The following is a 56108-nucleotide window of genomic DNA, read 5'->3' on the forward strand; positions in this document are numbered from 1 at the left end:
AGCCGCGCCGATGATAGTGTGGCAGCTGCCATGTGAAAGTAGGTCACTGCCAGGCACCCAATTAAAAAGCCCGATACGAAAGTGTCGGGCTTTTTGCTTTTTTCTTTTTACATTGGTGAAAAATGCGAGGCATCAGGCTTCATTCCCATCAATAGAATAGGCGGTGGGTTTTTGATGATGCACGGCGTAAACTGAGCATTATTTTCTGAACTGGTTTGCACATGAAAACGCTGCTGTTTGTTGCCGCCGGCGGTGCCACGGGAGCGGTATTGCGCTTTGTCATCACCGACCTGATGGGCCGCTTGCTGGGCCGCTCCTTTCCTTATGGTGTTCTCACCGTCAATCTGCTTGGCTCCATGCTGATGGGCCTCATCTTCATGCTGGTGCAGCAACAGGTGCTCAGTGCCCACTCCTGGCGTCCTTTCGTGATGGTCGGCCTGCTGGGCGCCTTGACCACCTTTTCCTCTTTTTCTCTCGATACGGTGTTATTACTTGAGCACGGTCAATGGTTTAAAGCCGTGTTGAATGTGTGCCTCAATGTGGTTTGCTGTATCATGTTCACCTATTTTGGCATGCAGATAACCGGCAGCCTGGTGGCTTCCCGTTAGTCCGGGCCACGTATTTGCAGTACACTAACCCACTTTGATTTTATAGGTGCCTTCAGCATGTCAGAACAGCACAAGTCGACGACCCACTTCGGTTACAAGACGGTAGATGCCACGGAAAAAGAACAGATGGTCGCCGGTGTATTTCACTCGGTAGCAGCGAAATATGATGTGATGAACGATTTGATGTCCTTTGGTATTCATCGGCTGTGGAAACGTTTCACAATCGATTGCTCCGGGATCCGCAAGGGGCAGAAAGTGTTGGATCTGGCCGGTGGCACCGGTGATTTGACCGCAAAGTTTTCCCGCATCGTCGGCGAAACCGGGCAGGTGGTGCTGGCTGACATCAACGACTCCATGCTCAAGGTGGGCCGGGACAAACTGAGAAACAAGGGATTGGGTAGCAACATCGCCTATGTGCAGGCCAATGCCGAGGCGCTGCCGTTCCCGGACAATCACTTTGATCTGATTACCATCGCCTTCGGTTTGCGTAACGTGACCGACAAGGACAAGGCGCTGGCGTCCATGCAACGGGTGCTAAAGCCCGGCGGCCGCTTGCTGGTGCTGGAATTCTCCAGGCCTCAGCACGAGATCATGAGCAAACTTTACGATTTCTACTCCTTCAACATACTGCCGAAAATGGGTGCTATGGTGGCTCAGGACAGCGAAAGCTACCGCTATCTGGCAGAGTCCATCCGCATGCACCCCGATCAGGAAACCCTGAAGTCGATGATGGAGCAGGCGGGTCTGGAGCAGGTGGAATACTTCAACCTGACCGACGGTGTAGTGGCGTTGCACCGCGGGTTCAAATTCTGATGAAATCCTTGCTGTTTCCCTTGCTCAATGGTTCGCTCGAGGCGGTATTTAATCGCTTTATGCTGCAGGATAGCGAACGATTGAAGAAGATGGCGCCATTACGAGGGAAGGTATTACAGCTGACAGTGACCGATGTCGCCGGTCTGTACTTGCTGTTTTCCGCCGAACGGCTGGAAATACTGCGGCATTATGAAGGCGCAGTGGACAGCCATCTGAGTTTGTCGCTCAATGCCCTGGGCCTGCTGAAAGACAAAGGCCTGCTGATGCAGTATATCCGTTATGGACGTATCGATTTGCAGGGTGACCCTCAGCCCTGGCAGGACTTTTCCGCCCTGGTCAAAGATCCCGGTATCGACCTTGAAGCCTTGCTCGCCCCCTATACCGGCGACATCATGGCGCACCTCTTGTGCCGTCATGGCCGAGAGCTAAGGGCGGCCGTAGAGCGCCGGGCCCAGGAGGTACGGGGTCAGCTGGGAGATTATGTGCGGGAAGAAGCCCGCCTGGCGGTGGGCCCGCTGGAGCTGGCCGACTTTAATGATGAAGTGGCCGAGCTGAACAAGCGCTTGTTGCAGTTGCAGGGACGACTGGCGACGCTGACGGATAAGGTTGTGCATTCATGAAAAAACTGCGGGAGCTACTCCGGCTCTATCAGATTGGAAAAACCCTGTTCGAGTATGGTCTGGATGAACTGATACCGGCGCGGCTACAGGTATTGCCGGCACGCTTGGCAAGAAAAAGCCTGTTCTGGCTGAGAAATCGTCATCCGGATTTGTCCCGTGGCAAGCGCATTCGCCTGGCAATGGAACACCTGGGGCCTGTCTTTATCAAGTTTGGCCAGATGTTGTCGACCCGGCGCGATCTGCTGCCGCCGGATATCGCCGAGGAGCTGGCTCTGCTGCAGGACCGGGTGCCCCCTTTCGATGGCATCCTGGCCCGTAAACAGATTGAAGCCAGTCTGCGCCAACCCATCGAGGTATTGTTCGATGACTTCGATGAAAAGCCGCTGGCCTCCGCCTCCATTGCCCAGGTGCATACGGCCAGGCTGAAAACCGGTCAGGAGATAGTAATCAAGGTGATCCGGCCCGATATCGAGAAGGTTATCGAGGCCGATGTCAGCCTGATGCACTCCATGGCCACTCTGGTTGCCCGTCTGGTGCCCGAGCGCAGCAGCCGGTTGCGACCGGTCGAGGTGGTGGAAGAATATCGCAAAACCCTGTTTGACGAGTTGAACCTGCTGCGCGAAGCGGCTAATGCCATTCAGCTGCGGCGTAATTTCGAAGGGTCCCGCACCTTGTACGTGCCGGAAATCCACTCCAGCTATTGCCATGAAAATGTGCTGGTGATGGAGCGTATCTACGGTATTTCTGTCTCCGATGTCGAGGCGCTGGAAGCAAATGGCACCGACATGAAGCTGTTGGCGGAACGGGGTGTGGAGGTCTTCTTTACTCAGGTGTTCCGCGACAGCTTTTTTCATGCGGACATGCATCCGGGTAACATCTTCGTCTCTTACGAACACCCGGAAGATCCCCAGTGGATCGGCATCGACTGCGGCATAGTGGGCACCCTTAACCGGGACGACAAGCGTTATCTGGCGGAGAACTTCCTGGCGTTCTTCAACCGGGACTACCGCAAGGTAGCCGAGCTTCATGTGGAGTCGGGCTGGGTACCGGCAGATACCAAGGTGGAAGAGTTCGAATCGGCCATCCGTACCGTACTGGAGCCCATCTTCGAAAAACCCCTGTCGGAAATATCCTTCGGCCATGTGCTGCTGAACCTCTTCAACACTGCCCGCCGCTTCAATATGGCGGTGCAGCCGCAGCTGGTGTTGCTGCAGAAAACCCTGCTCTATGTGGAAGGGGTCGGTCGCCAGCTGTATCCGCAGCTGGATTTATGGAAGACGGCCAAGCCCTACCTGGAAGAGTGGATGCAGCAACAGGTCGGTTACAAGGCGGTGATCAATGCGGTGAAGGAAAAGGCGCCGTTCTGGGCCGAGAAGCTGCCCGATTTGCCGGAACTGGTCTACGATGCCCTGCGCCAGGCAAAGCTGCAGCAGCGCCAGGTACAAGGTCTGTATAATCAGTTTGCCCGGCAGAATAAAGGCCAGGGCCAGGGGCGGTTTCTACTGGCCATGGGCGCCACCATTTTGCTGGCCAGTACCCTGCTGCTGGGGATGGATAAAAGCGAATGGGCCATGTCTGGTCTGGTACTGACGTTGGTTTTATGGCTGCTGGGCTGGCGGAAAATAGCACGCTAATGTGATCCTGTATCAAGGTATTGTCATCTGGTTCGGGTATCATGGCGTTTGATTGTTTACTCTTTTTACTTACTTTTACTTACTTTTACTTACTTTTACTTAGGAAAGGTGTTTTATGGGTGGAATTAGTGTTTGGCAACTGCTTATCGTGGTCTTGATCGTGGTGCTGTTGTTCGGTACCAAGAAGTTGCGAGGTATGGGCTCGGATCTGGGCTCGGCGGTGAAGGGCTTTAAGAAGGCGATGACCGACGAGGAAAAGGACAAGAAGGATGCCGACTTCGAACAGCAGACGCTGGCTGACAAAAAAGAACAGACTGATACTCTGAACCAGAAAGATCAGGAAAAAACCAAAGATAAAGATCAGGTATAACCATGTTCGATATCGGTTTCTGGGAGCTGGTAGTGATAGGGGTAGTCGGGCTGCTGGTACTGGGGCCGGAGCGGCTTCCCGTGGCCATTAGAACAGTATCCCGGTGGTTTAAAACGGTACGAGACACCGCCACTGCGGTGAAAACCGAGCTGGCTCAGGAATTGAGAATGGAAGAGCTGCATCGGGATCTGAAGAAGGCCGAACAGCTCGAGATGAAAAACCTGAGTCCGGAGCTGCAGGAGTCCATCGATCAGCTGAAGGATGCTGCCGCCTCCGTGACTCGGCCCTATGAAAAAACAGGGGCCGGTAACGCCGATGTCCATGGTGCCGACACCGATACCCCGCCATCGAATAAGCCTCAGGATAAATCTTAAATGAGTCAAACACAGCAGCCGCTGATCAGCCACCTGGTTGAGCTGAGGAGCCGCCTACTCCGGGCCTTTGCCGCTATTGTGCTGGTCTTTCTGGCCCTGGTGTATTTTGCCAACGACATCTACAGCATTCTGGCCGAGCCGCTGCTGCGGCAGTTGCCGGAAGGTACCAGCATGATTGCCACCGGGGTCGCGACGCCGTTTCTGACCCCGATGAAACTCACCTTGATAGTGTCGTTTTTTGCCGCCATTCCCTATGTGCTCTATCAGGTCTGGGCCTTTATTGCCCCCGGTCTGTACAAGCACGAGAAGCGGCTTATCGCACCGCTGGTGTTTTCCAGCGCCCTGCTGTTTTATGCGGGCGCGGCTTTTGCCTATTTCGTGGTGTTTCCGCTGGCCTTCGGCTTCTTCACCAAGATGGCGCCGGAAGGGGTGACCATTGCCACCGACATCGCCAGCTATCTCGACTTCGTACTGGGTCTCTTCGTGGCCTTCGGCATTGCCTTCGAGATCCCCATCGCCACCATACTGTTGTGCTGGACCGGGGTGACGACACCGAAAGAGCTGTCCGGCAAGCGGCCTTATGTGATTGTGGTGGTGTTTATTGTCGGCATGCTGCTGACACCGCCCGACATTATTTCTCAAACTCTGCTGGCCATTCCCATGTGGCTGCTGTTTGAAGTCGGGGTCTTCTTCTCTCGTTTCTACGTGCGTGACAAAGGTGAAGAGGAAGAGCAGGACGGCGCCTCATGATCGACATCGGGGTGAACCTGACCAACCGCCAGTTCGACAAGGACAGGGACCAGGTCATTATCAGGGCCAAAGCCGCCGGTATCTCGGCGCTGGTGCTGACCGGTACCAGCCTGAAAGAAAGTCGGGCGGTGGCCGATTATGCCGCCACCGAGCCCGGATTCTGTTATGCCACCGCCGGCATTCACCCCCACGATGCCAGGACCTTCGATGGCCAGAGCCCGAGTGTGCTGCGTGCACTGGCGGCGCGCCCCGAAGTGGTGGCCATCGGCGAGTGTGGTCTCGATTATAACCGGGACTTTTCACCGCGGCCGCAGCAGGATGCAGTGTTTGAAGCCCAGCTGGAGCTGGCGGCCGAGTTGCAGCTGCCGGTATTCATGCACTGCCGGGACGCCCACGAACGCTTTCTCGATATCCTCAGGCCCTGGCGCAGCCGGCTGCCGGCGGCGGTGTTGCATTGCTTTACCGGCAGCGAAGCCGAGTTGAGGGACTGTCTGGCGCTGGATCTGCATATCGGCATCACCGGCTGGATTTGCGACGAACGCCGAGGCCAGGAGCTGCAGCGACTGGTGTCGATGATCCCGAGCAACAGGCTGATGCTCGAAACCGACAGTCCTTATCTGTTGCCGCGAGACTTGTCACCCAAGCCGGCCAGCCGCCGTAACGAACCGGCGTATCTCCCTCATATTGCCGGGCGTATTGCCGCCTGTCGGGGCGAGGATCCCGATGCCCTGGCCGTTGCCGCTACGGCGACCAGCCGCGCCTTTTTCCGCATTTAGGAACGATTCAGGACTCACTTTGGAGTAGCTATGACTCAACAAATATTTGGTGGTTTTCCTTCTCGTCGCCTGCGTCGCTTGCGCAAGCATGATTTCAGCCGTCGACTGGTACGCGAAAATACCCTGACGGTGGATGATCTCATTTATCCGGTGTTTGTCTTGCCCGGTTTTCAGCGTCGGGAAGCGGTGGCGTCCATGCCCGGCATCGAGCGGCTGTCCATCGATCTGCTACTGAAGGAAGCGGCCGAGCTGGTGCAATTGGGTGTCCCCCTGATTGCCCTGTTCCCGGTCGTCAATGCCGGCCAGAAGAGCCTGTTGGCCGAAGAAGCCTACAACCCGGAAGGCCTGGCGCAGGAAGCGGTACGAGAGCTCAAGAAAGCCTTTCCCGAACTGGGTGTGATGACAGACGTGGCACTGGATCCATTCACGGTGCATGGCCAGGACGGTATTCTCGACGACGAGGGTTATGTGCTCAACGACGTGACCACAGAGGTGCTGGTAAAGCAGGCCCTGAGTCATGCCGAAGCCGGCGCCGACATAGTGGCGCCTTCCGACATGATGGATGGCCGCATCGGCGCCATTCGTCAGGCGCTGGAAGCAGCTGGCTTCATCAACACCCAGATCATGGCCTATTCCGCCAAGTACGCCTCCAACTATTATGGTCCCTTCCGCGATGCGGTCGGCTCTGCGGGTAACCTCAAGGGGGGTAACAAGTCCACTTATCAGATGGATCCGGCCAACAGCGACGAGGCCCTGCAGGAAGTGGCTTTTGATCTCGAGGAAGGCGCCGACAGTGTCATGGTCAAGCCGGGCATGCCCTATCTGGACGTGGTACGCCGGGTAAAAGATCAGTTCGGGGTGCCGACCTTCGCCTATCAGGTCAGCGGTGAATACGCCATGCACATGGCCGCCATTCAGAACGGCTGGCTGAAAGAGCGGGAAACCGTGCTGGAGTCGCTGATGTGTTTCAAGCGCGCCGGGGCCGACGGCATCCTGACCTACTTCGCCAAGCGGGTTGCAACCTGGCTGAAAGAAGACGCGACAGAAAAAAGATAAGCAGAAACAAGAGAAGTAGAAAAAAGGCGCCGAAAGGCGCCTTTTTATTGCTCCTGAATCACCAGCGGCCAGCCCTGTTCGGTCTGGCGCACCGCTTCCTGCTGCAGCTCGCTGGCGCGCAGGTGGTGACTACCACTCCAGTCGGTGGGCAGGATAAGCGTCAACTGTCGATCCCGGGATTCCAGTCTGAACTCCGGCACAGTGCCGCGGGTGCGGCGCAGACAGAGGATGATGGCCAGACGCAGCAGCCGGGCCAGCAGAATGGCCTGCTCTGCCTCGATGGCGCCTTGCTGCTCCAGCGACTCCTGCCGGAACTCGTCCCGCTGGTTCAGCAACAGGGCGGCCAGCAGTTGTTTCTGGGCCGGGGTGAAGCCGGGTAAATCCACATGGCGGATAATATAGGCGGCATGCTCGGGAGCGCGTTTGTACTCTATGCACAGGCCCAGTTCGTAGAGCAGGGCGGCCCAGCCCAGCATGGCGGTGGCCGGGGAGTCGATATTCCGGCTGCTGGCCAGTTGCTGCAGGGCCTTGAGGGCGGTGTTGCGCACCCGTTCGGCCTGCTCCCGATCCAGCTGATAGCGGCAGATCAGGCTGTCGGCAGTGCGTTCCCGGGCATCGCACTCCCGACGGCGACCCAGCATGCCATAGATCAGGCCTTCGCGCAGGGCGCCGCCCGCCAGTGTCATGCTGTCTATCGCCAGCATCTCGAACAGGGCAATCAGAATCGCCAGGCCGGACGGAAACACGGTGACGCGATCCGCCTGCAAGCCGGACAGCCCGAGCCGATCGAGATGGCCACAGGCGATGGCCTGCTGTTTCAGTTGCCGCAGCTTGGCCAGGGTGATCTGTTCATCCTCCCCCTGACTCAGCATGATTTCCTGAATGGCCTGCACGGTACCGGAAGCCCCGATACAGCTTTGCCAGCCGAGTTTGAGGTAGTCCCCGGCGATCGGCATCAGGGTCTGACGGGCGGCGGCAATGGCGTGGTCAAAGTTGGCGGCAGAAAGTTGTCCGTCGGGGAAGTAGCGACTCAGCCAGGTGACGCAGCCCATGTGCAGGCTGTTAAGCAGCTGCGGCGCCGTGCCTTCACCGACGATCAGCTCGGTACTGGCACCGCCGATGTCGATCACCAGTCGACGGCCGACGCCGGATGAGGTCCAGGCCACGCCTTCATAGATGGTAGCGGCCTCTTCTTCACCGGAAATAATCCGGATGGGATGTCCCAGAATGGCCTGAGCCCGCTCGAGAAAGACAGCTATATTGGTGGCCAGGCGCAGGGTAGCGGTGCCGACGATACGAATATGGTCGGCGGGAATGTCCTGCAACTGTTCGGCGAACAGCTGCAGGCAGTCCCAGCCCCGTTCCATCGACGCCGCATCCAGGCTGCCGTCGGTCTGCAGACCGGCGGCCAGGCGTACCTTGCGCTTGACCTTGGCCAGGGTTCGACAGGCGCCGGCCACTTCATGTACCACCAGCATATGAAAGCTGTTGGAACCGAGATCAACGGCGGCATAAAGGGCGGCGTTTGTCACCTGACTTAGCTCCGGGTACCCTGCGGGCGGCGACGGTGGTTGCCGCCGGGACGACGCTGACCGCCGCCCTGACGCGGGCCGCGATTGGCGTGGGCTCTGTGATGATGGATATGCGTCGGGGGCGTCAGATCATCGAGCAGGGCGTCCTTGTCGTATTTGCTGACCGGAATTTCATGCTCGATATAGGCTTCCACTGCCGGCAGATTGAACACGTATTCTTCGCAGGCAAAGCTGATGGAACAGCCGCTGGCGCCGGCCCGACCGGTACGGCCGATACGATGCACATAGTCTTCTGCATCGTCGGGCAAGTCGTAGTTGAATACGTGCGTCACATCGGGGATATGCAGGCCGCGGGCCGCCACATCGGTGGCCACCAGAATATCCAGCACGCCGCCGGTGAAATCCTCGAGGATCTTCATCCGTTTCTTCTGGGGAACATCACCGGTCAGCAGACCGACGCGGTGGCCATCGGCCTGCAGCCAGGCGTGAACCTTTTCGCAGCTGTGTTTGGTGTTGGCGAACACGATGGCCTTGTCGGGCCATTCTTCTTCCATCAAGGTCAGCAACAGCGGCAGCTTGTCTTCCTGGGCCGGATAGAACAGCTCTTCCTTGATGCGGATACCGGTTTTGCGCTCCGGCTCTATCTGCACGTGTTCGGGGCTGTTCATGTGTTCGTAGGCCAGCTCCTGAACTCGCAGCGACAGGGTGGCGGAAAACAGCATGTTCTGGCGCAGGGTGGCTGCCGGCATGCGGCGAAACAGGAAGCGGATGTCCTTGATGAAGCCCAGATCGAACATGCGATCCGCTTCATCCAGTACCACCACCTGAATGGCGCCCACATCGATGACCTGTTTCTTGAGGAAATCGATGATGCGGCCCGTGGTGCCGACCAGAATATCGACGCCGGCTTCCAGCACCTCTATCTGTTTTTCGTAGCCGTCGCCGCCGTAGGCCAGGCCCAGCTTGAGGCCGGTACTGGCGCTGAGGGTATCGGCATCGTTGAAGATCTGTATGGCCAGCTCGCGGGTCGGCGCCATTATGATGGCCCTGGGCTGATTCAGCTGGCGGTTTTCGGGTGCCGGCGTGGTCAGCAGATGGTCAAAGGTGGCGGCAAGGAAGGCGATGGTTTTACCTGTGCCGGTCTGGGCTTGTCCGGCGATATCCTTGCCCGAAGTCAAATGGGGTAACGACAACGCCTGAATGGGCGTGCAGTTGTGAAATCCTTTTGCTTCCAGTCCGGCCAGAACCTGCGGCTGCAGACCCAACTGGGCAAACTTTACGTCTGTTAAGTGTGTTTTGCTCATAGTGTTCAGAATATCAGGTTAGGCTTGCAATAATAAACAGGATCATTTGAAATAGGCCAACTAAATTGCCCTCGGCGTTGTGTGTCGCGGGATAAAGACTGATTGGAGTTGGAGATGAGTGACAAAATTGTTCAGCTGACCGATGCCAGCTTCGAAGCTGACGTGATCAAGGCCAATGGCCCGGTTCTGGTCGACTTCTGGGCTGAATGGTGTGGTCCCTGCAAGATGATCGCCCCCATACTGGCCGAAGTGGCCGGGGAATATGAAGGCAAGGTGACCGTGGCCAAGCTGAATATCGATCAGAACGCAGATACTCCGCCCAAGTTCGGTATTCGTGGTATTCCCACCCTGCTGCTGTTCAAGAACGGCGAAGTAGCGGCTACCAAGGTAGGTGCGCTGTCCAAGACTCAACTGAAAGAGTTCCTGGACGCCAACCTGTAATGGTGAGGTAAGGGGTGCGCAAGGCACCTCTTATCGTTTTTGCTAGACGGCCCTTCTTTTTGGTGCTAGTTTATTGTTCGTTTGCTAGCCTATTTTGTGCCCCAGAGGCCCTCCGATTTCAAGTCTCAATCCGGCAGACTTTCCTGATTATTTAACACATCCTGGTTGACAGAAACCCACCACTATGAACCTTACCGAACTCAAGAATACCCCCGTATCTGAGCTGATAAAGCTTGGGGAAACCATGGGCCTGGAAAACCTCGCCCGTTTGCGCAAGCAAGACATCATCTTTGCTATCCTCAAAGCTCATGCGAAAGGTGGTGAAGATATTTTCGGCGATGGCGTGCTGGAAATACTGCAGGACGGTTTCGGCTTTTTGCGCAGTGCCGATTCTTCCTACCTGGCCGGACCCGACGACATCTATGTTTCGCCCAGCCAGATCCGTCGCTTCAACCTGCGCACCGGTGACACCATCGCCGGAAAAATCCGCCCGCCGAAAGAAGGCGAGCGTTACTTCGCGCTGTTGAAGATCAACGAAGTCAACTACGACAGACCCGAAAACGCCCGTAACAAGATACTGTTTGAAAACCTGACCCCGCTGCACGCCAACGAGCGGATGAAGATGGAGCGGGGCAACGGTTCTACCGAAGACATTACCGCCCGGGTGCTGGATCTGGCCTCGCCTATCGGCAAGGGCCAGCGTGGCCTGATAGTGGCGCCGCCCAAGGCCGGTAAAACCATGCTGCTGCAGAACATCGCCCAGAGCATCGCCTACAATCATCCGGAGTGTGTGCTGATCGTGTTGTTGATCGACGAGCGTCCGGAAGAAGTGACCGAGATGCAGCGCATGGTCAAGGGCGAAGTTATCGCCTCTACCTTCGACGAGCCTGCCGCCCGCCACGTACAGGTGGCCGACATGGTAATCGAGAAGGCCAAGCGCCTGGTCGAACACAAGAAAGACGTGGTGATCCTGCTCGACTCCATTACCCGTCTCGCCCGCGCCTACAATACCGTGGTGCCCTCATCCGGCAAGGTACTGACCGGTGGTGTGGATGCGAACGCCCTGCACAGACCCAAGCGTTTCTTCGGTGCGGCCCGTAATGTGGAAGAGGGCGGCAGCCTGACCATTATCGCCACCGCCCTGGTAGAAACCGGCTCCAAGATGGATGATGTTATCTACGAAGAGTTCAAGGGCACCGGCAACATGGAACTGCACCTGTCGCGCAAGATTGCCGAGAAGCGGGTCTATCCGGCCATCGATATTCCTCGTTCCGGCACCCGTCGTGAAGAGCTGCTGACTACCCCGGACGAGCTGCAGAAGATGTGGATACTGCGCAAAATCGTGCACCCCATGGGCGAGAGCGACGGTATCGAGTTCCTGATCGACAAGCTGGCGATGACCAAGACCAATGATGATTTCTTCGAGTCGATGAAGCGACAAACGAAGTAATTGTCCACCTGGGCTTATCAGACTTAAAAACCGCGGCTTGCTGCGGTTTTTGTTTTCAATACAAGCCTGCCTGAACCGGGTATAATTCTTACGCCACTCGATACACTCGGAATAACCCAATGAAATATAAGGACTTGCGTGATTTTATCGCGCAACTGGAAGCTCAGGGCGAACTCAAGCGTATCCAGCATGAAATCGACCCCTATCTGGAAATGACCGAGATCTGCGATCGCACGCTCAAGGCGGGCGGTCCGGCGTTGTTGTTTGAAAATCCCAGGGGCTTCGATATGCCGGTGCTGGGCAACCTGTTCGGCACCCCCAAACGGGTGGCCATGGGCATGGGCCAGCAGGATGTCGAGTCGCTGCGTGAAGTGGGGCGCTGGTTGTCTTATTTGAAAGAGCCGGAGCCGCCCCGTGGGCTGAAAGAGCTGATGGAAAAGCTGCCCATCTTCAAGCAGGTGCTCAATATGCCCACCAGGCGGCTGAAGAAGGCCCCCTGTCAGGAAGTGGTGCTGGAAGGTGACGATGTCGATCTGACCCAATTGCCGATTCAGCATTGCTGGCCCGGCGATGCGGCGCCCCTGATCACCTGGGGCCTGACCATTACTCGCGGGCCTTACAAGAAGCGCCAGAACCTGGGCATCTATCGTCAGCAGTTGCTGGGCCGGAACAAGGTCATCATGCGCTGGCTCAGCCATCGCGGCGGTGCCCTCGATTTTCGTGAATGGCAGGAAGCCAACCCCGGCCAGCCCTACCCGGTGGCGGTGGCCCTGGGCGCCGATCCGGCAACCATTCTCGGCGCCGTCACGCCGGTACCCGATACTCTGTCCGAATATGCCTTCGCCGGTCTGCTACGCGGCAGCCGCACCGAGGTGGTCAAGTGTATCGGCAGCGATCTGGACGTGCCGGCCAGTGCCGAAATCGTGCTGGAAGGCTATATCTACCCCGATGAGATAGCGCCCGAAGGCCCTTATGGCGATCACACCGGCTATTACAATGAAATTGACGAGTTCCCGGTGTTTACCGTGGAGCGTATCACCCGCCGCCATGATGCCATTTACCACTCTACCTATACCGGTCGGCCGCCCGACGAGCCGGCGATACTGGGGGTGGCGCTGAACGAGGTGTTTGTGCCCATACTGCAGAAGCAGTTTCCGGAGATAGTCGACTTCTATCTGCCACCGGAAGGCTGCTCCTATCGTATGGCGGTGGTGACCATTAAAAAGCGCTACCCGGGTCATGCCAAACGTGTCATGCTGGGCGTTTGGTCGTTTTTACGCCAATTCATGTATACCAAGTTCGTTATCGTGTGTGACGACGACATCAATGCCAGAGACTGGAATGACGTGATCTGGGCCATTACGACCCGAATGGACCCGGCGCGGGATACCACCCTGATCGAACATACCCCCATCGACTATCTGGACTTTGCCTCACCGGTATCCGGTCTGGGCTCCAAAATGGGGATGGATGCCACCAACAAGTGGCCGGGTGAAACCGACAGGGAATGGGGTCTGCCCATCGAGATGACGGACGAAGTAAAACAAAGGGTCGACAGTTTATGGGATCAACTCGGGATCCTGGATTCGAGTGCCAAACAGAGTGAACTCAAAGGATAGTCATGCAGAAAGTAACATGTAGTGTTGAAGCCCTGGAAGAAATGGCCGAAACCCTGTGGTATGTGCGATTGAAACCGGAATTGTCGGTGGATTTTCTCCCCGGCCAGTACCTGCTGGTGGTGATGGCGGACGATGACAAGCGCCCCTTCTCCATCGCCAATACCGTGAATGAAGAGGGTGTGCTGGAGCTGCACATCGGTGCCGGCCCGGATAACACCTATGCCATGCAGGTGCTCAAGCGCATGCAGGAGCAGGGACAGATTGATGTACAGCTGCCCGCGGGCAAGGCTCACCTGCGTTCGGACTCCCGCCATCCGGTGATCCTGATGGCCGGTGGTACCGGTTTTGCCTACACCCGCTCCATCCTGCAGCAGATGCTGGCGAATGGTCTGCACCGGCCGGTGTTCCTGTACTGGGGGGTGCGCTTCGAGCAACAGCTGTATGCGGATCGGGAAATGAAAGCCTGGGTTGCCGAGCACAAGGAACTGACCTATGTACCTGTGGTGCAAAACGGCGATGCGCACTGGCAGGGCCGTACCGGCCTGGTACATGAGGCTATCATGGACGATTTCCCCAGTCTGACCGGCTACGACATCTATGTGGCGGGTCGCTTCGAGATGGCTGGCGTGGCGCGGGAAGCGTTCAAGGAAAAAGGCGTAGAGGCGGATCATCTGTTCGGTGACGCCTTCGAGTTCATTTAAACTCGGCCAGGAGCGGGGGGAGCGATATTCCCTGTTCCTGAGCAATTGCCAGTTCGAAGCGGCCTTGCCGGCACAGGCCGCCTTCTTCACCGGCAGTCAGCGCCGCCTGCCGGCAGCGTTGACGGATCTGCTCGGCGAACTCAGTCTCGCTCATCCTGGCTGTCGGCCAGATGACGCTCCAGCAGCGCCAGCTTGGCTTCCATTTCGTTCAGTTTTTCCCGAGTGCGCAACAGCACCTTGGTCTGCACATCAAATTCTTCCCGCGTGACCATATCGAGTTTACCCAACTGGGACTGTAACACGGTACGAATGCGCTTTTCCGCTTCTTCGCCCATGTTCTTCAGCCCGCTGGGCAGGTTGTTCTGGATCTGTTTGGCGATCTCTTCCAGTTTCTTCGGATCTAGCATACTTGTCTCCTTGGCTATGGGGCCATTTTACCCCTAATTAACGGCGGCGGTCAGGTCGGACTTTCCATTTTGGCACGAAAGCCGTAGTTTTAGGTGACCAAGCTTCAAATGAGATAGATATGTTCCATCTGCTTGCACGTTTACTCCATCGGCTGACCCGCCGGCTCAGCTGGCACAATCTGCTGGCGCTGCTGCTGTTGCAGGCCGGCGGTAGCTGGTTGCTGCTCTTCCTGGCGGGAGAGCCGGAGCTGACGGAACCGTCGGTGTTTTTCTATTACAACGCCGTAGTGATCAGCACCGTCGGTTTCGGTGATTATTCCCCGGTGACCGAGGCGGGGCGCTGGGCGGTGGCGTTGTTTCAGATCCCCTTCGGGCTGCTGGTCTTCGGCAGTCTTATCGGTAAATTGACCCAGACCCTGGTGGCCTGGATAAGGAGAGGTATGTCAGGCAAGGCAGACTATTCACATTGTTCCGGCCATACGCTGCTGTTTGGCTGGAATGGCGCCCAGACCGAGCGCATCGTCGATCTGTTGCTGGCCGACAGTGCCACTCATACGCAGGAAATTCTGTTGTGCGTCACGCAGGAGATGGAGCATCCCTTTCCCGAAAAACCGGCGGTCAAATTCGCGCGTCTGCATTCCTTCACCCATCCCGACGAGCTGGCGCGGGTAGGGCTGGGGAACGCCAGCCGGGTGCTGGTAGACGGGGAAGACGACGACCAGACTCTGACCACCTCGCTGGCGCTGTCCGCCAAGGCGGCACCGGAGGCACATCTTTGCGCCTGGTTCACCGAAACCAGTAAGGCGGAACTGCTGCGGCTGCATTGTCCCAACGTGGAGGTGTCCAGCTCCAAGGAGGCGGAGATCCTGGTGCGCTCGCTGCAGGATCCGGGTGCCAGCCTGATCCAGGAGCAGATCTTCTCTACCCTGCTGGGACCAACCCTGTATCGCATCCAAGTACCACAGAGTGCGGGAGACCTGGCTTACAGCAGCCTGCTGAGCCGGTTCAAGGAGCGGCACAATGCCACCTTGCTGGGCATGTCCAGCCAGGCCAGCGGCCAGGATATGGAGCTGAACCCCGCCGGCGATACCCGGGTTGGCGGCGGCACTTTCCTCTACTACATCTGTCCGGAGCGACTGCAGAGTACGCAGATAAGCTGGGAGTAATATCAATCCCGTTAAGTATATGACCATAGTTACAGAGGCAACACAGCCGCCTCCCACGACACGCCACTGGGCTAGCCATCTTTGCTGGGTAATGGCTGCGAATATTCACTGGATATTCGGTCCATTACCCAACAAAGATATACGGCAGCAAGCTGCCCCATGAGGGCTCGGAAATGCTGTCTGACCGCCAGGGAGGGCGGGAATGCCGGAACGGCAGGAGCATTTTCCGGCCATGGCATTTCACGGTCGTGGGAGGTCGTCTCTGTTGCCTCCTCCTTAGCTCCGAGTTGCCCGAAGACGGCGCCAACAGATGACTCTGTAGCACCAAAGAGAACAAAGGGATCTGCTCCACCGACCATCACATGGATGGCATGTGTGAGCCTTACAGGGTATTTACGGCGAGTCGGCGGAGCTGGCCCTTTGTTCTATGCTGGCACAGAAATGAAATTGACCATTTGTTTAGTAGTGTTGCTATGACTGAACCGACAGCCACTATTAATTAATGGCACTACGAAGGTTCCAGTGCGGTCTGCTGGAAGGCGCGGATCAGCGGGTCGTCCAGCCGTTTTTTCAACAGGCAGACCCCCACCTCGATGGACTTGAGCGCCGGGCTGGGCGACAGCACCCGCACCTTGTCGCCCATGGGGCTGTGATCGATCACCACCCTGGGCACCACGCCGATGCCGAAGCCCAGCGCCACCATGCCGATAATCGCCTCGTTGCCGGCCACCTCGGCGTAGATATTGGGACTGATGCCCCTGGCCTTGAACCACTGGTTGGCCCGTTTGCGCGCCACCCCCTGCTCGGACAGGATCACCGGCAGCCGCTGCCAGTCCAGTGGCCGCTGTTCCAGCAAGTCGCTGACCGGGCCGGCCGAGGTGGGGGCGATAAACACCATGGGCACCGTCTGCAGGTTGACGAAGTGCACCTTGGCCGGCAGGGCATCGGGGCGGGCGGCGATGGCCAGATCCGACTCGTCATCCAGTATCTTGTCGATGGCCAGTGCCGGATCGCCGGTTTCCAGCCGGATTTCCAGCCGGGGATAGCGGCTGCGAAACCGCTCCAGTATGCCCGGCAGCAGAAAGTAGCTGGCGGTCACCGAGCAGAATACCCGCAATCGACCCTGCAGGCTGTCGTCGCCGTGTTTCAGCTCCTGCTTCAGGGCTTGCCAGTCCGCCAGCCAGCCCAGGGCAAACTGTTGCAGCCGGGCCCCGGCCGGGGTGAGTGCCACGCTGCGGTTGTCCCGGTGTAACAGCTCGCAGCCCACTTCCTGCTCCAGCCGCTGAATGGCCCGGCTCAGGGTGGAGGGGCTGACCGCCATGGCATCGGCGGTATGGCCGAAATGCAGGCTCTGGCTCAGATGTATAAACAGTTCTAGATGACGGAAGTCCATTGGCGTTCCACTGAGTTGTATTACATAAAGTTGTATTACATAAAGTTGCATTGTATAAAGTTGTATTTCATAAAATGAAATACTCTATTTCAAATATATCATTTCAAGCAATGAAAAGCCTGGGGTATAGTGGCTGGGTCGTCACCGCAGCGCGGTGCAAGCATTCAAATTAAACGGATTAATGGGAGCAAAAGGTCATGGCTACTAACTATTTCAACACCCTGAATCTGCGTCAGCAGCTCGAACAGCTCGGCAAGTGTCGTTTTATGCACCGCAGTGAGTTTGCCGATGGTTGCAACTACCTGAAAGGCAAGAAGGTGGTTATCGTCGGTTGTGGCGCCCAGGGTCTGAACCAGGGTCTGAACATGCGCGACTCCGGGCTGGATGTGGCCTACGCCCTGCGTGCCGAAGCCATTGCCGAAAAGCGCAAGTCCTTCCAGCAGGCCACCGAGAACGGCTTCAAGGTCGGCACCTATGAAGAGCTGATCCCCACCGCCGATCTGGTGATGAACCTGACCCCGGACAAGCAGCACACCTCCGCCGTCACCGCCGTTATGCCGCTGATGAAAGACGGTGCCGCCCTGGGTTACTCCCACGGTTTCAACATCGTTGAAGAAGGCATGCAGATCCGTAACGACATCACCGTCGTCATGGTGGCGCCCAAGTGTCCCGGTACCGAAGTACGCGAAGAATACAAGCGTGGTTTCGGCGTGCCGACCCTGATTGCCGTGCACCCCGAGAACGATCCCCAGGGTGAAGGTCTGGCCATTGCCAAGGCCTGGGCTTCCGCTACCGGCGGCGACCGTGCCGGCGTACTGGAGTCTTCTTTTGTTGCCGAAGTGAAATCCGACCTGATGGGTGAGCAGACCATACTGTGCGGCATGCTGCAGGCCGGCGCCATTGTGGCTCACGAAAAAATGATAGCCGACGGTATCGACGCCGGTTATGCAGGCAAGCTGATCCAGTTCGGCTGGGAAACCATCACCGAAGCCCTGAAGCAGGGCGGCATCACCAACATGATGGATCGCCTGTCCAACCCGGCTAAAATCAAGGCTTTCGATCTGGCCGAAGAGCTGAAAGAGCTGATGCGCCCGCTGTTCAACAAGCACATGGATGACATCATCCAGGGCAATTTCTCCGCTGGCATGATGGCCGACTGGGCCAATGACGACAAAGATCTGCTGACCTGGCGCGAAGAAACGGCCGAAACCAGCTTCGAGCAGTACCCGGCTTCCGATGAAGTGATCGACGAGCAGGAATACTTCGACAACGGCATCCTGCTGGTGGCCATGGTCAAGGCCGGTGTCGAGCTGGCGTTCGAAGCCATGACCGCTTCCGGCATCATCGACGAGTCTGCCTACTACGAGTCGCTGCACGAGCTGCCGCTGATTGCCAACACAGTGGCCCGCAAGCGTCTGTACGAAATGAACGTGGTGATTTCCGATACCGCCGAGTACGGTAACTACCTGTTCGCCCACGCCGCCGTGCCGTTGCTGCGCGAGCAGTTCATGCCGAAAGTCGGCACCGATGTGATTGGCAAGACCATCAAGGTCGAGTCCAACTCCGTTGACAACCGTCGCCTGATTGACGTGAACGAAGCCATTCGCAACCACCCGGTTGAGACCATCGGCAAGACGCTGCGTTCCTACATGACCGACATGAAAAACATCGCCGTCGGCGGTTGATAGATAAAAATAAACAGAGCTACAAAGACAGGGAGGCTTCGGCCTCCCTTTTTGATCGTGCTTTGTGTAAAGAGTGGGCCTTCGGGCAGCGCCGTAAGCATGAAGCGGTAAGCTGCCAGCTAAACAAAAAAGACCAACCGGCGGCCTTGATATTCACATATAGCACGAATGTAGTCGCGTGCTTTAGCCGCGAAATCCTGCGTAGCAGGATCTGATGCACCCGTGCATGTATCCCTAATCCCCAACCTTAACGGAGCTTGATATAATGCCCGCTCAATCAGGGGAGTAAGCAATGAGTTTTGATGAGCGTTTTGGTGGTATTGCCCGCCTGTACGGGGCGGATGCTCTGGCCCGGTTTGCGGCGGCCCATGTGTGTGTGATCGGTATCGGCGGCGTGGGCAGCTGGGCGGCGGAAGCCCTGGCCCGCTCCGGAATCGGCGCCATTACCCTGATCGACATGGACGACATCTGCATCACCAATACCAACCGCCAGATCCATGCGCTCAACAACCAGATTGGTCAGGAAAAGACCCTGGCCATGGCCGAGCGCATTGCGCTGATCAACCCGGATTGTCGGGTGACAGTGGTGGACGACTTTATCGGCCCGGACAATCAGGCCGAGCATCTGTTGAATGATTTCGACTATGTGCTGGATGCCATCGACTCGGTCAAGGCCAAGGTGGCATTGATCGCCTACTGCAAGCGTAACAAGATCCCGGTGATCACCGCCGGCGGGGCAGGCGGACAAACGGATCCGAGCCAGATCATGATCCGCGATCTCAGCAAAACGATCCAGGATCCGCTGGCAGGCAAGGTGCGGGGCGATCTTCGTCGATTCCACAACTTCAGCAAGAATCCCAAGCGCAAGTTCGGCGTGGATTGCGTCTTCTCCACCGAACAGCCCCGCTACCCGGACGGCGCCGGTGGCATCTGCAGCACCAAGAAGGAATCGGACGGCACCATGAAGATGGACTGCGCCTCCGGCTTCGGCGCCATTACCCATATCACCGCCACCTTCGGCTTCTTTATGGTCAGCCGGGTGCTGTCGAAGCTTGCCGCGAAAAACGAGGGTGAGGGGTAAATAGTGAGGGGGGAGGAGTAAAACACCTCACTCCTCACTCCTCACATTATCTTTTATGGCATCCACCACCGCCCTTAAGCCGTTGCCCCGGGACGGGCTCAGGTGCTGCAGCAGTTGCAGTTCGGCGAAGTAGGCGTCCATATCAAAGGCCTGGATCTGGGCCGAGGTCTTGTTGCTGAGCGCGGCCAGCACTACCGCCATCAGGCCCTTGACGATGCGGGCGTCCGAGTCGCAGTGAAACTGCCAGATCCCTTGTTCATCCTGCTCGCTCAGCAGCCAGGCCTGGCTTTCGCAGCCGTGGATGGCGTTGGCCTCGACTTTGTGCTCGGCCGCCAGGGGCGGCAGCTGTTTCGCCAGCTTGATCAGGGTCTTGTATCTGTCCTCCCAGCCGTGGGCCGCCTGAAACAGGGCGCGAATATCGGTGTCGGTAAGGGTGTCGCCGAACGGATGCATCAGAAAAACTCCCGGGCCTTGTGAATGCCGGCCAGCAGGGCCGCGATTTCCTCATGGGTATTATAAAAGGCGACCGAGGCACGAATGGTGCCCTGTTCCAGCCCCAGGGCCTGCATCAGCGGCATGGCGCAGTGGTGACCGGTGCGCAGGGCTATGCCCTGCATATCCAGCAGGGTGGCCAGATCCTGGGGGTGCACCTCGTCGATGGTGAACGACACGGACCCCACCTGTGGTCGGCCGATGATGTGTACGTCCGGCATGGCGTTCAGGCCGATCATCAGCTGCTGCAATAGGTTGTTTTCATGGTGGGCCAGGCCAGCCCGGTCGAGGCCGGACAGATAATCCACCGCCGCCCCCAGGGCGATGGCACCGGCAATATTGGGGGTGCCGGCCTCGAATTTGAACGGTAGATCGGCGAAGGTGGTGTGCTCGAAACTTACCTTCTTGATCATTTCGCCGCCGGTCTGCCAGGGCGGCATTTTCTCCAGCCACTCCCGTTTGCCGTAAAGCGCGCCGATGCCGGTGGGGGCGAACATCTTGTGGCCGGAGAACACATAAAAATCACAGTCCAGACTCTGCACATCCACCGGCAGATGGCCCACCGCCTGAGCGCCGTCGATCAGGGTGACCGCGCCCACGGACTTGGCCATGGCAATCAGCTCTCTGACCGGATTAATCACCCCCAGTGCATTGGACACCTGGCCCACGGCCAGCAGCCGGGTACGGGGCGATATCAGCCGGGCGGCGGCGTCCAGATCCAGCTCGGCGCCGGCGGTAAGCGGTATTACTCGAATGACTGCGCCGGTGGCCGCCGCCACCTGTTGCCAGGGCACGATATTGGCGTGATGCTCCAGGGTGGAGAGCAGGATCTCGTCACCGGCCCTGAGGTGGTGCATGCCAAAGCTGAAGGCCACTAGGTTGATGGCTTCTGTGGTGCCCCGGGTCCAGATAATCTGCTCGGGCGCCGGGGCATTGATAAAGCGGGCCACCTTGATGCGGGCCTGCTCGAAGGCGCGTGTCGCCTGGGCGCTCAGGGCATGGGAGGCCCGATGCACATTGGCATTGGTATCCCGGTAATAGTGGTTGAGGGCATCCAGCACCGGCTGCGGCTTCTGGGTGGTGGCGGCGTTGTCCAGGTACACCAACGGATGGCCGTTGACGATTTGGGCCAGGGTAGGGAAGTCGCGTCTGAGGGTGAGAATGTCCGGTGCCATGTGCCTGTCTGTTGAAGGAGCGCTGACCGGGATCATGAGCCAAAGCCGGAGCGATGACAAGATGCCTTTCGACGTTCGGCCCTTCACCCCCTGGCCTGCAGCCGGTAGAATGAGCGCCTCTGTTCAGCTGTCGGAAATGCCATGAAACTCAATCCAGCCCAAGACGATGCCGTGCGCTACATAGCCGGACCCTGCCTGGTGCTGGCCGGCGCCGGCAGCGGCAAGACCCGGGTGATCACCAATAAAATCGCCTATCTGGTGCGCCAGTGCGACTACAAGGCTCGCCACATCGCCGCCGTCACCTTTACCAACAAGGCGGCGCGGGAGATGAAGGAACGGGTGGCGCAGACCCTGGGCAAGGGCGAGGCCCGCGGCCTGATGGTGTCCACCTTTCATACCCTGGGGCTGGATATCATCCGCCGGGAGCACAAGACCCTGGGTCTGAAGGCCGGCTTTTCCCTGTTCGACGATCAGGACCAGCTGGCGCTGATCAAGGATCTGACCGAGCAGGAACTGGAGGGCGACAAGGAAAAGATCTCGCGCCTGATCAGCACCATTTCCAACTGGAAAAACGATCTGGTGCTGCCGGCGCGGGCGGCCCGGCTGGCCAGCGATCCGGAAACGGTGCTGTACGCCCAGTGCTACGAGCGCTATCAGCGGCAGATGAAGGCCTACAACGCGCTGGACTTCGACGATCTGATCCTGATGCCGACCCTGCTGCTGAAAACCAACAGCGAAGTGCGCGCCTTCTGGCAGAACAAGATCCGCTACCTGCTGGTGGACGAATACCAGGACACCAACACCAGCCAGTACGAGCTGGTCAAGCTGATCGCCGGCGAGCGGGCCCGTTTTACCGTGGTCGGCGACGACGATCAGTCCATCTATTCCTGGCGCGGCGCCCGGCCGCAGAACCTGGTGCTGCTGCAGGAAGACTACCCCGGCCTCAAGGTGATCAAGCTGGAGCAGAACTATCGCTCCCGGGGGCAGATATTGCAGTGCGCCAATATCCTGATCGCCAACAACCCTCACGTGTTCGAGAAGCAGCTGTTCTCGGAGATGGAATATGCGGCACCGGTACGGGTCTTGTTCGCCAAGAACGAAGAGCACGAGGCCGAGCGGGTGGTGGCCGAGATCATGGGCCACAAATTCATGAACGGCAGCAAATTCGGCGACTACGCCATCCTCTATCGGGGCAATCATCAGTCGCGCATGCTGGAAAAACAGCTGATGACCAACCGCATCCCCTACAAGATCAGCGGCGGCACCTCGTTTTTCTCCCGCGCCGAGATCAAGGACATCATGGCCTACCTGCGGCTGCTGGTGAATCCGGACGACGACAATGCCTTCCTGCGGGTGGTGAATACCCCACGGCGGGAAATCGGCCCCACCACGCTGGAAAAGCTGGGCACCTACGCCAACAACAGAGGCAAGAGCCTGTTTGCCGCCAGTTTCGAACTGGGGCTGGAGCAAAGCTTAAGCGGGCGCGGCCTGGTGTCGGTACGTGCTTTCGGCGACTGGCTGGTGCGCCGGGGAGACGAGGCGGCGCGCGGCAACGCTGTCGAGGCGGTGCGCGACATGATCAAGGACATCAATTACGAAGAATGGCTCTACGAGAGCTCACCCAGTCCCCGCGCCGCCGAGATGCGCATGCAGAACGTGTCCACCCTGTTCAAGTGGGTGAGTCAGATGCTGGAAGGCTCGGAGCTGGACGACGCCATGACGTTACCGCAGGTAGTGACCCGGCTGACCCTGCGCGACATGATGGAACGCGGCGAAGACGAGGACGACGGCGAGCAGGTACAGCTGATGACGCTGCATTCCTCCAAGGGACTGGAGTATCCCTATGTCTTCATGGTGGGCATGGAGGAGGGGCTCTTGCCGCACCAGAGCAGCATAGATGAAGACAACATAGAGGAAGAGCGCCGGCTGGCCTATGTGGGGATTACCCGGGCCCAGCAGGCGCTGACCTTTACCCTGTGTCGGGAGCGCCGCCAGTTTGGCGAGCAGATCCGGCCCGAGCCCAGCCGCTTCCTGCTGGAGCTGCCCCAGCAGGATCTGGACTGGGAGCACAACCGCAAGCCACCCAGCGAGGGCGAACGAATGGAAAAAGGCCAGGCCAGCATCGCCAACCTGAGGGCCATGTTCAGGAAATAACGTCAGAAGCAGGGGTTAGCTTGCTTGAGCCTTGCTGGGGCGCACCTGCAGCAGCCAGAATAGCGCTGTGCTGTGAAAGATAATGCCGTAGGCAAACAACTCCAGTCCTTCCTGCACCACACTCTTGACGAGGAAGACATCGGCGCCATCCTGCCCGTCGAGCACCGCTTCCCATATGGCGCCGGTGCCAAATACCCGGCTGAAGCACAGCAGGGTGGCGATGCCCATCAGTACATAGTTAAAAGGCACCGAGTGAATGGCGTTCGTCATGCCATGCAGCGTGCTCTGGCGATAGCGGGCGGCCAGAGCCACCGAGACCAGAAAGACGGCCAGCACACAGTATTGCCAGAGGTTGTCTTGCACATCATCCAGCAGAAAATCAAACTCCCGAATAAACATGGAGAAGAAGAAGCCGCTGATCAGGATAAGAAAACCACGCTGTTCCCTGACCCGGACCGCTCCCGCTGCACACAGCAGGGCCGACAGCAGTATGAGCAGGGCCTGCAGCAGTTCGGTGAAGCCCCACTCCGGCATCCCGTGGCGCAAGACCACAACGTCAACCGTGACGGCCAGAGGGGCAAAGAGCGTACATATAACAAGCAGCAGAAACTGCAGGGCGGCTTTGGAGATCTGGGTAATGTGTGCGGACATGGATATACAAGTTCCAGGGTAAATGGGCCGGCTATTCTCGGAGTTTTACTGCCCGTTGTCCAGAATGGGGGGACGTCGGGTGACCTTAACGCAAAAAGCCCCCGGGCGGGGGCTTTGATCAGGATTGCCGAACCGGTGCCGGCAAGGCGGGGTTATCGCTCAGATGGCGTCGATCATGTAATCAACGGCGCTGGCAATCTCTTCATCCGAGCAGTTGCCGCAGGCACCACGAGGCGGCATGGCGTTGAAGCCATTCAGCGCGTGATCCAGCAGGGTATCGCGACCCTTGGCGATACGGGCTTCCCAGGCGGCGGCATCACCCTTGATGGGCGCGCCGGCAGCGCCGGTGGTGTGGCAGGCGGCACAGGCGGCGGTGAACACCGCATCACCGCTGCGCGGTGCGGCGGGTTCGCTGCTGCTTCCGACGGTGGCGGTATCGACAATGCCTTCCAGATCGGCGGCGGTGTAGACACTGCCTACCGGCTTGGTGCGCTCGGCAACGGCTTCTGGCGACATATCATTGGCGGCGTAGGCCATACCACTCAAAGAGGCAGCGGCAACGCCGGCAAGCAACAGGTTTCTTAACAGGCTCACCTTTTTATTCTCCCAGTTGGCTTATTTATTTCCATTGAATTTCGTTAAACCCGCGGAGTATACCCCAAGTGCGGCGGTCATTAAACGGTCCGGTTAAAACCGGGGAGGCCTGAAAAAAAAACCGTATTGGCGGCGGTTCGGGAGGCATGACAGCCGCGCGGCGACGGAATTCTTTATGTTATTATCAATATCTCTTGATATGAAAATGGCTGCCAGCATAACGGAGCGCCCGATAACAATGAATGATAACCACATGCAGACTACCTCTTCTTCTTCCGGCACCGGCGATCAGGTGATGGATCAAATCGACCGCATCGTTACCCTGTGGCACCGTGCTCGGCCCGACCTGGATTTTGACAGTACCGAGGTGATCGGCCGTATCGTGCGGCTCGAATATTTCATTACCCGCCGGGTGCTGCAGGATTTGGCGCATTACGAGTTGAATGTAGGCGAATTCGATGTGCTGGCGGCATTGCGTCGGCATCCGCCTTCTTTCCAGCTGTCACCCAACCAGTTGCAGTCCATGGTGCTGATTTCTTCCGGCGCCCTGACCAATCGTATCAATCGACTGGAAAGCCGTGGCCTGGTCAGCCGGGCTCAGGCGGATCACGACCGGAGAGGCGTGATAGTGACGCTCACCGAACAGGGCTTCAGGATAGTGGAAGAGGCGGTCAGGCATCACCTTGCCGCCGAGGCCGAGCTGGCCGGCGCCCTGTCGGATGATGAGCAGCAACAGTTTGCCGTTTTGTTGAAAAAAATGCTGCTGGCGGTGGAAGACTGAGGCCTGCTTCAATTTCCTGACTATCCGAATGGCCAGGTTCGGGCGGGAAGATCGCGAATGTCCGGTTTTTTGCCGATAATTGAGCAAGGTGAAGGTCGGATGCTCGGGCCGGCGTCATATCACGAATGCAGACAGGCCGAGTGGCCACCAAGGAGGTAATGGAATGAAGTTATATTACAGGCCGGGCGCTTGCTCACTCGCTCCTCATATCGTGTTGTCCTGGTTGGACCTTCCCTATGAGCTGGAGCGAGTGGATACCCGGGATCCCGAGTTCCTCGATATCAACTATATGGCCGCGGTGCCGGTACTGTTTACCGAAGAAATGGGGAACCTGTACCAGAATAGCGCCATCTTGCGTTATTTGTCGCGGCTGCCCGAAGGCGAGCATCTGGGGCCGGGTACCGACCCTGTACTGCTATATCAGTGCGATTACTGGCTGAGCTTCTTCAATACCGACGTATTTCGGGCCCTGGCGCCACACTTTACTGCCCGGAAATACACCACGGATACCCGTGTCGCCGCGCTGGATGCCATCAAGGCGGCGGTGCCGGCCCAGGCGGCGCCCTTGTTGCAGCGGATGGACCACCATCTGTCCAGCCGCAGCTGGTATATGGATGAGCACTGCAGCATAGTTGATGCCTGCGCCTTCGTGTTTACCTTCTGGGCCTCGCGCGTGTTGCCCGACGGGCTCAGTGCCTATCCTCATGTGGCCCGCCACTTTCAGGACATGAAAGCCGATCCCGGGGTGCGTCGTGCGCTCGATGAAGAAGGGTTATCACTCTAAAGCATGACGCCCTAAAGCCTGATGTTCTAAAACATGATGTCCTAAACATGACGCCCTGAAACATGGCGGTTTCATGCTAATGACGACCCACTATCAGTAGGGCGCCAATCACGGTTGCCAGCGCCCCCAGCCAGGCCCCATTGGCCGGGCGGCGCTTCATGAACAGCCACAATAACGGCAGTACCAGCACCGGGCTCACCGAACTCAGCATGGCCACCATGCCCACCTCGCCATGGCGCAGGGCCAGCAGAATCAGCGTCATGCCGACGCCCATCGCCAGAAAGGCATTCAGCGCCACCATGGCGAAGATTGACCAGTTGATGCGGCGCAAGGGTTTGGCAACCGAAAGCCCGCACCACAGCAGCACCAGGTGGGCCAGAAAAGCGGCACTCATACGCACCGCCGAGGCCGATACCGGATCTATCGGGTCAGTGTCGCTCGTCATCACCGGTTTCACCATCAGGGTCGCCACCGACTGACACAAGGCCGACACCAGCCCCAGGGCGATACCCGGCCCGGGGCTGCCGTTATCCTGCTCCCAGGCGTGGGTTTCATTGCTGCGTTTGCCCATGAAAATGGCGGTCATCACGGCCCCTACCAGCAGGAAGCAACCGACCAGGGTCAGGCCTGCGATCACCTCACCGAACACCAGGTAGGCCAGCAGAACGGAAAACAGCGCATGGGTGGCAAACAGCACCCCGGCCCGGCGGGGACCGAGCCGGTTCATGGCGGCAAACAGCGCCGTGTCTCCGATAAAAATCCCGATAAGGCCGGATATCGCCATGATGCTCAGGCCGTGGCTGCTAAGGCTGCTCCAGCCGCCGGTCAGCAGTGCGACCGACCACAGCATCAGGCTGACACAGAACATGCGCCAGCGGGAAAAGGCGAAGGCGCCCAGGTGGCGGGCGGCGTTGGCCGACAGCAGGCTGGCCAGGGCCCAGCAGGTGGCCGCCGCCAGGGCGAGATAATCGTAGGAAAAGGACATGTATCAGTACAAATCAGCGGTAAAGGTCCAGTCTAGCAAGTCTTCCTCCGCCGCCAAGGGAGATTTGCCAGCCATCGGCTTAGCGGGTTTAATAGCGGTCACCGCCGTCAACAACAAGAGTCACCATGCGCATACTGCACACCTCCGACTGGCATCTGGGCCAGCATTTCATGGGTAAAACCCGCCACGATGAACACAAGGCCTTTCTGAGCTGGCTGGTCGAGCAGGTAAAGGAGCAGGAGGTGGCGGCGGTGCTGGTGGCGGGAGACATATTCGATACCGGGACCCCGCCCAGCTATGCCCGCGAGCTGTATAACGGCTTTATCGTCGAGCTGCAGCACACCGGCGCCCAACTGGTGGTTCTGGGCGGCAATCACGACTCGGTCGCCATGCTGAACGAGTCGCGGAGCCTGCTGGGGTACCTGAATGTACAGGTCATACCGGGCATGTTGGACGATGCCGATCATCAGGTGCTGGTGCTGCCGGACAGTGACGGTCAGCCGGGTGCGATATTGTGTGCCGTGCCCTTCATGCGGGCACGCGAGGTGATGGCCAGCGAAGCCGGGCAGAGTGCCGCCGACAAGCAGCAGGCGCTGCAACAGGCCATCGCCGATCATTACCAACAGTTGTTCGAGCGGGCCGAACAGCTGCGGGACCAGCTGGCCCCCACGGTGGGAAGGCGGTCGCTGCCCATCGTCGCCACCGGCCACCTGACCACAGTCGGGGCCAGCAGCAGCGACTCGGTGCGGGAGATCTACATCGGCACCCTGGATGCCTTTCCCGCCGGCGCCTTTCCCCCGGTCGACTACCTCGCCCTGGGGCATATTCACCGGCCGCAGAAGGTGGGTGGCCACGAGCACATTCGCTATTGCGGCTCGCCCATCGCGCTGAGCTTCGATGAAGTGGGGCAGCAGAAGGAAGTCTTGCTGGTCGAGGTGAATGGCGAGGGCCTGCAGGCGGTGACCCCGCTGCCGGTGCCGGTGTTTCAGCCTTTGGCCAGGGTCGGAGGCAATCTGGAGCAACTGGCGGAGGCGATGCAGCAGGTCGCCGTCGCCCACGAGGTACCGGTCTGGCTGGAAGTGACGGTCAGTGAAGATGATTACCTGAGTGACTTGCAACCCCGGGTGGAGCAGCTGGCCGAAGGCTTGCCGCTGGAAATATTAGTGGTGCGTCGGCAACGAACCCGGGGCGGTGACGGCCTGACCGCCGAGCAGGGCGTGACCCTGAGCGAGCTGACGCCGGTGGAGGTGTTCGAGCGCAGGCTGGAACCGGAGCCGCTGGAGGCCGAACGGCAACAGGCGCTGAGCGAGCTGTATCGCCAGCTATTGGTGCAGATGGAGGAAGAAGCATGAAGATCCTCAGCCTGCGCCTGAAAAACCTGAACTCCCTGAAAGGGGAGTGGAAAATCGACTTTACCCGGTCGCCGTTTCGGGACAGTGGCCTCTTCGCCATCACGGGCCCCACCGGCGCCGGCAAGACCACGCTGCTCGATGCCATCTGTCTGGCGCTCTATCATCAGACGCCGCGCATGAAATCGGTGTCTGCCAGCGGCAACGAGCTGATGACCCGCCATACCGCCGATTGCCTGGCGGAGGTGGAATTCGAGATCAAGGGAGCAGGCTATCGCGCCTTCTGGAGCCAGCGCCGCTCCCGGGACAGGGTTGACGGCAAGCTGCAGGCCCCCAGGGTGGAACTGGCCCGGCTCGACGGCACCATTATCACCACCAAAATCAACGACAAGCTGAATCTGACCGAGCAGCTGAGCGGCCTGGATTTTGGCCGCTTTACCAAATCCATGCTGCTGGCCCAGGGCGGCTTTGCCGCCTTTCTGCACGCAGACGCCAACGAGCGGGCCGAACTGTTGGAAGAGCTGACCGGCACCGATATCTACGCCCAGATCTCGAAGCGGGTGTTCGAACAGACCCGGGAGCAGAAAAGTGCCCTGGGGCAACTTGAGGCCAGGGCGGAAGGCATGGCGTTGCTGAGCGAAGAAGAGCGCAGCCTGATAGCAGAAGAAGCAAGCGGACTGGAGCAAGAGCTGACGGCGCGGCAGGGTGAGCTGCAGCAGTCCCGGGTGGCATTGCAGCAGCGGCAGGAATGGGATCGGTGCGAGCGGCAACTGGCCGGCGCCCGGCAGGAGCGGCAACGGGCGGGGATGGCGCTGGAGCAGGCCGCCCCCGAACAGGCCCGGTTGAACGCCGCCGGGCCGGCGGCCCGTCTGCATCCCCTCTGGCAGCACGTTCAGCAGGGGCTCAAACGGCAGCAGGGTCTGATGGGGGAGTTGAAGTCTCAACAAGCAAGGCTGACGGCGCTGGAAGATGAACGCAACGGCACCTGCTGGCAGGGGCTGGCGTTCAGCTGCCAGTACCAGGATGAACTGGCGCGCCAGCAGACAGAGCTTGAGGCCGCTCAGCAACGGCTGGAGCAGGCCATGGCCGGCAACCCGGCCGGTGCCCGGCTGGGAGAGCTGCTGGCGGGCTGGCGCGGGACCATAGGGCAACTGGCCGACACGCAGCGCCGGCTGGGGGATCTGGAGACCAAGCGGCAAGACAGCCAGCAGCAGCGGCAGCAGACCGACGCCCGGTTGCAACAGCTCGCCCGGGAGCAGAAAGCGGCCGCAGAGGCTCTGGCGCAGGCGGAGCAGGACCACCAGGCACGACAGCAGACACGATTACAACTGCTGAATGGCGAGGAGGAAACCGAGTTCAACCGCCGACTGCAGGGCCTGCATCGTCAGCAGCCGTTGTGGTCGGCCCTGCAGCAGGGGGCGGAACAGCTGCAACAACAGCAGGCAGAGCAGCAAACTCTGAGCGAACAACAGGCGGAACACACGCTGCTGTGGCAGCAGGGTGAGCTTCAGCTCAAGCAATGCCGCCAGCAATATGCGCAGCTCAAGGAGCTGATCCGCGACAAGGAAAAGCTGCTGGTGCAGGAACAACGCATTCGGGATCTTGAGCAGCACCGGGTCCGGCTGCAGCCGGGAGAAGCCTGCCCCCTGTGTGGCAGTGAGTCACATCCGGCCATCGAGGCCTATCGGGCGCTGGATGACAGTACTGCCAACGAGCTGGCAGAGAAGCGTCAACAGCTTGAGGAGCTGGAGCAAGAGGGTCAGGAACTGGGTCACCGTCAGCTGGCGCTGAAGCTGAAGCTGGATCAGGGTGAGCTGCGTCGGGGCGAGCTGAGCCGACAGCATCGGGAGTGGACGGTTCGCCAGCAGCAGCAACTGTCGGATCTGGCCATGAGCGAAGCGGACTGGCCCGAGCAATTGGCACAACGTCGGCAGCAATTACAGCAGCTAGAGCCGCTGGCGGAACAGCTTGACACCGCAAGGCTGGCGCAGTCCCGGGCCGAGCTGGACGAGCGGAATGCACGGCAGCAGGTGAACGATCTCGCACACCGGCAGCAGTTGCTGGAGCAGCAAAGCCTGAATCAGATGCAGCAGTTGCAGCAGCTTGAGGATGAGCTGCAGAACAGTCGGCAACAGAGTGCCGATATGCAACGGCGGCTTGCCACCGAGCTGGCCGAACAGGGATGGGAGGCGCCCGCCGACTGGTCCGGCTGGCTACGGCAAATCGAGCGGCAATGGCAAAGCTGGCAGCAACAGCAACAGCAATGGCAACAGCTGGCGGAACAACGGCAGCAGCGGGCGGCGGATCAGCGGCAGGCCGACATACGGGTGCAGCAGTGGCAACGGCGTTGGCAAGCCTTGGGGTTGGCGGAGCGGGAAGCTGTCACCACGGCCGAGCCGCAGGCGGCGGCAGAGCTGGCGGATGCCCGGCTGCCGACGCTGGAGGCAGGGGTTCATAAGGAGAGTTCGGCACTGGAACTGCAACAACGTCAGCTGGCGGCGCTGGAAGCCGAACTCGTCGATTGGCAGCGGCAATGGCAACAGGCACTGGCGCAAAGCGACTTTGCCGACGAAGCGGCCTTCATGGCGGCGCTGCTGAGTGATGAAGAGCGGGAGCGGCTGGAAACCCGGCTCGGGCAGTTGCAGCAAGGCGTCGAGCGCGCCAGCACCCTGCTTGAACGGGCAGAGCAGGAATGGCAGCGGTTGGGTGAGCGTCAGCCGGACGCCCTGACCGAGCTGGAATCACGGGTAACAGGGTTGCAGCAGGCGGAAAGCGTCTTGCAGCAGCGGCTGGGCGGATTCGGAGAGCGGCTGGAGCGGGACCGACAGCAAAGGGAGCGCCAGCAGGCGCTGTTTGCCGAGATAGCGGCGCAGCGACAACAGCTGCAGTTGTGGGATCAGCTGAATCACCTGATCGGTTCGGCGGACGGTGCCAAGTATCGCCGTTTCGCCCAGGGGTTGACCCTGGAACATCTGGTGCAGCTGGCCAATCAGCGCTTGGTACGGCTGCACGGCCGCTATCGGCTGGCCCGCAAGGCGGGTGGCGAGCTGGAGCTGTTGGTGATCGATACCTGGCAGGCGGACGTGGCGCGCGACACTCAGACCCTGTCCGGCGGCGAAAGCTTCCTGGTCAGTCTGGCGCTGGCATTGGCGCTGTCGGATCTGGTCAGCAGCAAGACCCGTATCGACTCGCTGTTTCTGGACGAAGGCTTCGGCACCCTGGATGCGGAAACCCTTGAGGTGGCACTGGATGCGCTGGATGCGCTCAACGCCAGCGGCAAGATGATCGGGGTGATCAGCCATATAGAGGCGCTGAAAGAGCGGGTGCCGGTGCAGATCAAGCTGAGCAAGAGCCAGGGCCTGGGCCTGAGCCGACTGGCGCCGGAGTTTGCTTTTAACAGTGAGGGGTAAAGAGTAAGGGGTGAGGAGTAAAGAGTGAGGAGTCTCCTCACGCCTTACCCTTCACCCCTCACAGAGAGTTATTCCGCAGTGATCAGCGCCGGTATGCCCGGCAGCATGCCCACGGCGGCCATGATGGCCAGCAGGATGACAAAGGTAATGCCGGGGATCACCCAGCGGTCGGTCCGGCGCAGGGTTTTGCCGCGCTCCTTGTCGCCAATCAGCCCCAGATTGTCGAGCAGCATGGTCATGGACCAGCCGAACACGGGGTTAACGAAGGCGGAGGCGAACACCACTATGCCGGCAGACTGGCTGCTGGTGGTGTTGCGGGTCATCTGCATGCCCGCTTCCAGCAGCGGCATGAATACCCCCACGATCAGGGCCACCCGCAGTACCGGCGCCCAGACGGCCAGATCCATGGGGTAACCCCAGAGCGCGGCTATGATGCAAAATACCCCGGTCAGTATGGCGCCGGCGGGAATGGGGCGCTTGGCGATGGCGGCGGGAATCATGTAGGTACCCCAGGAAGACGCCAGGTTGCCGCCGCCCAGCAGGCTGCCCACAGCCTGACGGACCGAGGCAATGCCCATGGTATCGTCCACGTTCATCAGCACCCTGGTGGCTTTTTTCGGGTAGTTCAGCTCCTGGAATACCCTGTGCCCCATGAAGTCGGGTGACCACATGGCCACCGCCAGCACGGCGAAGGGGGCCACGCTGATGAAATGGTGCAACTCGGGCCAGCCCATCTGCCAGCCGGTGTTTTCGCCCCACCAGTAGGAAGGAGAGAGGTGGGGCATGCCGGGCTCGGTAACAAACTCGAACGGCGCACCCAAGGCGATGGCGATGACGAAGGCGATGCCGGAGCCGAGCGGAATGGACAACCAGCGCATTTCCAGCCGGGCCAGCAGGGCATACATGATGATGGTGCTCAGGATCACCGCGAAGGCCACATAGCCCATGTCCAGGCCATTGGCCCAGGCGGTGAGTGCCTTGATCTGACTGAACAGGCCCACGGCGCCCAGGTAAATCAGCAGGCCGCCGCGCACCCCGTCGCTGGTCAGCGCCATCAGCTTGCTGCCGCCCTTGCTGATGCTGAGCAGCAGGCCGAACAGGCCGACCAGCAGCCCCAGCGCCAGCGGGTGGCCGCCGGAGGCGACAATCAGCGGGATCAGCGGGATCATGGGGCCATGAGTACCGGCCAGGTTGGCGGTGGGGTTGATAAGCCCCGAGAACAGGATCACGAACAAGACGGCGGCGATCAGCATTTCGAAGCGGACGTTTTCCACCACGAAGGCATCGGACAGTCCCAATGGCCCCGCGAAGGCGGCGACCACGGCGGCGACCATCACTATCTTGCCGATGGTGGCGGCGAGGGCGGGCACCAGATCTTCCAGCTCGAAGCTGTAGTCCTTGAACGGCAGGTTTATCCGCCAGCGCCTGGGCGACATGATCGACAGCTCATGCTCCAGATAGGCGGCACGGCTGTCGAAGTCGCGCCGGGGCTTGCGTTGTTCGCGATAGCTTTGATGGCTGGGTTGTGACACGGGAGTCTCCTTGATGGTATCCATCTCAATGGTGTCATAGCGGAGTCCATGGTATGGCTTGTTATCGAATTGTTATATTCGACATAAGTCTTAATTGCTCGGGACTATTATTTCGGCACTGTCTCGGGGCTGTCTCGGGACCATAGCGTCACCGGCGGGATGGCAGCGGATCTGCGGCGTACTTCTCTGTGGTGCACTTCTCAGCGATGCACTTATCTACGATGTAGATAAAGCGGATGACAGCCGCTATGTTGGTGTTTTGTTATCTCATTTTTCAGGCCCGGGAGAATGGGCATCGTCAAGGGAGACATGACGTGATAGAGCTGCATCATCTGAACAACTCCCGTTCCCAGCGCATTCTCTGGCTGCTGGAAGAGCTGGGGCTGGACTACGAGATCAGGCATTACCGGCGCGATAGCGACACCCAGCTGGCGCCCGACAGCCTGAAGCGCATACACCCGCTGGGCAAGGCGCCGGTGCTGACCGATGGTGGTATGAGCCTGGCCGAGTCCGGTGCCATCATCGACTACCTGGCGCAGACCTATGGTCGGGACACGCTGTTGCCGGCCAATAACAGCCCGGCCTGGTGGGATTATGTGTACTGGCTGCATTATGCGGAAGGATCCCTGATGCCGCCGCTGCTGATACGCCATGTGTTCGACAGGGTGCAACAGGCGCCGGTGCTGTTTTTTGTCCGGCCCATCGTCAACAGAATAGTGGCGGGGGTGGACAAGGCCTTCCTGCACAACCAGATAAGGACGCACCTGAATTTTGTGGCCGACCACCTGTCCTGCCATGACTGGTTTGCCGGTCATCGTTTCGGCGCGGCGGACATCCAGATGAGCTTTCCGCTGGAGGTCGCCATGCACAGAAGTGAGCTGGCCGACAGCTACCCCCGGCTTGGGGCCTATGTTTCCGCCCTGCAGGCCCGGCCTGCTTATCTGCGCGCCCTGAAAGCCGGAGGCCCCTATCTTTACGGGCCCACGGTCGGGGTTTGATAGTGGTGGTAATAGCCTTTAGCATGTCGGTCTGACTGTTACTGAACGGAACACCATGATGGACGAGGTAAAAGACCTGAAGGGGCTCATAATGCCCTGGTTGAATGCTTATATTCCACAATACGCGGGCCTGGCCTATACCGCCGCCGTCTTGCTGCTCATCATCATCATCTCGGCGACCATCCACTTCGTCCTGCATCGGGTGGTGATCTCGTGGGTAGGCAGTCGGGCACAAGCTAGTCGGCAGGTCTGGCGCAAGGCCTTTTTTGAACGCAAGCTGTTCAACCGGCTGGCGCAGACCCTGCAGGGCATCATCATTCATATTCAGGCCGGGCTCTGGCTCGACGGCGATGCCCTGGCGTTGCCCGTTATTCAGACGGCGGCGCACTTGTGGATCCTGCTCTATGGCCTGCTGTCGTTGTTTGCGCTGCTCGATGCCCTGCTGGACATCTTTCAGCAAAATCCCGCCATGCAGAATTTTCCCTTGAGAGGCATCTTTCAGAGCCTCAAGCTGATCGCGAGCATCTTTATCGGCCTGCTGATCATCTCTACCCTGATAGGCAAGTCGCCACTTATTCTGCTCAGCGGCCTGGGTGCCATGACCGCCGTGCTGATGCTGGTGTTCAAGGATCCCATTCTCGGGCTGGTCGCCGGTATTCAGCTGTCGGCCAATAACATGCTGACCGTGGGCGACTGGCTGGAAATGCCCCAATACGGTGCCGATGGTGCCGTGATCGACATAGGCCTGACCACGGTCAAGGTGCAAAACTGGGATAAAACCATTACCACCATTCCTACCTATGCGCTGATTTCCGATTCCTTCAAGAACTGGCGCGGCATGAGCGAGTCGGGCGGACGACGCATCAAGCGCAGCCTGATGATTGACAGCAGCAGCGTGTGCTTTCTGGATGAAGAGGATGTGGCTCGCCTGCAGCGGGCCAGGCTGCTGGCGCCGTATCTGAAGCAGAAGGTGCAGGAAGTCAATCGCTATAACAGCGAGCAGCAGCTGGACCTGTCGTCACTGGTCAACGGCCGGCGGCTGACCAATCTCGGCACCTTCCGCGCCTACCTGAACACCTTTCTGAAGAGTCATCCGCGCATCCATCAACAGATGACGCTGATGGTACGTCAGCTCGAGCCCACCCCCAATGGCATACCGATGGAAATCTATGCCTTTACCAACACCACCAGCTGGGTGGAGTATGAAGGCATTCAGGGAGATATCTTCGATCACGTATTTGCGGTACTGCAGGAATTCGGCTTGCGGGTACATCAGGTACCCTCCGGATACGACATGCGATCGCTGGGGCGCCTGTCAAGCCGTGACACAGAGCAGGAAAGCATCCGCAGAGTGGGGTGAACAAGCAATAATGCAGTGAAAAATAAATTAAAAAAGGGCCAATTGGCCCTTTTTTAATTTTTAGTTTCAGTATGGAGGCGCAGATAAAAATTTCTTTCCTTGTTCCATCTTCATCACTCTATACGGCTATTTAGGTTAACACTTGACCCGTCGTTGATAAGTGTCAATTGATTCCTTATCATGTAAAATGAGGTAACCAGCCTATAAAGGCTGTTCCTTTTCGTTATTCACATCTGCGTCATGATATTGTTTTTGTTAAGAAAGTCATGAACTCATCGAGTGCCGCTATAAATTTTATTACGCTGTGTCTTATAGATGAGACAAGTTATTACTTATGTTTGCCTTGTAAGTGAGATATATATCAAAGTGGTTGGTGAGAAGTCATATTTGATACATCTCATATTTTTGCCTCAACTAATCTTTATCTCAGGGTTAGGAAGAAAACCCTGAATTCGTCCAGGTTACATGGATGGATGAATAATTAGATGCACACATTGGTAAAAGAAGAGGGAATTTATTATGTCTATGCAAAAGAAAACACTGACAGTGCTGGTTGCATTGGCCGTAGGTGCTTCATTTGGTGCAGCAGCAGCAGGATATGAGGGTGGCTACGGCTATGGTCATGATTCTTACAAAAAAGGCGGTGATAAACACTATGACGACGGCAGCCACAATTATAATGGGTCTGGTAACCAGGCAAACGATGAGAGTGTTGTCATAGATTATGACAAGTATGTCTGGAAGTATGATTGGGACTATACAACCTTTTATAAAATCAATAAAGAGTACAAGGTAAACAATCAATACAACACAACCTATCAAATGGGTTATACCGGCGATACCAAGTCAAAATCATACGTATCTGCCTATGCCGACGCCTATAACGACAATGCGGCCTATGCCGGTCAAAAAAGTGCCAACCTTGGTGCGGGCTTGGGTCTTGGCTTGGGTGTAGGTCTGGGTGTTGGCGTCGGTGAGGGCGGTGACTCCCTGGGACTTGGCTTTGGCCTTCTGGGTCTGGGTATTAGCTTCAACGATGCCGATGGCCTGGGTATCGGTCAGGGTGCCGGTGCCGGTGCCGGTGCCGGTCTCGGCCTGGCAGGTTTGATGCCCGATCAGGATCTGGCTCAGACAGCCAGGGCTGATGCCTCTGTTAATGTCTTTTCTGTCTCTCTTATCAGATCAGGCAATAATACCGTGGGTAATACAGGTGCTACCAATGGTATCAACACTCAGCAAGCTATCTCCGGGCAAAGCGCCCTGGGACAACAAAGTGTTAACGTAAACGCCAGTCAGCAGTTTTAATCATTGATAAAATGCCGGTTCTTTTTATGGAACCGGCCACTTACTCGGAGGGGATATGAAAAGGGTGATATTGCTATCTGCTTTTTTGAGTTTTTCCGTCCTCGCTGGTCAGGAGTTGGATATGATTCCGGTTGCTGATGATGCTCTGCTTGGGAAAAGCAGGGGTATGGCTCAGCTTACTGATCAGGACAATATTACAGCGCAGGGAGGTATGGTAGCAGGAAACAACATGATTGATTCGGTTTCTATTACCGGGAACAATGCTATAGCAGCTGGTGCCTTCAGTGGTTCAAATGGTATTATCATGGTCAACCTGACTTCCGGTAATAACAATCTGACCAATATGAGCGCCTCGGTTAATTTATATTCGGCAAAATGATATGAAAAAAATATTATGGATGATGGTTTTTTTTCCAGCAGCCAGTTTTGCTTTGAACTTACCTGGCGCTGGAGGGGGGCATCTAAGAGTGCCGGTTAAAAGTTTTGATGAAATCAGGTTTGGGGAGGTAGTAAAGCAGAAGTATGATTTTAGTTGTGGTTCGGCTGCGTTGGCATCCCTGCTTACCCATCATTATGCCATGCCGATAACTGAAGCAGCAGTCTTTGAAGAAATGTTCAGATTCGGTGATAAAAATATAATAGAGAAGAAAGGTTTCTCAATGCTCGACATGAAAAATTTTTTGGCGAGAAGAGGTATTAAGTCTGATGGTTACAAGCTTGACAGGGCTAGTGTCATTGAACTGGGTATGCCGGCTATTGCCTTGGTAAACTATAACGGTTACAACCACTTTGTAGTGGTTAAAGGGCTAACTGAAGAAAAGGTACTGATAGGTGATCCTTCGTTGGGTTTGCATATTATGAGTGGTGATGATTTTGACAAAAGTAGTGATGGAATCTTTCTGTTCATAAGAGATAAAGTTGAGCTGGCCAAGGCTAGTTTCAACCAAAGAGAAGATTGGGAGCATTCTGCCGAGGATGCACCTTCAAGAATGGCGCTTATGCAGCGCTTTCCTCACCTTACAGATCTTATGTTGCCATCAGAGTATGATTACTGATTGGGGTGATAAAGATGAAGTGGTTGATAGTTTCTGTTCTGGTTATTCCAGTTATGGCATTTTCGAAAAGTTTTTACGTTTCTCTTGAAAATACGCCAGCCTTGACGGAAAGCGTATTAGAGCAGCAGCGAGGAGGATTTAAACTTCCTGGTATCGATTACTCAATAGGGTTGAGGATGGAGGCCCTGGTTAATGGTAATAGGGTTTTTTTCAGTGATGTTTTCAATGTTGCAAACAATCGTTTGGTTTTGCCAGAAGTAAGTGGTCTCCCGGATGGTATGAAAATAACCCCTTTCTATAACAATAGGAGCGTAGGTTACATACTTGAAAATTCACAGAGTGGTATTAACACAAATATTAACCTGGAAATTAATATTACAACACCACAGCAAATGAATGCCATTAGAAATCAGCAGCAAATATCGACGCGGATTCGTTCGGCAACGAGGAATAGGGGGTATTGATATTTTCTGGCAGCAGCTTGTTTTGATTGAGTCCCTTATGTGCCCGGCATGATGTTTCGAAAACACTGCCGGGCTTCTACTTTCGGGCTTCTATATGTCGATCTTGATCGGTGCTTTCATAAGATATTTTTTATATTTTTCATGCCGTTGTAGTAAATGCATTCTCTTTTTTTATTATTCTCTTGTAGCTGTTCTATAGTGGTAGAAAGATATTTATAACATAATGGTGGCGAAAAATGAGCATGGATAAGGAGATCCTGGTCTTGCAGTACGCTCAGGGAGCTAAGGCATGGATAAATCGTTATCCTGGGTGGACACTGATACGTCATGTCAGTTTGGATACAGCAGGTTTTTACCTGGAACATGCCGACACATCTGTTGGAATACTTGATTGCAGTGGATTAGATAAGCCGCCTGTTCAGCTAGAACAATGGCTGGATAATTACAAAGGGATTTCCTGGATTGCTCTCCTTACCCTTCGCCAGCTGTACAAGAAAGAATGGCAAGTATTTGTTGCTATACACTGCTATGACTATCACACCACTCCTGTCTCAGAAGACCGATTATTTATCACTGTTGGGCGTGCGTATGGCATGAAGCGCCTTAAAAGCAATCTAGGCCTTTCCTTTCATCAGAGTGATCTTATCGGTCGCCATGAAAAATTCAACAATGTTTTCATTGCAATGAATAGCAATCATAATCAGTGTCTGACTCTTGCTGGTGAGCCTGGGACAGGGAAACGTCATATAGTTAAGGGATTTGCAAAAGTTAAAGGCGGTATTTTTTTGGAAGTGAATGTATTTTGTATGGAGCCTGATGGTGAATTGAAGCCATTAGAAAAAATCTTTTCCAAAACTGATGACTCCGTCGTTTTTATTTATATTAATCATTCCGAACAGTTGCCTGAATATGTACAGCGTTATGTTTCTGAATATGTGCTGAATGGTAAGGTTAAAAGTAACATAAGCCTGTTTTTTGGTGTGGATTTAATATCTTCAGAACAGAAAGATAAAGGTGGATTTTCTCCTGATTTTCTCTTGCTTTTGAATCAGTTTCGGCTTGAAGTTCCTCCGCTGCGTGAAAGAGGGCAGGATAAAATACTGCTTGCCAGGTATTATCTTTACAAAATAAGCAGGGAGCAGGGTAAGCGTATACTTGGGTTTACCAATGCTGCTGAGAAAATGATGATGAATTATGAATGGCCAGGCAATATCACCGAATTAATAGAGAAAGTAAGAAGGGGGGTGTCTGAATGTGAAACGGAATATGTGGGTGTGGAACATTTGGATCTTGAAGGCGAACTGTTGCTGGAGCCCGAGAATCTCAGCCTTCGAAAAGCAAGGGAGGAAGCGGATGCACTGGCGATAAAGCGAGTGCTTGATCTGGTGTCGGGGCGCCCTGGAAGGGCGGCCGAGCTGCTGTGTATTTCCAGAGCATCGCTGCACCGCTTGATAGCAAGATATGGAATCAGGAGAGAACCATGAACAAAAGAATAATGTTTACCGGCCTGCTGTTATCCGTAGTGGGCACAGTACAGGCTCAGGACAGGCAAGTGGTGGATTCGGTGGCGAGTGCTTTGGAAACGCAGGGCTTACTAACCCCGGTGGGGAAGTTTGAGATAGAGCCTTCATTCAGCTATTCGCAGAATACTTCGAATCGTATTTCCATACTGGGTTATAGCGTGCTGCCGGCCATTGTTGTAGGGATCATCGAGGCAGAAGATGCGGATTTAACAACCTTTACCTGGGGGCTGGCAGCTCGCTATGGTCTGACCAATCGGATTGAGCTGGAGCTGAGGGTACCCTGGGTGTACCGTTATGATGTTTTTACCAAAAGGGATGAGAACGAACCCGTTACCGGCCCCAGGGAATTTACATCCAGGGGGGGGGGCTTGGGGGATATCGAAATGGCCGTGCGTTACCAGTTCAACCTGGAATCGGCGCCTTTCTGGATTGGCGGGCTCAGGGTTAAATCGGATACGGGAGATTCGGCCTTCGATTTGCCATTGAACCCTGACGGTATCTTTCCCGACCCGCCCACGGGATCGGGCTCATGGGCCATCGAGCCCAGTATAACCCTTATTTATCCCTCGGATCCGGGCGTACTGTTCGGCACCGCCGGCTATACCTTGAATCTGGAGGCGGATGCAGAACGAGATTTAACTCCAGATGATTTAACAAATGGTAAAGACAAGTTCAATCTGGGTGACAGTGTCTTTCTGGGAATGGGGATGGGTTTTGCGGTCAATAACCGGCTTTCCTTCAGCCTGGGTGTCAACCACAGGACCGTTCTTAAATCCAAGATCAATGGCAAAAAAGCGGGTGAAGTGCTGCAGATAGATAGTCTGACGACCGGTTTCTCGCTGGCGCTGACCGACAAGACCTCACTCAATATGAGCTTACAGGCAGGTCTGACCGAGGATGCGCCGGATGTGCAGGTGAATTTCGGCATGCCCATCATGTTCTGATTTTCTTGTTATGATTCAAACAAGAAAAGTGAATGAACAAGGGCCGGATAACCGGCCCTTTTTATTGCCTGTATTTAGACACTACAAGCCGGTTTCACCTCTCTTGTTCCCGCCACTGCAACCACAGCCGGGTGTCCAGTTCAAGCTGGTGATAACCGGACTCCATATGGCAGCACAGTTGGTAAAAGGCCTTGTTATGATCCTTTTCCTTAAAGTGGGCCAGCTCGTGTACCACTATCATGCGTAAAAACTCCGGCGGTGCCTCCTTGAACAGGGCGGCCACGGTAATGCTGTTGTGGGCCTTGAGTTTGCTGCCCTGTACCCGAGACTGATAGGTGTGCATGCCCAGAGCGTGTTTGAGCACATTGAGCTTGCTGTCGTAGCGCACCAAGCTTAAAGGTGGACTCTTGCGCAGGTACTGGCTTTTCAGACCGTTGATATAGCCGTACAGGGCCTTGTCATTCTGGATCTGGTGCCGGTGCGGATACTTGCGTTCGAGATAATCTCCCAGCCGACCGCTGGTGAGCAGTTCACCGGCCTGGAGCTGAATGGGTTCCGGATAACCGGTCAGGTATTTTAGGGAATTCACGCAGTGCCTCGCGCTGACTGTACTGACGGTCATTATATGGCGGAAGCATCGGCGTGTCCGGATGTGATGCGGAGCCTGTGATACCGCAACAGACACGGGGGCCGGCGTTATCCGCCGAAGGTCGAGGCGTTATTACAGGCCGGATTGAGGATCAGCAGCACAACCGCCGGCGTTCGGGGCGGTGACCCATGGTAGTCAGCCGATCCCGGGCGGGCCGGATATGGTGTTGATAATGGCGGAAGGTATCTTGCAAAACAGCCAGCGCACCGGCTTTCAGAGAGGGGGACAGCCGATAATAGACCCACTGGCCCTCGCGGCGATCGGACAGCAGTTCGTGCTGGCGCAACAAGGCCAGGTGGCGGGATATCTTGGGCTGGCTCTGATTCAGGGCGTGGGTCATTTCGCAGACGCACATTTCCTGTTCGGCCATGATCAGCAGCACCAGCTGCAGCCGGGTGTCGTCGGCCAGCGCCTTGAACAGGGCGAGCGGGGATTTTTCGGTTACCACAGGGGCTTTACCTTGCGATCCTGGAGCAGCACCAGCAGCTTGATGCGTTCAAAGATTTCGTGCACCACTTTGGCTGCCTGCTGCGGAGAATCACAGCAGGCGCCGTCGAAATGCCAGGCCATGAACTGGCTGGCCGGTATGGCTCTGGCCGCGTCTTCTACCTGCTCGCACAGGCTGATGACAATATCAAAATACTGTTCCTCGACGGCATCCAGCCCCTTGCTGAACAGCCCTTCGGTAATGACGCCGAGCCGTTGCAGGGCGGCCAGGGCATGAGTATCTATCGTGGTTGGCTCCAGGCCCACACTCATTACTTCAAAGCGGTCGGCGGCGAGATGTTTGAGCAGCGCCTCGGCAATAGGGGAGCAGACGGCGTTGCTTTGGCAGACAAAAAGCACAGAGGTCATGGCGGAATCAGAGTCCAGAATGATGGCCACATCATATATATGGGCCTTCGTATGTCAACGATATCGACGAATGGGGTCATCATGTTGTCATCTTGTTGCGTTAATGGCATCGGCGGGCACTGGCTGAGCAGGGGCCCGAATGAGTTGAATCCGTCGGAGCGTTTGCTGCGATGACCCATGCGTCAATGACGACATAAAAAAGCCCCGGTGCCGCAGGGGCATCGGGACTTGATGATTTGTCTTGCAACAGGCGAGCGATTATTTGGATGCCAGTTCGGCCACCCCTTGTTCGGCCTGCCGGCTGCGGGGCCAGAGGCCAATCACCACCTGCCAGGTCACGGCCAGGGCGCCGACGATGAAGACCACATAACCCGAGGTCCGCGCCCGGCCCCGGTCAGCCTGCAGCAGGCCACCAGCCAGGCCCAGCGTCGTGCTGTAGAGCAGGCGTTAAGCGCAAGCAACAACAACTGGGCCGCTGCCGCCCGCCTGCTGGACATCGACCCCAGCAATCTGCACAAGCTGGCGAAACGGCTGGGGATGAAGTGATAATCTCGGCCCGGTAGTGTTTCGCCGGGCGGTCATAAAAACTTCATGTAAACGATTGCATATTCTATGTAAACGTTAACATTACTGTCAAAAAGCGAATTTATAGTGCCTCTCAACACAGAGGAGGCACTTATGGCCAGAACCGTTACCATCAGGGACATCGCCCGGCATTGTGGCCTGTCCACCGCCACCGTATCCCGGGTGGTCAACAACAAGGGAGCCGTGCGGGCGGAAACGGTGGAACGGGTGGAGGCCGCCGTCAGCGCGCTGGGCTACCGCCCGAGCATGGCGGCCCGGACCCTCAAGTCTTCCAGCAGCATGACCCTGGGCGTCATCATTCCCAGCCTGACCAACCCGGTGTTTGCCGAAACCGCCGCCGGCCTGCAGCAACGAGCCCGAACCCTGGGTTACACCCCCTTGATCCTCTCTTCCGATTACGACGGTGCGCTTGAACTGAGTGCGGTGGAAACCCTGCTCGCCTATCAGGTGGACGGAGTACTGCTCACGGTGAACGACGCTACCAACAGCGCCGCCCTGCAGCGGCTGGATGAAGTCGGTGTGTCCTACTGCCTGATGCACAATGCGCCGCGTCAGCGGGTGGCGGCCTATGTGGGCGTCGACAACTTCTGCGCCGCCGCCGACGTGGCCGGGCGCATTCTGGCTGCCGGCCACCGCTGCATTGGCATGATTTCGGGTGAATTTGTGCGCACCGACCGGGCACGGGAGCGCCATGCGGGCTTTTTGTCGGGTCTGCGCCAAGCTGGTGTGGCCCTGGCGCAACTGGTGCAGGTGGACCCGGTCAATGCCACCGGGCTGCAGCAGGCGCTGACCGCCATTTATGGCCAGCCGGGCGAACAGCCTACCGCCTGGTTCTGCTCCAACGATTTGCTGGCGCTGGCCGCCATCGCCCAGCTGGAGCGGCTGGGCTTGCGGGTGCCAGAGGACATTTCCATTGTCGGCTTCGACGGTATTCAGGCCGGTGCCCTGCGCATGCCGGCCCTGACCAGCGTGCGCACCCCCAACCTTGAAATCGGCAGTGCCGCCGTGGATGCCCTGCTGGCACAGCCAGACCACAACACCGCTTCGGGCCCGAGCCGTCAGCTGGGATACCAGCTGGTGGCCGGTGGCACCCTGGCTTCCCTTACCCATTCCCCTGTTCAACATTCCCCTGTTCAACCCTTCAGCGAGAGACAACGTCATGCTTAAACAAGGTGTAGTTAAATGGGCTTCGGCCCTGGCCGTTACCGCCAGTGTACTGGGTGGTCAGGTGCAGGCCGCCGATGCCATCTGTTATAACTGCCCGCCCCAGTGGGCAGACTGGGGCACCCAGCTCAAGGTGATCAAGGAAGAGCTGGGCTACCGCATTCCCTTTGACAACAAGAACTCCGGCCAGGCCTTGTCCCAGCTGCTGGCCGAGCAGAACAACCCGGTGGCGGACGTGGCCTATTATGGCGTGTCGTTTGGCATTGCCGCCGCCGGAAAGGGCGTGACCGAGGCTTATCAGCCCGCCAACTGGGAGCAGATCCCGGACGGCCTGAAGGATCCGGACGGCAACTGGTTCACCATTCACTCCGGCACCCTGGGGCTGTTTGTGAACGTGGATGCCCTCGAGGGCAAGCCGGTGCCCCAGAGCTGGCAGGATCTGCTGGATCCCGCCTACAGGGGCATGATCGGTTATCTGGATCCGTCCAGTGCCTTTGTCGGTTATGCCGGCGCGGTGGCGATCAACGGTGCCTTGGGCGGAGATCTGGACAACTTCGAGCCGGGTCTGGAGTTTCTGGCCAAACTGCAGGACAACGATCCCATCGTGCCCAAACAGACCGCCTATGCCCGGGTGCTCTCCGGCGAGATCCCCATCATGCTGGACTACGACTTCAACGCCTACCGCGCCAAATACAAGGACGGCGCCAATGTGCAGTTCGTGATCCCCGAAGAGGGCAGCGTGGTGGTGCCCTATGTGATGAGTCTGGTGAAAAACGCGCCCAACCCGGAAAAGGGCCGCAAGATCCTCGATTTCGTACTCTCCGACAAGGGGCAGGCGGTGTGGGCCAACGCCTTCCTGCGGCCGGTTCGTCCCGATGCCATGCCGGATGAAGTGAAGGCCCGCTTCCTGCCCGAGTCCGATTACGCCCGCGCCGTGGCGGTGGACTACGGCAAGATGGCCGAGGTACAGACCCGCTTCCAGCAGCAATACCTCAACCGCATGCAGTAACCGGGGGCCGGTGGCGGGCACTGCGGTGCCCGCCCCGACTCCGCTTTTGACTTTCTTTCGTTGAGAAACCCCATGTCTGTTCAAACCAACCGAAACCTGGTTCTGATGATGCTGCCGGTGCTCATCATTACCTGCGCCTTTTTTCTCATCCCCATGGGACAGCTGATCCTGGTGTCGGTCAGCGGTGACGACGGTGCCATGAACTACTGGCAGGCGCTGACCAACAGCCGCTATCTGCGCAGCATGCTGGAGACCCTGGCACTGTCGGTGGTGACCACCCTCACCACCCTGGCCATTGCCCTGGTGGCCGGCCTGTTTCTGGCCCGCAACCGGTTTGCCGGCAAGTCGCTGCTGGTGTCGCTGCTGACCTTTCCGCTGGCCTTTCCCGGTGTGGTGGTGGGCTTTCTGGTGATCATGCTGGGCGGCCGCCAGGGCCTGAGCGCCGAGCTGGGGCTGCTGCTCGACGGCTCGCGCTGGACCTTTGCCTATTCCCTGGCCGGGCTCTTTGTCGGTTATGTCTATTTTTCCATTCCCCGGGTGCTGCTGACGGTGATGTCGGCGGTAGAGAAGATGGATCTGATGCTGGAAGAAGCGGCGCGCTCGCTCGGCGCCTCGCGCCTGCGCATAGTGCGGGACGTGATCCTGCCGGCGCTCAAGCCGGCGCTGATCGCCAGTGGTGCCATCTGCTTTGCTACCTCCATGGGCGCCTTTGGCACCGCCTTTGCGCTGGCCAGCGGCATCAATGTGATGCCGATGACCATTTATACCGAATTCACCCTGGGCGCCAATATTGCCATGGCGGCGGCACTGAGCATTCTGCTGGGGCTGATCACCTGGCTGGTGCTGTTGCTGGCGCGCTCGGTATCGGGTGCCAACTCCACTCCTGCTGCCTGAGGACACTGCCATGAAACGACCTCTTTCCTACTACCTGCAGCTGGGTTTTACCCTGCTGATCTGCGCCTTTATGGTGGTGCCGGTGCTGATGTCGGTGACCGCCGGCCTGACCAACAACTACTTTCAGGGGCTGTCGAGCGGGCTGACCCTGCGCTGGATAAACGAAGTGCTGGCGCTGTACAGCGATACCCTCTGGCTGACCCTGCAACTGGCCCTGGCTACCCTGGGGGTGAACCTGCTGGTGGGGGTGCCGGCGGCCTATTATCTGGCGGCTTCTTCCAGCCGCTGGGCGCGCATCTTTGAAGAGCTGATTGTGCTGCCGGTGGCCATTCCCGGCCTGGCCATCGCCCTGGCGCTGATCATCGCCTACGGCGGCCACGGCGATCTGCGCACCAGCTGGCTGTTCATTCTGATCGGCCATGTGCTGTATACCCTGCCGTTTATGGTGCGATCTGTGCAGGCGGTGCTGCACAGCATCGACTTCAAACAGCTGGAAGAAGGTGCGGCCAGCCTGGGCGCCGGCTTCTGGCGCCGCTTTCGCGACGTGGTGGTGCCCAACTGCAAGGGCGGCATCATCAGCGGCGCCCTGATGACCCTGACCCTGTCGGTGGGCGAGTTCAACCTTACCTGGATGCTGCACACCCCGCTGACCAAAACCCTGCCGGTGGGACTGGCCGACTCCTATGCTTCCATGCGACTGGAGATCAGCAGTGCCTACACCCTGATCTTTCTGATCATGCTGCTGCCGCTGATGATTGGCGTGCAGTGGAGCGGCGCCCGGCTGCGCAAGCCGGCGGCATGATAATCCGTATTTTGTTTTCAGGAATTAAACCATGAGCAACCACGAACACGGCGTTTCCATTCGCCTCGAAAACTGCCGGAAAACCTTTGCCGACGGCACCCTGGCACTGCAGCCGCTGGACTTGACCATCAACGCCGGCGAGACCCTGGTGCTGCTGGGCCCCTCGGGCTGCGGCAAGACCACCACCCTGCGCATGATTGCCGGACTGGAGTTTCCCGACGAGGGCGGCCGCATTCTGTTTGGCGATGAAGACGTGACCCGCCAGCCCATTGAAAAGCGCAAGGTGGGCATGGTGTTTCAGTCCTATGCCCTGTTTCCCAACATGACGGTGGCCGAAAACGTGGGCTACGGCCTGAAGGTGCAGAAGGTGAATGTCGCCGACATCAAACGGCGGGTGGCGGAAATGCTGGAGATGATGGAGCTGGGCGCATTGGCCCACCGCCGCATCAGCCAGCTCTCGGGCGGCCAGCGGCAACGGGTGGCGCTGGCGCGGGCCATTATCACCAGCCCGCGGGTGCTGCTGCTGGACGAGCCGCTCACCGCCCTCGATGCCCTGCTGCGCGAGCGGCTGCGGGCCGACATCAATAGCCTGCTGCGCAAGCTCGGCATTACCGCCATTTACGTGACCCACGATCAGGACGAGGCCATGGCCCTGGGGGATCGCATTGTGGTGATGGAGCAGGGACGGGTGTCGCAAATCGGCTCCCCCCGCGAGATCTATTTCACCCCCAAAAACGACTTTGTGGCCGACTTTATCGGCCAGATCAATGTGTTTGAAGGCCAGATCCGCGATCGCCGCATGCAACTGCCGGGGGGCAGTCTGCCGGACGTGGCGCTGGCCGACGGCTTTGGGCGCATTCACTGCCGGCCGGAAGACATAGTGCTCACCGAGGCCGGCAGCGGCCAGCTTACCGGCGTGGTGCAGCAGACCCAGTTTATCGGCGATCGCACCCGGGTATGGGTGGCGGGTGCCGGCCAGCAACCGGTGCTGGTGGACGGCGACGGTCGGACGCACTTCACGCAGGGGCAGCCAGTGGGGCTGCAGATCAAGCCGGATCAGATGATCCTGCTGGATCAGCAGGGTGTGAGGGCGGCATGATCATCGCGCAACTGACGGATCTTCACATCAAGGCCGGCGGCAAGCCGGCCTATGCCGGCAGGGTGGACACCTTTGCCCGGCTGCAGCAGGCGGTGGACCATCTGAACGGTCTGCAACCCATGCCCGATCTGGTGCTGATCACCGGCGATCTCGGCGACTTCGGCACCGAAGCCGAATATCGGCAGGCCCGCCTGGCGCTGGACCGGCTGCAAATGCCGTTTTATCTGGTGCCGGGCAACCACGACGAGCGCGGCGCCCTGCGGGCGGCGTTTACGGATCATGACTACCTGTTTCAGACCGATGAACACCTGAGCTATGCCATCGACGGCCTGCCGTTACGGCTGGTGGGGCTGGACACCAGTGTGCCGGGCAAGCCCCATGGCCTGATTGATGCCGAGCGGCGCGACTGGCTGGCACAGACCCTGAGCCGGGCACCGGCCCGGCGCACCCTGCTGTTTATGCATCACCCGCCGGTGGCGGTGGGGCTGGAGCACATGGATGTGCAACGGCTGAACGGTGCCGACGAGCTGGCAGTGGTATTGCAAAGTCACCCCCAGGTGGAGGTGATACTGTGCGGCCACCTGCACCGGCCGGTGGAGTTTATGTGGTGTGGGCGACCCGTGTATGTGGGCCCGGCCCACAACCATGCGGTAACCCTGGATCTGCGCCCCGGTGCGCCTTCTTCCTTTACCAAGGAGCCGGCGATGATCCGTCTGCTGTATCTGCACCCGCACAGCGGCCTGCTGCTGAGCCACCAGAGCCATGTGGATGCCTGCGATGGCCCCCATCCGTTCTTTGACCAACAGGGCAGGCTGATAGACTGATGAAACCCATAGACCAGCTGTCGCCGGCCCGGGCCGGCGCCATTCGCTACATTCTCACCGATGTGGACGATACCCTTAGCTACCGGGGCCAGTTACTGCCCCAAACCCTGCAGGCACTCTATGATCTGCGCGACGCCGGCATGACCGTGGTGCCCATTACCGGCGCCTGTGCCGGCTGGTGCGATGCCCTGGTGCGGCTGCTGCCGGTGAACACGGTGATCGGCGAGGGCGGGGGCTTTCGCTTTCAGCTCGACGGCCAGCGCCTGAGCACCCACTACTGGCTGCCCGACGACGACCGCCGCCAGCAGCGGCAACGGCTTGAAGCGGCGGTCAACGCCGCCCTGGCTGCCGTGCCCGGCGCCCGGCTGGCAACAGATCAGCCGCTGCGCCTGACCGACATGGCCATCGACATCGGCCAGGCGGTGAGCCTGAGCCGCGACGAGGTCAATGCCCTGTGTGCCGTGCTCGACCAGCACGAGGTGAACTATTCCACCAGCTCCATTCATCTCAATGTGTGGAGTGGTGATCACAACAAATGGCGTGCCGCCGAGCGCTATTTCACCACCCGGCTGGGGCTGACGACAGAGCAGATCCAAACTCAGGTGCTGTGCATCGGCGATTCGGCCAACGACGAACCCATGTTCCGCGCCCTGCCCCTGAGTGTGGGGGTGGCCAACATACGCCACAGCCTGCCCTGGCTGACCACGTTACCGGCTTATCAAACCGAAGCGGAAGGCGGCAAGGGCTTTGCCGAAATGGCCGAGCAGCTGCTGCGGATGCGGCTGGAAGCCAAAGCCGGGATGGCGGTGACCTGAAGTGTGGCTGTTGACGGAGGAACGAGAGACGCGGCTGCTCATGTTTCACCATCAAACCTCAACGGCGGCCGCCCGGCTCTTCTGCGCAGCCAGTTCACGCCATTGCGCACCGAGGGCACCCTGAACAGTCGGCGTTCCAGCCGGTATTTGCCCGGAAAGTTCAGCATTACCAGGGCGATCAGTATGGTCAGCAGCCCCTGACCGGGGAGCACCAGCATGGCGATGCCCATCAGCAGTAACACCAGCCCCAGCAGGTTTTTCAGGATCAGCAGCAGCCAGCGCAGCAGCGGATGCTGCCGGGCCCAGAGTACCCGGTGGCGATAGCTATCGGAAAAATAATCCGCCGGAATCCGCACCACCAGCCAGGGGATCGCCAGCAGCGAGCCGATAAAGCACACTGCGCTGGCAATGCCCAGTGTCCATATCAGGATTGGGTTGCTGAAAATCTGAAGAAAATCATCCACGGATACAATTGCTCTTTAACGTGAAAACCAATGCTGGAGAGGTGCCATTATGATGGAAAAGGGCTGCGCCCAACATACCTTACCAGCGACAGGCTTGGTGAAAAAATCAGTTTTCAGGCGCAAAAAGGTTAGGGGTGAGTAATTCATATGGAGCTTATTGGAACACTGTTCTACGCTTTTCAGGCACAGTGGTTAAATAACATCCAATAATAATCTCAAGGACGGTATACATATGAAGCTGAACGCATGTCTTGCGGGAGCATGTCTGTTGGTGGCGGCCAGCGCCCAGGCCCAGCAATACTCCTCGGTCACCCCCCTTACCTACTCCCAACCCGAGTTTTATGTTGGGTTGAATTATTCACATATTAAGGCGGATGTAGAACTTGATGTGTTGGATGATCCACTCTCTAACGACTGGAATACGGTGGGTATCAACCTAGGGGTTCAGCCTTCACCCTACTTGGCATTTGAAGCTCGTTATGGGCGAGGAGTAGGGAGTGATGAGCATTCGGTTCAGGGAGGAGAAGGAACAACCAAGCTGAAATACTATTATGGCTTTTATGCACTACCTCAGATCCCCATCCAGGACTTCATGTCGGTTTATGGCCTGCTGGGTTGGACCAAGGCCAAAGTCGAAGCTGAAAGTGATGATTTTCCAAGTGTCGGCTGGCCCAGAAAAGTTTCAGACTCCGAGGATGACTTCAGCTACGGTGTTGGGGTACGTTTCCGGGATAAGAGCCATCCGGGCGGCGTGGCCTTCTTCGCGGAATATGCACAGCTGATTGATCGTGATGAAGTCGATGCAACCGGCCTGATGGTGGGCCTGAGCTGGCATTTCTGAACTGCAACAGTGTTACTGTCAAAGGGCCTCAAGGGCCCTTTTTTGATCCCCTTGCATCGGGCCGCTGCTCTTCTCGAGCACCGAGTTACTTGTCGGCAGAGCGGGCCCTTTGTTCGGGATTGAGATGACAGTCGAACAGAACGATAGATCGATTGCTTCATGGGATGGGCATCAGTCGGGGAAGGCCAGATCACGCAGGAACAATGCTATTTCCGGAAAGGCGATAATCAGCCCGGCGGCGGCCACCAGCATGAAGATGAAGGGGGGAGTACCGCGGATCACCTCCATATAGGGCCGTTTGAATATGGCAATGGCGGTGAAGATATCGCAGCCAAACGGGGGAGTGGCCGAGCCGATGGCCACCTGCAGGGTAATGAGTACCCCCACCAGGACTGGATCCAGCCCGGTGGCCTGAATGGCCGGCGCGAAGATGGGGGTCAGCACCAGGATGACGACGATGGGATCCACAAACATGCAGGCAATAAAGAAGGCCACACAAATGGCAATCAGCACCCCGACCGGGCCGGCTTCATTGACGCCAACCGACTCCAGAATGGTCTGGGGCACCTGGGCGAACGACAGTATCCAGGAAAAGCCGTTGCCGACCGCCACCAGAATAAAGACCACGGCGGTGATAAGGCCGGTGGACTTGGCAATGCGATAGATTTCCGGGAGCTTGAGCGAGCGAAATACCACGAATTCCAGTAGGAAGGCATAAAGCACGCAGACCGCCGCCGCTTCCGTAGGGCTGAAAATACCGCCATAGATACCGCCGACGATGATCACCGGAAAAAACAGCGGCCACAGCGCCATCTGAACCGCACGTAATCGCTCGGACCAGCTGGCTTTCGGCTCGGTAGGCACCTTATGCTTGTGGGCGTAATAGAGGCAATAGAGCGAAAACATCAACAAGATCAGCAAACCGGGCCCTATGCCGGCGATAAACAGCTCGGCGATGGAGATTTCGGAGATGACCCCGTAGATGATCATGCCGATGCTGGGCGGGATCAGAAAGGCGATGTCGCTGGCATTGATGATCAGCGCCAGGGTAAAGGAGTCGGAATAACCGGCCTTGAGCATTTTCGGCCGTAGCGGCGAGCCCACCGCCACCACAGTGGCCTGGGTGGAGCCGGACACGGCGCCGAACAAGGTGCAGGAAGTGGCGGTACTGATGGCAAGGCCCCCCTTGATGTGGCCGATAAAGGCCATGACCATGTTGATCAAGCGGTCGGCGGAGTGTCCGCGGGTCATGATGTCGGCGGCGAGAATAAACATGGGCACCGCAATCAGCGAGGCAGGCCGAATGCCGCCCATCATCTGCTGAATAAAGGTCCCCATCTGGCCGAAGCCGTCGAACATCATCACAAAGCCGACCACGGAGGCGGTGATCAGCGGAATCATCATGGGAAAACCCAACAGCAGCAGCCCAATCATGATGGCCATTAACAGCGTTGCCATGGTTTATGCCTTTTTATGGTTATTGACGCCAGGCGCTTGATTGCCGCCCGGAATTAAACTTTGGTCTCGGGATGGGTCTCGGTACGGGTCTCGGTATGAGTTTCGATATCACCGTAGCCATCCGCCACCCCGGTGGAAAGATAGACGCCGGGGCTGGTCAGGTTCTTGACGGCGGTCAGCAGGTATTGAATGCCGGTGACGGCAAAGCCCACGGGGGCCCAGATGTAAATCCACCAGATCTCGATGCCGAGTGCCGGCAGAATGCGGCCGCGACTGTGGAGCGTATCGATATAGCCATAGGCGTGGTAGCTGAGAAAAAACATCATCAGGGCGGTAAAAAGCGCGATGAGGATCATCAGTACCTTTCTCGCCCGGACGGGTAGCGCGTCGTACAGTGCCGACATGCGGATATGGCGGCCGTGACGGGCGGCGTAGCCGAGGCCGGCGAAGGTGATGAAGATAATCAGAATCCGGTTGATCTCGCCGGAGAAGAAGAAGCCTTCGCCAAACACGAAGCGGGCGATGACATTGGCGCAGGTGTTGATGGCCATCAGCAGTACGCCGGATGCGAGCATCAGGGCCTCGAAGCGGGCTATCCATTCATCCATTACACCCAGAACGCCGGGCAGGCCCGAGTCATAGGCAGCGGTGTCATCTTCTGGTTCAGGAGTGTGCTCAGACATTATAATGCTCCGGAGCCGTCCCTGTCCCGGCGGCAGAGGCGCCTACGGGTGGGTTGATATGGCCTCACCTGGAGTGGTGAGGCCGCAGGCTCATTATTAATTATTCACAGATCTTTCAGATCCTGCTTGAACTGGTTCAGCAGCGCCTTGCCGCCCTCTCCGGTCATGTCGATAAACTTGTCTTCCACCCGGGGAGCCCGGGCCTTGAAGGCGGCAATCTGGGTGTCATCGAGGCGAGTGACCGTGACCTTTTTGCTGTTGCTGGTGATTTTTTCCAGCGAGCGGTCGGCGAGGCCATCGATGTGCTCGATGATTTCCTCGAAGGCGTGGTCGGCTGCCTTTTGTACCAGCTGTTGATCTTCATCGGACAGTCCCTGATAGAAATCCCGATTGGCCATCATGGCGGTGGTAAACCAGCCGTGACCGGTAAAAATCAGGTTGGGAGACACTTCGTAGAGACCGCCGGATTCGATCCAGAAGATCGGGTTTTCCTGACCCTGGATCATGTTGGTCTGCAGGGCACCATAGACTTCACCCCAGGGTAGGGGGGTCGGGGTGGCGCCGAAGGCGGAATAGGTTTCCGACAGCAGCGGGTTGGTCATGACCCGAATTTTCTTGTTGTTCAGCTGTTCCGGCGTGGTGGCTTTTTCATCCAGGGTGATAACCATTTCGCCTTCGGGATACATCTTCAGCAGTTCCAGACCTTTTTGCGCATAAAGTCTGGGAAAGTCTTCGTTGATGGCCTTGCTCTCGCGAAAGAAGCTCACCACCGTCTTCATGTCGGTGGGCATCAGATAGGGGATGAAGAATATCTGGGCTTCGGGGATCAGGGCGCCGGTAAAGCCGGGAGACTGGTTGACGAAGTTGAGGATGCCGGCCTGCGTCTGCTCCATGATGTCATCAGACTCGCCCAGTTCGCCAAAGCGGTAGATTTGCAGCGTATGATCCGAATGCTCTTCGATGTATTCCTTGAACTTGTGGGCGTACACGTCCTGTACGTCGCCTTCGTATTCTTCGTGGGCATAGCGCCAGTTGTCGGCCTGGACGGCGGTACAGGTGAACAGCGCCAGCGCCGACAGTCCGGTCGCCAGCTTGAGTCCTTTTAGCTTGTTCATTCCGTGCTCTCCTTCGTTTCGGGTTCTAACCTCATTTGGGGCTATTATAGACTGTCAAAAGACGACTGTGGACGCAAGAGAGCAATGCAATCAAGTGCGTGACACCGAGCTGAGTTGTATTGATGCGTGTGTGTAAATATGGTTGCTTGTGCTTTTTTTGATGATTATTCAGTATGTTAAAGGTAATTGTGCTATTTTTGGTGGCTTCTGCAGTAGGGGTAGGGAACGCGCTGCAGGCATGCGCTGCCAAAAAAAGGCTGCCAAAAAAACGAGCGGTAAATGGCGGGGGGTATGGTTTCACCACTAACTATAGCCGTCCCGGCCATGATCCGGTCATGTTGAGGCCCCGGACCTGAGACAACACAGCCGTCTCCCTCGATACGCCATCAACCCTTCATGGGTGCTCGGAAATGTCTGCCCGGTTGGCAGGCCATTAGCGGATCCTCGTTCTGGCACGCATCCAATAAAAAACCCCGGCATCCAGGATGCCGGGGTGTTGGTTTTAGCCGGGGTGACTCAGACGGTCAGACTCAGCCTTTCAGTGCGGCCAGGGCCTGGTTCAGCGTCGCGCTGGGGCGCATGACCTTTTCTACCGCCGTCGGGTCGACGTGGTAATAGCCGTCGAGGCCGGCGGGCTGGCCCTGTACCGCGTTCAGCTCGGCGACTATCTGCTGCTCGTTGTCGGCCAGTGCCTTGGCCAGCGGCGCGAAGTGGGCGGCCAGTTCGGCGTCGTCGGTCTGGGCGGCCAGCTGCTGGGCCCAGTACAGGCTCAGGTAGAAGTGGCTGCCGCGGTTGTCCAGCTCGCCGGCGCGGCGCGACGGCGACTTGCCGTTGTCCAGCAGCAGCTCGGTGGCCTTGTCCAGGCAGGTGGCCAGGATCTTGGCGCGGGCGTTGCCTTCCTTGATGCCCAGCTCTTCCAGCGACACCGCCAGCGCCAGGAATTCACCCAGTGAGTCCCAGCGCAGGTGGTTTTCTTCCATCAGCTGCTGTACGTGCTTGGGTGCCGAACCGCCGGCACCGGTTTCGTACATGCCGCCACCGGCCAGCATCGGCACTATGGACAGCATCTTGGCCGAAGTGCCCAGTTCCATGATCGGGAACAGGTCGGTCAGGTAGTCACGCAGCACGTTACCGGTCACGGAGATGGTGTCCAGGCCGCGGATCATACGCTCCATCGAGAAGCGGATGGCTTCGTTGTAGGACATGATACGAATGTCCAGGCCGCTCAGATCGTGCTCCTGCAGGTAGGCTTCCACCTTCTTCTGCAACTCGTTGTCGTGGGCGCGCTCGGCGTCCAGCCAGAATACCGCCGGAGTGGCGGAGTGGCGGGCGCGGGTGACGGCCAGCTTGACCCAGTCGCGAATGGCGGCATCCTTGGTCTGGCAGGCACGCCAGATATCGCCTTGTTCCACTTCGTGCTGCATCAGCACCTGACCGTTGGCATCGACCACGCGCATGGTGCCGTTTTCGCTCAGTTCGAAGGTCTTGTCGTGGGAACCGTACTCTTCGGCCTTC

Annotated in this window: 57 protein-coding genes (1 of these 57 running past the window's edge); 38 read left to right on the forward strand and 19 right to left on the reverse strand. The window is 57.9% G+C overall.

The window, feature by feature from the left end; all coding sequences use genetic code 11:
* The first annotated feature begins 221 nt into the window (after positions 1-221).
* From crcB to hemB, 9 genes are all read left to right on the forward strand, one after another.
* Positions 222-608 (forward strand): fluoride efflux transporter CrcB, encoded by a 387-nt coding sequence (gene crcB, locus HNR62_RS09670; RefSeq protein WP_204795880.1) that lies wholly within the window; start codon positions 222-224, stop codon positions 606-608.
* A 57-nt stretch (positions 609-665) separates the two neighbouring features.
* Complete coding sequence (ubiE, locus tag HNR62_RS09675; protein ID WP_204795881.1) at positions 666-1421, forward strand: bifunctional demethylmenaquinone methyltransferase/2-methoxy-6-polyprenyl-1,4-benzoquinol methylase UbiE; 756 nt, start codon at positions 666-668, stop codon at positions 1419-1421.
* A complete protein-coding gene (locus HNR62_RS09680; RefSeq protein WP_204795882.1) occupies positions 1421-2041 on the forward strand; it encodes a ubiquinone biosynthesis accessory factor UbiJ in 621 nt (206 codons plus the stop codon). The genes ubiE and HNR62_RS09680 overlap by 1 nt, the downstream gene beginning before the upstream one ends.
* Positions 2038-3675 (forward strand): ubiquinone biosynthesis regulatory protein kinase UbiB, encoded by a 1638-nt coding sequence (ubiB, locus tag HNR62_RS09685; protein ID WP_204795883.1) that lies wholly within the window; start codon positions 2038-2040, stop codon positions 3673-3675. The genes HNR62_RS09680 and ubiB overlap by 4 nt, the downstream gene beginning before the upstream one ends.
* Before the next feature lie 115 nt (positions 3676-3790).
* Positions 3791-4045, forward strand: a complete 255-nt coding sequence (tatA, locus tag HNR62_RS09690; protein WP_204795884.1) for a Sec-independent protein translocase subunit TatA — start codon at positions 3791-3793, stop codon at positions 4043-4045.
* Between the two features lie 2 nt (positions 4046-4047).
* The gene (gene tatB, locus HNR62_RS09695) at positions 4048-4419 is read left to right on the forward strand and encodes a Sec-independent protein translocase protein TatB (RefSeq protein ID WP_204795885.1); all 372 of its coding nucleotides are present in this window, start codon (positions 4048-4050) and stop codon (positions 4417-4419) included.
* Positions 4420-5169, forward strand: coding sequence for a twin-arginine translocase subunit TatC (gene tatC / locus HNR62_RS09700; protein ID WP_204795886.1), 750 nt, complete (start codon positions 4420-4422; stop codon positions 5167-5169).
* Positions 5166-5945 carry a TatD family hydrolase gene (locus HNR62_RS09705; protein ID WP_204795887.1) on the forward strand — a complete coding sequence of 260 codons (780 nt, stop codon included), beginning with the start codon at positions 5166-5168 and terminating at the stop codon, positions 5943-5945. Before tatC ends, HNR62_RS09705 begins: the two co-directional genes overlap by 4 nt.
* 30 nt (positions 5946-5975) lie before the next feature.
* Positions 5976-7001, forward strand: a complete 1026-nt coding sequence (gene hemB / locus HNR62_RS09710; protein ID WP_204795888.1) for a porphobilinogen synthase — start codon at positions 5976-5978, stop codon at positions 6999-7001.
* A gap of 44 nt (positions 7002-7045) precedes the next feature.
* On the opposite strand, the gene gppA is transcribed toward hemB, so the two are convergent.
* Complete coding sequence (gene gppA / locus HNR62_RS09715; RefSeq protein WP_204795889.1) at positions 7046-8533, reverse strand: guanosine-5'-triphosphate,3'-diphosphate diphosphatase; 1488 nt, start codon at positions 8531-8533, stop codon at positions 7046-7048.
* 5 nt (positions 8534-8538) lie between these two features.
* On the reverse strand, positions 8539-9837 hold the full coding sequence (rhlB, locus tag HNR62_RS09720) for an ATP-dependent RNA helicase RhlB (protein WP_204795890.1): 1299 nt from the start codon (positions 9835-9837) through the stop codon (positions 8539-8541).
* Between the two features lie 114 nt (positions 9838-9951).
* Between rhlB and trxA the strand changes: the two genes are divergently transcribed.
* From trxA to fre, 4 genes are all read left to right on the forward strand, one after another.
* Positions 9952-10278: a thioredoxin TrxA gene (gene trxA, locus HNR62_RS09725; protein WP_104485843.1), complete on the forward strand. Its 327-nt coding sequence runs from the start codon at positions 9952-9954 to the stop codon at positions 10276-10278.
* Positions 10279-10462: 184 nt separating this feature from the next.
* Positions 10463-11728 (forward strand): transcription termination factor Rho, encoded by a 1266-nt coding sequence (gene rho / locus HNR62_RS09730; protein WP_204795891.1) that lies wholly within the window; start codon positions 10463-10465, stop codon positions 11726-11728.
* A gap of 119 nt (positions 11729-11847) precedes the next feature.
* The gene (gene ubiD, locus HNR62_RS09735; RefSeq protein ID WP_204795892.1) at positions 11848-13347 is read left to right on the forward strand and encodes a 4-hydroxy-3-polyprenylbenzoate decarboxylase; all 1500 of its coding nucleotides are present in this window, start codon (positions 11848-11850) and stop codon (positions 13345-13347) included.
* A 2-nt stretch (positions 13348-13349) separates the two neighbouring features.
* Positions 13350-14048, forward strand: coding sequence for an NAD(P)H-flavin reductase (gene fre / locus HNR62_RS09740; protein WP_204795893.1), 699 nt, complete (start codon positions 13350-13352; stop codon positions 14046-14048).
* Here the strand turns inward: fre and HNR62_RS09745 are convergent.
* Together HNR62_RS09745 and ubiK are read right to left on the reverse strand one after the other, a co-directional pair.
* On the reverse strand, positions 14041-14202 hold the full coding sequence (locus HNR62_RS09745; RefSeq protein ID WP_204795894.1) for a hypothetical protein: 162 nt from the start codon (positions 14200-14202) through the stop codon (positions 14041-14043). The genes fre and HNR62_RS09745 overlap by 8 nt on opposite strands.
* Positions 14189-14455: a ubiquinone biosynthesis accessory factor UbiK gene (gene ubiK / locus HNR62_RS09750; protein ID WP_204795895.1), complete on the reverse strand. Its 267-nt coding sequence runs from the start codon at positions 14453-14455 to the stop codon at positions 14189-14191. The genes HNR62_RS09745 and ubiK overlap by 14 nt, the downstream gene beginning before the upstream one ends.
* Positions 14456-14574: 119 nt before the next feature.
* Between ubiK and HNR62_RS09755 the strand changes: the two genes are divergently transcribed.
* Positions 14575-15621, forward strand: a complete 1047-nt coding sequence (locus HNR62_RS09755; protein WP_204795896.1) for a potassium channel family protein — start codon at positions 14575-14577, stop codon at positions 15619-15621.
* A gap of 508 nt (positions 15622-16129) precedes the next feature.
* On the opposite strand, the gene ilvY is transcribed toward HNR62_RS09755, so the two are convergent.
* Positions 16130-17014, reverse strand: a complete 885-nt coding sequence (ilvY, locus tag HNR62_RS09760) for an HTH-type transcriptional activator IlvY (RefSeq protein WP_204795897.1) — start codon at positions 17012-17014, stop codon at positions 16130-16132.
* Between the two features lie 197 nt (positions 17015-17211).
* On the opposite strand from ilvY, the gene ilvC reads away from it, so the two are divergent.
* Together ilvC and tcdA are read left to right on the forward strand one after the other, a co-directional pair.
* The gene (ilvC, locus tag HNR62_RS09765) at positions 17212-18699 is read left to right on the forward strand and encodes a ketol-acid reductoisomerase (protein WP_204795898.1); all 1488 of its coding nucleotides are present in this window, start codon (positions 17212-17214) and stop codon (positions 18697-18699) included.
* Between the two features lie 292 nt (positions 18700-18991).
* Entirely contained in the window at positions 18992-19780 is a 789-nt protein-coding gene (gene tcdA / locus HNR62_RS09770) for a tRNA cyclic N6-threonylcarbamoyladenosine(37) synthase TcdA (RefSeq protein WP_204795899.1), read from the forward strand.
* A gap of 27 nt (positions 19781-19807) precedes the next feature.
* Here tcdA and csdE read toward each other — a convergent pair whose 3' ends face one another.
* The gene (csdE, locus tag HNR62_RS09775; RefSeq protein WP_204795900.1) at positions 19808-20233 is read right to left on the reverse strand and encodes a cysteine desulfurase sulfur acceptor subunit CsdE; all 426 of its coding nucleotides are present in this window, start codon (positions 20231-20233) and stop codon (positions 19808-19810) included.
* The gene (locus HNR62_RS09780) at positions 20233-21447 is read right to left on the reverse strand and encodes an aminotransferase class V-fold PLP-dependent enzyme (RefSeq protein ID WP_204795901.1); all 1215 of its coding nucleotides are present in this window, start codon (positions 21445-21447) and stop codon (positions 20233-20235) included. Before HNR62_RS09780 ends, csdE begins: the two co-directional genes overlap by 1 nt.
* Before the next feature lie 141 nt (positions 21448-21588).
* Here HNR62_RS09780 and rep point away from each other — a divergent pair, with 141 nt between their 5' ends.
* The gene (rep, locus tag HNR62_RS09785) at positions 21589-23601 is read left to right on the forward strand and encodes a DNA helicase Rep (RefSeq protein ID WP_204795902.1); all 2013 of its coding nucleotides are present in this window, start codon (positions 21589-21591) and stop codon (positions 23599-23601) included.
* Positions 23602-23616: 15 nt separating this feature from the next.
* Here rep and HNR62_RS09790 read toward each other — a convergent pair whose 3' ends face one another.
* Positions 23617-24252 carry a hypothetical protein gene (locus tag HNR62_RS09790; protein ID WP_204795903.1) on the reverse strand — a complete coding sequence of 212 codons (636 nt, stop codon included), beginning with the start codon at positions 24250-24252 and terminating at the stop codon, positions 23617-23619.
* A gap of 159 nt (positions 24253-24411) precedes the next feature.
* Complete coding sequence (locus HNR62_RS09795) at positions 24412-24789, reverse strand: c-type cytochrome (RefSeq protein ID WP_239552727.1); 378 nt, start codon at positions 24787-24789, stop codon at positions 24412-24414.
* A gap of 310 nt (positions 24790-25099) precedes the next feature.
* Between HNR62_RS09795 and HNR62_RS09800 the strand changes: the two genes are divergently transcribed.
* Positions 25100-25627 (forward strand): MarR family winged helix-turn-helix transcriptional regulator, encoded by a 528-nt coding sequence (locus HNR62_RS09800; RefSeq protein ID WP_239552719.1) that lies wholly within the window; start codon positions 25100-25102, stop codon positions 25625-25627.
* 163 nt (positions 25628-25790) lie between these two features.
* On the forward strand, positions 25791-26411 hold the full coding sequence (locus HNR62_RS09805; RefSeq protein ID WP_204795905.1) for a glutathione S-transferase family protein: 621 nt from the start codon (positions 25791-25793) through the stop codon (positions 26409-26411).
* Between the two features lie 76 nt (positions 26412-26487).
* Here HNR62_RS09805 and HNR62_RS09810 read toward each other — a convergent pair whose 3' ends face one another.
* On the reverse strand, positions 26488-27396 hold the full coding sequence (locus tag HNR62_RS09810; protein ID WP_204795906.1) for a DMT family transporter: 909 nt from the start codon (positions 27394-27396) through the stop codon (positions 26488-26490).
* A gap of 125 nt (positions 27397-27521) precedes the next feature.
* Here HNR62_RS09810 and sbcD point away from each other — a divergent pair, with 125 nt between their 5' ends.
* A complete protein-coding gene (gene sbcD, locus HNR62_RS09815; protein WP_204795907.1) occupies positions 27522-28748 on the forward strand; it encodes an exonuclease subunit SbcD in 1227 nt (408 codons plus the stop codon).
* A complete protein-coding gene (locus HNR62_RS09820; protein WP_204795908.1) occupies positions 28745-32155 on the forward strand; it encodes an AAA family ATPase in 3411 nt (1136 codons plus the stop codon). Before sbcD ends, HNR62_RS09820 begins: the two co-directional genes overlap by 4 nt.
* Before the next feature lie 68 nt (positions 32156-32223).
* Here the strand turns inward: HNR62_RS09820 and HNR62_RS09825 are convergent, their stop codons facing one another.
* A complete protein-coding gene (locus tag HNR62_RS09825) occupies positions 32224-33687 on the reverse strand; it encodes a DUF3360 family protein (protein ID WP_338044097.1) in 1464 nt (487 codons plus the stop codon).
* Positions 33688-34001: 314 nt separating this feature from the next.
* On the opposite strand from HNR62_RS09825, the gene HNR62_RS09830 reads away from it, so the two are divergent.
* From HNR62_RS09830 to HNR62_RS09865, 8 genes are all read left to right on the forward strand, one after another.
* Positions 34002-34685 (forward strand): glutathione S-transferase N-terminal domain-containing protein, encoded by a 684-nt coding sequence (locus HNR62_RS09830; RefSeq protein ID WP_204795910.1) that lies wholly within the window; start codon positions 34002-34004, stop codon positions 34683-34685.
* A gap of 76 nt (positions 34686-34761) precedes the next feature.
* Complete coding sequence (locus tag HNR62_RS09835) at positions 34762-36045, forward strand: mechanosensitive ion channel family protein (RefSeq protein WP_420827155.1); 1284 nt, start codon at positions 34762-34764, stop codon at positions 36043-36045.
* Positions 36046-36564: 519 nt separating this feature from the next.
* Positions 36565-37350: a hypothetical protein gene (locus tag HNR62_RS09840; protein ID WP_204795911.1), complete on the forward strand. Its 786-nt coding sequence runs from the start codon at positions 36565-36567 to the stop codon at positions 37348-37350.
* 55 nt (positions 37351-37405) lie between these two features.
* Complete coding sequence (locus HNR62_RS09845) at positions 37406-37729, forward strand: hypothetical protein (protein ID WP_204795912.1); 324 nt, start codon at positions 37406-37408, stop codon at positions 37727-37729.
* Position 37730: 1 nt separating this feature from the next.
* Positions 37731-38405 carry a C39 family peptidase gene (locus HNR62_RS09850; RefSeq protein WP_204795913.1) on the forward strand — a complete coding sequence of 225 codons (675 nt, stop codon included), beginning with the start codon at positions 37731-37733 and terminating at the stop codon, positions 38403-38405.
* A gap of 14 nt (positions 38406-38419) precedes the next feature.
* A complete protein-coding gene (locus HNR62_RS09855) occupies positions 38420-38869 on the forward strand; it encodes a hypothetical protein (RefSeq protein ID WP_204795914.1) in 450 nt (149 codons plus the stop codon).
* Between the two features lie 236 nt (positions 38870-39105).
* Positions 39106-40353 carry an AAA-type ATPase lid domain-containing protein gene (locus HNR62_RS09860; protein ID WP_204795915.1) on the forward strand — a complete coding sequence of 416 codons (1248 nt, stop codon included), beginning with the start codon at positions 39106-39108 and terminating at the stop codon, positions 40351-40353.
* Positions 40350-41336, forward strand: a complete 987-nt coding sequence (locus HNR62_RS09865) for a transporter (RefSeq protein ID WP_204795916.1) — start codon at positions 40350-40352, stop codon at positions 41334-41336. The genes HNR62_RS09860 and HNR62_RS09865 overlap by 4 nt, the downstream gene beginning before the upstream one ends.
* A gap of 94 nt (positions 41337-41430) precedes the next feature.
* Here HNR62_RS09865 and HNR62_RS09870 read toward each other — a convergent pair whose 3' ends face one another.
* The 3 genes from HNR62_RS09870 to HNR62_RS09880 all read right to left on the reverse strand — a co-directional run bounded on the left by HNR62_RS09870 (position 41431) and on the right by HNR62_RS09880 (position 42840).
* Complete coding sequence (locus HNR62_RS09870) at positions 41431-41925, reverse strand: YgjP-like metallopeptidase domain-containing protein (protein ID WP_204795917.1); 495 nt, start codon at positions 41923-41925, stop codon at positions 41431-41433.
* A 151-nt stretch (positions 41926-42076) separates the two neighbouring features.
* Positions 42077-42433, reverse strand: coding sequence for a metalloregulator ArsR/SmtB family transcription factor (locus tag HNR62_RS09875; protein ID WP_204795918.1), 357 nt, complete (start codon positions 42431-42433; stop codon positions 42077-42079).
* A complete protein-coding gene (locus tag HNR62_RS09880) occupies positions 42427-42840 on the reverse strand; it encodes an arsenate reductase/protein-tyrosine-phosphatase family protein (RefSeq protein ID WP_204795919.1) in 414 nt (137 codons plus the stop codon). Before HNR62_RS09880 ends, HNR62_RS09875 begins: the two co-directional genes overlap by 7 nt.
* A gap of 231 nt (positions 42841-43071) precedes the next feature.
* Between HNR62_RS09880 and HNR62_RS16455 the strand changes: the two genes are divergently transcribed.
* The 8 genes from HNR62_RS16455 to HNR62_RS09920 all read left to right on the forward strand — a co-directional run bounded on the left by HNR62_RS16455 (position 43072) and on the right by HNR62_RS09920 (position 50032).
* Complete coding sequence (locus HNR62_RS16455; RefSeq protein WP_204795920.1) at positions 43072-43386, forward strand: helix-turn-helix domain-containing protein; 315 nt, start codon at positions 43072-43074, stop codon at positions 43384-43386.
* A gap of 132 nt (positions 43387-43518) precedes the next feature.
* Positions 43519-44592 carry a LacI family DNA-binding transcriptional regulator gene (locus tag HNR62_RS09890; protein ID WP_204795921.1) on the forward strand — a complete coding sequence of 358 codons (1074 nt, stop codon included), beginning with the start codon at positions 43519-43521 and terminating at the stop codon, positions 44590-44592.
* Complete coding sequence (locus HNR62_RS09895; protein ID WP_204795922.1) at positions 44585-45598, forward strand: ABC transporter substrate-binding protein; 1014 nt, start codon at positions 44585-44587, stop codon at positions 45596-45598. Before HNR62_RS09890 ends, HNR62_RS09895 begins: the two co-directional genes overlap by 8 nt.
* A gap of 72 nt (positions 45599-45670) precedes the next feature.
* A complete protein-coding gene (locus HNR62_RS09900; protein ID WP_204795923.1) occupies positions 45671-46492 on the forward strand; it encodes an ABC transporter permease in 822 nt (273 codons plus the stop codon).
* Between the two features lie 10 nt (positions 46493-46502).
* On the forward strand, positions 46503-47294 hold the full coding sequence (locus HNR62_RS09905; protein ID WP_204795924.1) for an ABC transporter permease: 792 nt from the start codon (positions 46503-46505) through the stop codon (positions 47292-47294).
* Between the two features lie 31 nt (positions 47295-47325).
* Positions 47326-48393, forward strand: coding sequence for an ABC transporter ATP-binding protein (locus tag HNR62_RS09910; RefSeq protein ID WP_204795925.1), 1068 nt, complete (start codon positions 47326-47328; stop codon positions 48391-48393).
* On the forward strand, positions 48390-49217 hold the full coding sequence (locus HNR62_RS09915; RefSeq protein ID WP_204795926.1) for a phosphodiesterase: 828 nt from the start codon (positions 48390-48392) through the stop codon (positions 49215-49217). The genes HNR62_RS09910 and HNR62_RS09915 overlap by 4 nt, the downstream gene beginning before the upstream one ends.
* On the forward strand, positions 49217-50032 hold the full coding sequence (locus HNR62_RS09920; RefSeq protein ID WP_204795927.1) for an HAD family hydrolase: 816 nt from the start codon (positions 49217-49219) through the stop codon (positions 50030-50032). The genes HNR62_RS09915 and HNR62_RS09920 overlap by 1 nt, the downstream gene beginning before the upstream one ends.
* 38 nt (positions 50033-50070) lie before the next feature.
* Here HNR62_RS09920 and HNR62_RS09925 read toward each other — a convergent pair whose 3' ends face one another.
* The gene (locus tag HNR62_RS09925) at positions 50071-50496 is read right to left on the reverse strand and encodes a PGPGW domain-containing protein (RefSeq protein ID WP_204795928.1); all 426 of its coding nucleotides are present in this window, start codon (positions 50494-50496) and stop codon (positions 50071-50073) included.
* A 232-nt stretch (positions 50497-50728) separates the two neighbouring features.
* Here HNR62_RS09925 and HNR62_RS09930 point away from each other — a divergent pair, with 232 nt between their 5' ends.
* Positions 50729-51337 (forward strand): porin family protein, encoded by a 609-nt coding sequence (locus HNR62_RS09930; protein ID WP_204795929.1) that lies wholly within the window; start codon positions 50729-50731, stop codon positions 51335-51337.
* 171 nt (positions 51338-51508) lie between these two features.
* On the opposite strand, the gene HNR62_RS09935 is transcribed toward HNR62_RS09930, so the two are convergent.
* The 4 genes from HNR62_RS09935 to HNR62_RS09950 form a co-directional block, all read right to left on the reverse strand.
* Positions 51509-52795 carry a TRAP transporter large permease gene (locus HNR62_RS09935; protein ID WP_239552721.1) on the reverse strand — a complete coding sequence of 429 codons (1287 nt, stop codon included), beginning with the start codon at positions 52793-52795 and terminating at the stop codon, positions 51509-51511.
* Between the two features lie 53 nt (positions 52796-52848).
* Positions 52849-53478: a TRAP transporter small permease gene (locus HNR62_RS09940; RefSeq protein ID WP_204795930.1), complete on the reverse strand. Its 630-nt coding sequence runs from the start codon at positions 53476-53478 to the stop codon at positions 52849-52851.
* Positions 53479-53582: 104 nt separating this feature from the next.
* Positions 53583-54593: a TRAP transporter substrate-binding protein gene (locus HNR62_RS09945; RefSeq protein ID WP_204795931.1), complete on the reverse strand. Its 1011-nt coding sequence runs from the start codon at positions 54591-54593 to the stop codon at positions 53583-53585.
* A 530-nt stretch (positions 54594-55123) separates the two neighbouring features.
* A protein-coding gene (locus tag HNR62_RS09950; protein ID WP_204795933.1) for an NADP-dependent isocitrate dehydrogenase crosses the window boundary here: on the reverse strand, positions 55124-56108 show its 3' end. Its footprint extends 1247 nt past the window's final position; 985 of the gene's 2232 nt are visible here — the last part of the coding sequence; its start codon lies beyond the right edge, outside the window — the gene reads right to left on this strand; its stop codon occupies positions 55124-55126.

This window comes from Oceanisphaera litoralis, assembly GCF_016907015.1.
GTDB lineage: Bacteria > Pseudomonadota > Gammaproteobacteria > Enterobacterales > Aeromonadaceae > Oceanimonas > Oceanimonas litoralis.

Excerpts from the sequence above, each read along its gene's own strand:
- crcB (WP_204795880.1), top strand. The coding sequence starts at position 222 with ATGAAAACGCTGCTGTTTGTTGCCGCCGGCGGTGCCACGGGAGCGGTA.
- ubiE (WP_204795881.1), top strand. The coding sequence starts at position 666 with ATGTCAGAACAGCACAAGTCGACGACCCACTTCGGTTACAAGACGGTA.
- HNR62_RS09680 (WP_204795882.1), top strand. The coding sequence starts at position 1,421 with ATGAAATCCTTGCTGTTTCCCTTGCTCAATGGTTCGCTCGAGGCGGTA.
- ubiB (WP_204795883.1), top strand. The coding sequence starts at position 2,038 with ATGAAAAAACTGCGGGAGCTACTCCGGCTCTATCAGATTGGAAAAACC.
- tatA (WP_204795884.1), top strand. The coding sequence starts at position 3,791 with ATGGGTGGAATTAGTGTTTGGCAACTGCTTATCGTGGTCTTGATCGTG.
- tatB (WP_204795885.1), top strand. The coding sequence starts at position 4,048 with ATGTTCGATATCGGTTTCTGGGAGCTGGTAGTGATAGGGGTAGTCGGG.
- tatC (WP_204795886.1), top strand. The coding sequence starts at position 4,420 with ATGAGTCAAACACAGCAGCCGCTGATCAGCCACCTGGTTGAGCTGAGG.
- HNR62_RS09705 (WP_204795887.1), top strand. The coding sequence starts at position 5,166 with ATGATCGACATCGGGGTGAACCTGACCAACCGCCAGTTCGACAAGGAC.
- hemB (WP_204795888.1), top strand. The coding sequence starts at position 5,976 with ATGACTCAACAAATATTTGGTGGTTTTCCTTCTCGTCGCCTGCGTCGC.
- rhlB (WP_204795890.1), bottom strand. The coding sequence starts at position 9,837 with ATGAGCAAAACACACTTAACAGACGTAAAGTTTGCCCAGTTGGGTCTG.
- trxA (WP_104485843.1), top strand. The coding sequence starts at position 9,952 with ATGAGTGACAAAATTGTTCAGCTGACCGATGCCAGCTTCGAAGCTGAC.
- rho (WP_204795891.1), top strand. The coding sequence starts at position 10,463 with ATGAACCTTACCGAACTCAAGAATACCCCCGTATCTGAGCTGATAAAG.
- ubiD (WP_204795892.1), top strand. The coding sequence starts at position 11,848 with ATGAAATATAAGGACTTGCGTGATTTTATCGCGCAACTGGAAGCTCAG.
- fre (WP_204795893.1), top strand. The coding sequence starts at position 13,350 with ATGCAGAAAGTAACATGTAGTGTTGAAGCCCTGGAAGAAATGGCCGAA.
- HNR62_RS09745 (WP_204795894.1), bottom strand. The coding sequence starts at position 14,202 with ATGAGCGAGACTGAGTTCGCCGAGCAGATCCGTCAACGCTGCCGGCAG.
- ubiK (WP_204795895.1), bottom strand. The coding sequence starts at position 14,455 with ATGCTAGATCCGAAGAAACTGGAAGAGATCGCCAAACAGATCCAGAAC.
- HNR62_RS09755 (WP_204795896.1), top strand. The coding sequence starts at position 14,575 with ATGTTCCATCTGCTTGCACGTTTACTCCATCGGCTGACCCGCCGGCTC.
- ilvY (WP_204795897.1), bottom strand. The coding sequence starts at position 17,014 with ATGGACTTCCGTCATCTAGAACTGTTTATACATCTGAGCCAGAGCCTG.
- ilvC (WP_204795898.1), top strand. The coding sequence starts at position 17,212 with ATGGCTACTAACTATTTCAACACCCTGAATCTGCGTCAGCAGCTCGAA.
- tcdA (WP_204795899.1), top strand. The coding sequence starts at position 18,992 with ATGAGTTTTGATGAGCGTTTTGGTGGTATTGCCCGCCTGTACGGGGCG.
- csdE (WP_204795900.1), bottom strand. The coding sequence starts at position 20,233 with ATGCATCCGTTCGGCGACACCCTTACCGACACCGATATTCGCGCCCTG.
- HNR62_RS09780 (WP_204795901.1), bottom strand. The coding sequence starts at position 21,447 with ATGGCACCGGACATTCTCACCCTCAGACGCGACTTCCCTACCCTGGCC.
- rep (WP_204795902.1), top strand. The coding sequence starts at position 21,589 with ATGAAACTCAATCCAGCCCAAGACGATGCCGTGCGCTACATAGCCGGA.
- HNR62_RS09790 (WP_204795903.1), bottom strand. The coding sequence starts at position 24,252 with ATGTCCGCACACATTACCCAGATCTCCAAAGCCGCCCTGCAGTTTCTG.
- HNR62_RS09795 (WP_239552727.1), bottom strand. The coding sequence starts at position 24,789 with ATGGCCTACGCCGCCAATGATATGTCGCCAGAAGCCGTTGCCGAGCGC.
- HNR62_RS09800 (WP_239552719.1), top strand. The coding sequence starts at position 25,100 with ATGCAGACTACCTCTTCTTCTTCCGGCACCGGCGATCAGGTGATGGAT.
- HNR62_RS09805 (WP_204795905.1), top strand. The coding sequence starts at position 25,791 with ATGAAGTTATATTACAGGCCGGGCGCTTGCTCACTCGCTCCTCATATC.
- HNR62_RS09810 (WP_204795906.1), bottom strand. The coding sequence starts at position 27,396 with ATGTCCTTTTCCTACGATTATCTCGCCCTGGCGGCGGCCACCTGCTGG.
- sbcD (WP_204795907.1), top strand. The coding sequence starts at position 27,522 with ATGCGCATACTGCACACCTCCGACTGGCATCTGGGCCAGCATTTCATG.
- HNR62_RS09820 (WP_204795908.1), top strand. The coding sequence starts at position 28,745 with ATGAAGATCCTCAGCCTGCGCCTGAAAAACCTGAACTCCCTGAAAGGG.
- HNR62_RS09840 (WP_204795911.1), top strand. The coding sequence starts at position 36,565 with ATGTCTATGCAAAAGAAAACACTGACAGTGCTGGTTGCATTGGCCGTA.
- HNR62_RS09845 (WP_204795912.1), top strand. The coding sequence starts at position 37,406 with ATGAAAAGGGTGATATTGCTATCTGCTTTTTTGAGTTTTTCCGTCCTC.
- HNR62_RS09850 (WP_204795913.1), top strand. The coding sequence starts at position 37,731 with ATGAAAAAAATATTATGGATGATGGTTTTTTTTCCAGCAGCCAGTTTT.
- HNR62_RS09855 (WP_204795914.1), top strand. The coding sequence starts at position 38,420 with ATGAAGTGGTTGATAGTTTCTGTTCTGGTTATTCCAGTTATGGCATTT.
- HNR62_RS09860 (WP_204795915.1), top strand. The coding sequence starts at position 39,106 with ATGAGCATGGATAAGGAGATCCTGGTCTTGCAGTACGCTCAGGGAGCT.
- HNR62_RS09865 (WP_204795916.1), top strand. The coding sequence starts at position 40,350 with ATGAACAAAAGAATAATGTTTACCGGCCTGCTGTTATCCGTAGTGGGC.
- HNR62_RS09880 (WP_204795919.1), bottom strand. The coding sequence starts at position 42,840 with ATGACCTCTGTGCTTTTTGTCTGCCAAAGCAACGCCGTCTGCTCCCCT.
- HNR62_RS16455 (WP_204795920.1), top strand. The coding sequence starts at position 43,072 with ATGATTTGTCTTGCAACAGGCGAGCGATTATTTGGATGCCAGTTCGGC.
- HNR62_RS09890 (WP_204795921.1), top strand. The coding sequence starts at position 43,519 with ATGGCCAGAACCGTTACCATCAGGGACATCGCCCGGCATTGTGGCCTG.
- HNR62_RS09895 (WP_204795922.1), top strand. The coding sequence starts at position 44,585 with ATGCTTAAACAAGGTGTAGTTAAATGGGCTTCGGCCCTGGCCGTTACC.
- HNR62_RS09900 (WP_204795923.1), top strand. The coding sequence starts at position 45,671 with ATGTCTGTTCAAACCAACCGAAACCTGGTTCTGATGATGCTGCCGGTG.
- HNR62_RS09905 (WP_204795924.1), top strand. The coding sequence starts at position 46,503 with ATGAAACGACCTCTTTCCTACTACCTGCAGCTGGGTTTTACCCTGCTG.
- HNR62_RS09910 (WP_204795925.1), top strand. The coding sequence starts at position 47,326 with ATGAGCAACCACGAACACGGCGTTTCCATTCGCCTCGAAAACTGCCGG.
- HNR62_RS09915 (WP_204795926.1), top strand. The coding sequence starts at position 48,390 with ATGATCATCGCGCAACTGACGGATCTTCACATCAAGGCCGGCGGCAAG.
- HNR62_RS09920 (WP_204795927.1), top strand. The coding sequence starts at position 49,217 with ATGAAACCCATAGACCAGCTGTCGCCGGCCCGGGCCGGCGCCATTCGC.
- HNR62_RS09930 (WP_204795929.1), top strand. The coding sequence starts at position 50,729 with ATGAAGCTGAACGCATGTCTTGCGGGAGCATGTCTGTTGGTGGCGGCC.
- HNR62_RS09935 (WP_239552721.1), bottom strand. The coding sequence starts at position 52,795 with ATGGCAACGCTGTTAATGGCCATCATGATTGGGCTGCTGCTGTTGGGT.
- HNR62_RS09940 (WP_204795930.1), bottom strand. The coding sequence starts at position 53,478 with ATGTCTGAGCACACTCCTGAACCAGAAGATGACACCGCTGCCTATGAC.
- HNR62_RS09945 (WP_204795931.1), bottom strand. The coding sequence starts at position 54,593 with ATGAACAAGCTAAAAGGACTCAAGCTGGCGACCGGACTGTCGGCGCTG.